At 36.8% G+C, this 57,671-nt stretch carries 44 protein-coding genes, 2 tRNA genes and 1 pseudogene (2 of these 47 cut by a window edge); 21 read left to right on the top strand and 26 right to left on the bottom strand.

Annotation, left to right across the window (positions count from 1 at the left end; genetic code table 11):
- The 5 genes from tmk to rfbH form a co-directional block, all read right to left on the bottom strand.
- Positions 1–484 carry the 5' portion of a dTMP kinase gene (tmk, locus tag B5D25_RS07400; RefSeq protein WP_078787328.1) on the bottom strand. 134 nt of this gene lie to the left of the window's left edge, so the window shows 484 of its 618 coding nt (coding positions 1–484); it begins with the start codon at positions 482–484; its stop codon lies off the left edge, out of view.
- 15 nt (positions 485–499) lie between these two features.
- Complete coding sequence (locus tag B5D25_RS07395) at positions 500–1,174, bottom strand: GntR family transcriptional regulator (RefSeq protein ID WP_078787327.1); 675 nt, start codon at positions 1,172–1,174, stop codon at positions 500–502.
- Between the two features lie 61 nt (positions 1,175–1,235).
- Complete coding sequence (gene ispE / locus B5D25_RS07390; protein WP_078787326.1) at positions 1,236–2,207, bottom strand: 4-(cytidine 5'-diphospho)-2-C-methyl-D-erythritol kinase; 972 nt, start codon at positions 2,205–2,207, stop codon at positions 1,236–1,238.
- Between the two features lie 115 nt (positions 2,208–2,322).
- Positions 2,323–3,927 (bottom strand): aminotransferase class I/II-fold pyridoxal phosphate-dependent enzyme, encoded by a 1,605-nt coding sequence (locus B5D25_RS07385; RefSeq protein ID WP_078787325.1) that lies wholly within the window; start codon positions 3,925–3,927, stop codon positions 2,323–2,325.
- A gap of 21 nt (positions 3,928–3,948) precedes the next feature.
- Positions 3,949–5,298 (bottom strand): lipopolysaccharide biosynthesis protein RfbH, encoded by a 1,350-nt coding sequence (rfbH, locus tag B5D25_RS07380; protein ID WP_078787324.1) that lies wholly within the window; start codon positions 5,296–5,298, stop codon positions 3,949–3,951.
- Between the two features lie 271 nt (positions 5,299–5,569).
- Between rfbH and rfbG the strand changes: the two genes are divergently transcribed.
- Positions 5,570–6,622: a CDP-glucose 4,6-dehydratase gene (gene rfbG / locus B5D25_RS07375; protein ID WP_078787323.1), complete on the top strand. Its 1,053-nt coding sequence runs from the start codon at positions 5,570–5,572 to the stop codon at positions 6,620–6,622.
- A gap of 19 nt (positions 6,623–6,641) precedes the next feature.
- On the opposite strand, the gene B5D25_RS07370 is transcribed toward rfbG, so the two are convergent.
- The 11 genes from B5D25_RS07370 to thrS form a co-directional block, all read right to left on the bottom strand.
- Positions 6,642–7,943: a lipopolysaccharide biosynthesis protein gene (locus tag B5D25_RS07370; RefSeq protein WP_078787321.1), complete on the bottom strand. Its 1,302-nt coding sequence runs from the start codon at positions 7,941–7,943 to the stop codon at positions 6,642–6,644.
- Between the two features lie 17 nt (positions 7,944–7,960).
- Positions 7,961–9,028 (bottom strand): glycosyltransferase family 52, encoded by a 1,068-nt coding sequence (locus B5D25_RS07365; RefSeq protein WP_078787320.1) that lies wholly within the window; start codon positions 9,026–9,028, stop codon positions 7,961–7,963.
- Between the two features lie 49 nt (positions 9,029–9,077).
- Positions 9,078–9,989, bottom strand: coding sequence for an NAD-dependent epimerase/dehydratase family protein (locus B5D25_RS07360; protein WP_078787319.1), 912 nt, complete (start codon positions 9,987–9,989; stop codon positions 9,078–9,080).
- An 8-nt stretch (positions 9,990–9,997) separates the two neighbouring features.
- On the bottom strand, positions 9,998–10,783 hold the full coding sequence (locus B5D25_RS07355; RefSeq protein ID WP_078787317.1) for an aldolase/citrate lyase family protein: 786 nt from the start codon (positions 10,781–10,783) through the stop codon (positions 9,998–10,000).
- Positions 10,784–10,797: 14 nt separating this feature from the next.
- Complete coding sequence (locus tag B5D25_RS07350) at positions 10,798–12,681, bottom strand: thiamine pyrophosphate-binding protein (protein WP_078787315.1); 1,884 nt, start codon at positions 12,679–12,681, stop codon at positions 10,798–10,800.
- Entirely contained in the window at positions 12,671–13,723 is a 1,053-nt protein-coding gene (locus tag B5D25_RS07345; RefSeq protein WP_242943582.1) for a glycosyltransferase family 2 protein, read from the bottom strand. The genes B5D25_RS07350 and B5D25_RS07345 overlap by 11 nt, the downstream gene beginning before the upstream one ends.
- Positions 13,724–13,740: 17 nt before the next feature.
- Positions 13,741–14,520, bottom strand: coding sequence for a glucose-1-phosphate cytidylyltransferase (rfbF, locus tag B5D25_RS07340; protein WP_078787313.1), 780 nt, complete (start codon positions 14,518–14,520; stop codon positions 13,741–13,743).
- A 145-nt stretch (positions 14,521–14,665) separates the two neighbouring features.
- Positions 14,666–15,610 (bottom strand): serine O-acetyltransferase, encoded by a 945-nt coding sequence (locus B5D25_RS07335; protein ID WP_078787311.1) that lies wholly within the window; start codon positions 15,608–15,610, stop codon positions 14,666–14,668.
- Between the two features lie 183 nt (positions 15,611–15,793).
- Positions 15,794–19,141, bottom strand: a complete 3,348-nt coding sequence (locus B5D25_RS07330) for an EAL domain-containing protein (RefSeq protein ID WP_078787310.1) — start codon at positions 19,139–19,141, stop codon at positions 15,794–15,796.
- Between the two features lie 172 nt (positions 19,142–19,313).
- Positions 19,314–20,099 (bottom strand): hypothetical protein, encoded by a 786-nt coding sequence (locus tag B5D25_RS07325; protein ID WP_078787309.1) that lies wholly within the window; start codon positions 20,097–20,099, stop codon positions 19,314–19,316.
- Between the two features lie 5 nt (positions 20,100–20,104).
- Entirely contained in the window at positions 20,105–21,928 is a 1,824-nt protein-coding gene (gene thrS, locus B5D25_RS07320; RefSeq protein ID WP_242870206.1) for a threonine--tRNA ligase, read from the bottom strand.
- 836 nt (positions 21,929–22,764) lie between these two features.
- Here thrS and B5D25_RS07315 point away from each other — a divergent pair.
- The gene (locus B5D25_RS07315) at positions 22,765–24,144 is read left to right on the top strand and encodes a family 43 glycosylhydrolase (protein ID WP_078787307.1); all 1,380 of its coding nucleotides are present in this window, start codon (positions 22,765–22,767) and stop codon (positions 24,142–24,144) included.
- Positions 24,145–24,217: 73 nt separating this feature from the next.
- Here B5D25_RS07315 and B5D25_RS07310 read toward each other — a convergent pair whose 3' ends face one another.
- From B5D25_RS07310 to B5D25_RS07300, 3 genes are all read right to left on the bottom strand, one after another.
- Positions 24,218–24,733 (bottom strand): GNAT family N-acetyltransferase, encoded by a 516-nt coding sequence (locus tag B5D25_RS07310; protein WP_090168507.1) that lies wholly within the window; start codon positions 24,731–24,733, stop codon positions 24,218–24,220.
- 69 nt (positions 24,734–24,802) lie between these two features.
- Positions 24,803–26,092: a nitrogenase component 1 gene (locus B5D25_RS07305; protein ID WP_078787306.1), complete on the bottom strand. Its 1,290-nt coding sequence runs from the start codon at positions 26,090–26,092 to the stop codon at positions 24,803–24,805.
- 1 nt (position 26,093) lies between these two features.
- Entirely contained in the window at positions 26,094–27,548 is a 1,455-nt protein-coding gene (locus B5D25_RS07300) for a nitrogenase component 1 (RefSeq protein ID WP_078787304.1), read from the bottom strand.
- A gap of 399 nt (positions 27,549–27,947) precedes the next feature.
- On the opposite strand from B5D25_RS07300, the gene B5D25_RS07295 reads away from it, so the two are divergent.
- From B5D25_RS07295 to mnmL, 3 genes are read left to right on the top strand one after another with little or no spacing between them, the layout of a single operon-like run.
- The gene (locus B5D25_RS07295) at positions 27,948–29,045 is read left to right on the top strand and encodes a sugar kinase (protein WP_078787303.1); all 1,098 of its coding nucleotides are present in this window, start codon (positions 27,948–27,950) and stop codon (positions 29,043–29,045) included.
- A 21-nt stretch (positions 29,046–29,066) separates the two neighbouring features.
- Positions 29,067–31,406 carry a ferrous iron transport protein B gene (gene feoB, locus B5D25_RS07290; protein ID WP_078787302.1) on the top strand — a complete coding sequence of 780 codons (2,340 nt, stop codon included), beginning with the start codon at positions 29,067–29,069 and terminating at the stop codon, positions 31,404–31,406.
- On the top strand, positions 31,403–32,308 hold the full coding sequence (mnmL, locus tag B5D25_RS07285) for a tRNA modification radical SAM protein MnmL/YtqA (protein WP_078787300.1): 906 nt from the start codon (positions 31,403–31,405) through the stop codon (positions 32,306–32,308). The genes feoB and mnmL overlap by 4 nt, the downstream gene beginning before the upstream one ends.
- A gap of 177 nt (positions 32,309–32,485) precedes the next feature.
- On the opposite strand, the gene B5D25_RS07280 is transcribed toward mnmL, so the two are convergent.
- Positions 32,486–32,558: transfer RNA gene (locus B5D25_RS07280), tRNA-Lys, on the bottom strand.
- A gap of 113 nt (positions 32,559–32,671) precedes the next feature.
- Positions 32,672–33,313, bottom strand: a complete 642-nt coding sequence (gene trmB / locus B5D25_RS07275; RefSeq protein WP_078787299.1) for a tRNA (guanosine(46)-N7)-methyltransferase TrmB — start codon at positions 33,311–33,313, stop codon at positions 32,672–32,674.
- 387 nt (positions 33,314–33,700) lie between these two features.
- Between trmB and B5D25_RS07270 the strand changes: the two genes are divergently transcribed.
- The 10 genes from B5D25_RS07270 to B5D25_RS07225 all read left to right on the top strand — a co-directional run bounded on the left by B5D25_RS07270 (position 33,701) and on the right by B5D25_RS07225 (position 45,694).
- The gene (locus B5D25_RS07270) at positions 33,701–35,365 is read left to right on the top strand and encodes a D-alanyl-D-alanine carboxypeptidase family protein (RefSeq protein ID WP_159444110.1); all 1,665 of its coding nucleotides are present in this window, start codon (positions 33,701–33,703) and stop codon (positions 35,363–35,365) included.
- A gap of 37 nt (positions 35,366–35,402) precedes the next feature.
- Entirely contained in the window at positions 35,403–36,518 is a 1,116-nt protein-coding gene (locus B5D25_RS07265) for an ATP-binding protein (RefSeq protein ID WP_159444109.1), read from the top strand.
- 285 nt (positions 36,519–36,803) lie between these two features.
- Positions 36,804–38,510: an arginine--tRNA ligase gene (gene argS / locus B5D25_RS07260; protein WP_078787295.1), complete on the top strand. Its 1,707-nt coding sequence runs from the start codon at positions 36,804–36,806 to the stop codon at positions 38,508–38,510.
- A 1,531-nt stretch (positions 38,511–40,041) separates the two neighbouring features.
- Positions 40,042–40,701, top strand: a complete 660-nt coding sequence (locus B5D25_RS07255) for an HAD family hydrolase (protein WP_078787294.1) — start codon at positions 40,042–40,044, stop codon at positions 40,699–40,701.
- A 168-nt stretch (positions 40,702–40,869) separates the two neighbouring features.
- Positions 40,870–41,640 carry a ParA family protein gene (locus B5D25_RS07250; protein WP_078787293.1) on the top strand — a complete coding sequence of 257 codons (771 nt, stop codon included), beginning with the start codon at positions 40,870–40,872 and terminating at the stop codon, positions 41,638–41,640.
- 33 nt (positions 41,641–41,673) lie between these two features.
- On the top strand, positions 41,674–42,651 hold the full coding sequence (locus B5D25_RS07245; RefSeq protein ID WP_341443635.1) for a ParB/RepB/Spo0J family partition protein: 978 nt from the start codon (positions 41,674–41,676) through the stop codon (positions 42,649–42,651).
- A gap of 41 nt (positions 42,652–42,692) precedes the next feature.
- Positions 42,693–43,244 (top strand): DUF4446 family protein, encoded by a 552-nt coding sequence (locus B5D25_RS07240; protein ID WP_078787290.1) that lies wholly within the window; start codon positions 42,693–42,695, stop codon positions 43,242–43,244.
- 136 nt (positions 43,245–43,380) lie between these two features.
- Positions 43,381–44,670: a serine--tRNA ligase gene (gene serS, locus B5D25_RS07235; RefSeq protein ID WP_078787289.1), complete on the top strand. Its 1,290-nt coding sequence runs from the start codon at positions 43,381–43,383 to the stop codon at positions 44,668–44,670.
- A gap of 12 nt (positions 44,671–44,682) precedes the next feature.
- Positions 44,683–45,549, top strand: a complete 867-nt coding sequence (locus B5D25_RS07230) for a DUF3881 family protein (protein WP_078787288.1) — start codon at positions 44,683–44,685, stop codon at positions 45,547–45,549.
- Between the two features lie 71 nt (positions 45,550–45,620).
- Positions 45,621–45,694, top strand: a tRNA-Arg gene (locus B5D25_RS07225).
- Between the two features lie 291 nt (positions 45,695–45,985).
- Here the strand turns inward: B5D25_RS07225 and jag are convergent.
- The 5 genes and pseudogenes from jag to rpmH all read right to left on the bottom strand — a co-directional run.
- Positions 45,986–46,606: pseudogene (jag, locus tag B5D25_RS07220) on the bottom strand (RNA-binding cell elongation regulator Jag/EloR); the annotation flags it as partial.
- A 2-nt stretch (positions 46,607–46,608) separates the two neighbouring features.
- Positions 46,609–47,868, bottom strand: a complete 1,260-nt coding sequence (locus B5D25_RS07215; protein ID WP_078787286.1) for a YidC/Oxa1 family membrane protein insertase — start codon at positions 47,866–47,868, stop codon at positions 46,609–46,611.
- Positions 47,869–47,877: 9 nt separating this feature from the next.
- Entirely contained in the window at positions 47,878–48,090 is a 213-nt protein-coding gene (yidD, locus tag B5D25_RS07210) for a membrane protein insertion efficiency factor YidD (RefSeq protein WP_078787285.1), read from the bottom strand.
- Positions 48,083–48,448: a ribonuclease P protein component gene (rnpA, locus tag B5D25_RS07205; RefSeq protein ID WP_423230082.1), complete on the bottom strand. Its 366-nt coding sequence runs from the start codon at positions 48,446–48,448 to the stop codon at positions 48,083–48,085. Before rnpA ends, yidD begins: the two co-directional genes overlap by 8 nt.
- Before the next feature lie 48 nt (positions 48,449–48,496).
- Positions 48,497–48,631 carry a 50S ribosomal protein L34 gene (gene rpmH, locus B5D25_RS07200; RefSeq protein WP_078787283.1) on the bottom strand — a complete coding sequence of 45 codons (135 nt, stop codon included), beginning with the start codon at positions 48,629–48,631 and terminating at the stop codon, positions 48,497–48,499.
- Positions 48,632–49,101: 470 nt separating this feature from the next.
- Between rpmH and dnaA the strand changes: the two genes are divergently transcribed.
- The 6 genes from dnaA to gyrA all read left to right on the top strand — a co-directional run.
- Complete coding sequence (dnaA, locus tag B5D25_RS07195; protein ID WP_078787282.1) at positions 49,102–50,502, top strand: chromosomal replication initiator protein DnaA; 1,401 nt, start codon at positions 49,102–49,104, stop codon at positions 50,500–50,502.
- Positions 50,503–50,883: 381 nt separating this feature from the next.
- The gene (dnaN, locus tag B5D25_RS07190) at positions 50,884–51,999 is read left to right on the top strand and encodes a DNA polymerase III subunit beta (protein ID WP_078787281.1); all 1,116 of its coding nucleotides are present in this window, start codon (positions 50,884–50,886) and stop codon (positions 51,997–51,999) included.
- Positions 52,000–52,081: 82 nt separating this feature from the next.
- Positions 52,082–52,294: an RNA-binding S4 domain-containing protein gene (locus B5D25_RS07185; protein ID WP_078787280.1), complete on the top strand. Its 213-nt coding sequence runs from the start codon at positions 52,082–52,084 to the stop codon at positions 52,292–52,294.
- Positions 52,295–52,305: 11 nt separating this feature from the next.
- On the top strand, positions 52,306–53,394 hold the full coding sequence (recF, locus tag B5D25_RS07180) for a DNA replication/repair protein RecF (RefSeq protein ID WP_078787279.1): 1,089 nt from the start codon (positions 52,306–52,308) through the stop codon (positions 53,392–53,394).
- Between the two features lie 79 nt (positions 53,395–53,473).
- Entirely contained in the window at positions 53,474–55,390 is a 1,917-nt protein-coding gene (gyrB, locus tag B5D25_RS07175; RefSeq protein WP_078787367.1) for a DNA topoisomerase (ATP-hydrolyzing) subunit B, read from the top strand.
- 11 nt (positions 55,391–55,401) lie between these two features.
- On the top strand, positions 55,402–57,671 hold the 5' portion of the coding sequence (gene gyrA, locus B5D25_RS07170) for a DNA gyrase subunit A (RefSeq protein ID WP_078787278.1). It continues 325 nt past the right edge of the window; 2,270 of the gene's 2,595 nt are visible here — the first part of the coding sequence; its start codon is at positions 55,402–55,404; the stop codon falls past the right edge of the window.

Raw genomic sequence — 57,671 nt, 5'->3', positions numbered from 1 at the left:
AATCTATCTTTTCGCTTTCCAAACGGTCAAGCTCAGCCTGATTCTTCTTCCTTGCAATACCTACTTCGGCAGGCAGATCAAGTAAAAATGTTTTATCAGGAAAACGACCTCTTGTAGCATATTTATTTATCTCATAAACCGTTTCAACTCCAAGCCCTCTGGCGATTCCCTGATACACAGCAGAGGAATCAACAAAACGGTCGCTTATTACACATTTTCCTTCCTCCAACGCCGGAAGTATAACTTCACTGACGAGCTGGGCTCTGGCTGATGTATAAAGAAGAAGTTCGGTCATGTAATCCATTTCCTTATATTCTTTATTTAAGATTATCTCTCTCACAGCCTCGCTTATTCTTGTTCCGCCCGGTTCTCTGGTTATGATGCATTCTTTTCCGTTTTCGGACAAATAATTTTTCAGGAGTTCTATCTGCGTTGACTTTCCTGAGCCATCAGGTCCCTCCATCGAGATAAATATACCTTTCATCGATTTCCCCTTTGATTAATTACCATTCTCTCTGATAGTATTCTCAATTACTATCTGTTCCTGATCATAAATATGCTTACGCATTATCTTCTGCGCAGCTTCTTTATCACCTCTGAATATTGCCTTTGTTATCTCATCATGCTCTGTTATAAGCTTGTCGTGATAACTGAATACCTTAACATATTCAAATCTATATCTGTAAACCTTTTCTCTAAGGTTCATTGCCATAGTGATAAGTCTCTGATTCTGTGATGCTTCAAATATTACATCATGAAATCTTTCATCTTTTTCAACGATTGCCGGAACAAGCTTTGAATTGATTGCTTCTTTAAATTCAACTCCGGCTGTAAGAAGTTTTTTCTTACCTTCGTCATCTATTCTTTCACAAGCGAGAACAACAGATAATTCTTCAAGTGCCATTCTTACTTCAAGAGCATCTCTAAGATCTTTAACTGTTATATTCGCAACTTCTGCTCCTTTTCTTGGGATCATTACGACTAACCCCTCAAGCTCCAGCATTCGTATTGCTTCTCTGACCGGAGTCCTGCTTACTCCAAGATTCGCCGCTATCTTCTCCTCCATCAGTCTTTCTCCCGGCATAAACTCACCTTTGATTATTGCATTTCTTAGTGTCCGGAATACAACCTCCCTAAGAGGAAGATATTCATTTTGATCCATTTCGAGTTTCATCTATATTCTCCTGCATATTTTATTTGTATCTGCCTTGCCCAAAATGATTGCCGCAAGGACTTTATTTATCTATATCAGATTTCTTCACGGCACCTACCGTAAAAAGATCTGAAATATATTCTTTTTCCTGTAATATCTGAACAGTCCTCCATGCTTTCTCTTTACCGCTTAAAGTTTCACCGTTTCCTGTTCCTTCATCCACTGTTTCGTCTGTAAATATACCGAATACAGTTGGTCCGCTTCCGCTCATAAGAGCATTCAGCGCTCCATTTTCCTTCATGATATTTTTAATCTCTTCAATCTCCTGATGCTTCGGAATTGATGCATCTTCAAGAACATTTCCGAGTCTATCTACTATGCCGCAAATATCGCTGTTTCTTATTGCTTCTGCCATCCCGTCAATATCAGGATGAACTATATCCTCCTCAGGAATCGCATCGAAGTCGCCATATGCTTCTTTGGTAGATATTCCAAATACCGGTTTTGCAATAAGGAAAGTAAGATCAGGAATATCGGGAAGCTCTGTAAGAACTTCACCAATTCCTTCGGAAATCATGGTTCCTCCGGCTATACAATACGGAACATCCGCCCCAAGAGTGACACCTATCTCTCTAAGTTCTTCCTCTGTGAGATGAAGGTCAAATAATTTATTCATACCTTTAAGAGCCGCTGCACAGTCACTGCTTCCTCCTGCCATTCCGGCAGCTATGGGAATATTCTTGGTAAGCTTTATAAGAACACCGTCCTTGATACAGTACTTATCCATGAGAATCCTGCAGGCTTTATAAATAAGATTGTCCTCTCCCAGTGAAAGATCGGGATCATTGGTTGCGATGATCTTTATCTCAGGTTTTCCCGCTGCATCGCACTGATTTTTTGAATCACCGCTTACTTCTTCAATCTTCTCAAATGAAAGAGTGTCATAAATATCAACCGACTGCATTATCATCTTCACCATATGATATCCATCATCTCTTCTTCCGATGATGTCCAGTCCAAGATTAACTTTTCCGTATGCTTTATATTCTACCATTTTGTCTTTACTCACCTTTTATCCGGTTCTGTATACAATATACATTTTATGTTTTATTATTATAATTTGCAACTTAATTTATCAAAGAAAAACAGCCTGTGTTCAGCTTATTTACTTACTTTTTGCCGCTTCTTACCGAGTAGCCGCACCTGATATCGTGAAGTATTTCAGCAACATGCTTTTCCTCGATTATTTCATAAGGTGCTATGATCGGAATTCCGGGCGGATAAACATATATATAATCCGTCACTCTTCTTCCCACAGCATCCTTTATCTGAAAGCTGCCTTCAGATGTATCGACCATGAAAATTTCTTCAGAGCCGCTGCCTGATTCATCTGATTCATTATCAACTAATTCATCCAAAATCCTTAGACTTTCAATAAGCCTGTCAAAATCTTCGTCTCTATCCATTACAGTTGAAATGAATACCAGATAATCATTTCCTGCCATCTCAACCACAACACCTGTTTTTTCTTCAAGAAGTTCGGATGCTTTCTTTCCCGTAACTCCCTTTACAAAAATCACAAGTCTTGTAAGATCACCGGCACCAAACAGTCTGAGATTCCTAAATGATGATTCTCTAAATTTATCTCTAAATCGTCTTATCCTATCAAAATGCTTTATAAATTCATTTCTGTTTTCATCGCACCAGGCAATGCATTTTTCCATCGCCTGAAGGAATATATAAGAAGGTGAACTTGTCTGAAATATCCTTAAATATCTCTCAACCTTTTCAGCGATTTCTTCTTTCCCAAAGCCTTTTACTCCTGCGTTTTCAGCAATATGTAAAACCGCAGTCTGCGTATAACAAGGCAGGGTTTTATGAAGACTCTGAATAACTATATCCGCTCCTTTATATAAAGCGCTTCTCGGGTAGAGAGCGGTACTGTCTCCGTCATCATTTGCTGCATTTTTCTTACTGCAGCCGGTATTTTTACTCACAACCGTTACATCGCTGTTCTCACCGCAGCCGGTATTTTTACTCGCAACCGTTACATCGCTGTTCTCACCGCAGCCCTCTTCTTCGTAAAAAGGAAAATGTGCACCATGCGCTTCATCAACTATCAGTGGAATATTATATTCATGAAGGCATTCACTGATTTTCTCTATATCAGAAATTATACCTTCATATGTCGGCGACGTGATGATACAACATTTAATATCAAGATATGAATTCTTCTCTATCGCACTTCTTATATCTTCTGCATCAATCTGTCCGTCTATACTTATCTCATCCGAAACCCGCGGATAGATATATACCGGTTTCACACCTGATAAGATCAAAGAATTAAATACCGATTTATGACAATTTCTGGCTATCATAATGGCTTTTTCTTTAGCCGATTCTTTACCATTTTTACCGGTACCTTTGTGCATCCCTTCAAGACAGGCAAATATAGAAGCAAGATTACCTGATGTGGAACCATTAACAAGATAATATGATTTAAAGGATTTATATACCTTTGTCATTTCATCCATCGACTGCTTTATCATCTCTTCAGGATGATGAAGATCGTCCATTCCGGGAACCTCAGTCAGGTCATGTCCGAATGCATCACTGTGGAAATCATTTCCCCAAGGTGCTGCCTTTCTCTTATGTCCCGGCATATGCCACGGTATCTTATTATGCCCTTCTTCATCAGGACTTTTACTACTTTCCGCCGAAGGATCAGAATAATTTAAATATTTATTTATCGCATCATTTATATATTCTTTCATTCTGCCACTTGAATCTTTACTTTACAGATTGATTGCTTCAAGTATAACCTTTGCCATATAATCGAGCTTTTCCCTGGTCATTCCCGGATAAACACCTACCCAGAAACTTCTGTCCATTATAAGGTCTGTATTTGTAAGATCTCCCACAACGCGGAATCCCTTTCCTTCTTTACGCATTTCATCAAAGCAAGGATGCTTGATAAGATTTCCTGCAAAGAGCATTCTTGTCTGAACATTTTTTGATTCAATATATGGAACAACTTTCTTTCTATCTACTCCATCGCGGCATGTAACAATAAAACCGAACCAGCAAGGATCCGAATTTTCCTCCGCAACAGGTAATATAAGCTTCTCTTCAGCTCCGCCATTTGCAAGCTTTTCATACAGATATTTGAAATTCTCTCTTCTCTTTTCAGCAAACTGAGGGAACTTCTCTAACTGAGCAACACCTACAGCTGCCTGCATATCTGTGGCCTTAAGATTATATCCGAAATGTGAATAAACATATTTATGATCGTAGCCCTTAGGGAGTTCGCCATATGTTCCATCATATCTATGTCCGCAAAAATTATCATGACCCGGAGGACAGATACAATCACGTCCCCAATCACGCATAGATCTGATAATCTTATGAAGCAGTGGGTTATTGGTATAAACCGCACCGCCTTCTCCCATGGTCATATGATGTGGCGGATAAAATGAAGATGTACCGATATCACCTATAGTACCAGTCTGCTTTGTCTCGCCATCTATAGTATAGAGTGAACCGAGGGAATCGCAGTTATCTTCAACAAGCCAAAGTCCGTGTTTATCACAGAAATCCTTCACCTTTTTGATATTGAATGGATTTCCTAATGTATGAGCCATCATTACAGCTTTGGTCTTTTCTGTATATGCTTCTTCAAGAAGATCGGTCTTTATGCTGTATCCCGGTATCTCAACATCGATAAATACAGGAACACATCCATACTGGATTATAGGATTAACTGTTGTCGGAAAACCTGCAGCAACAGTTATAACTTCATCCCCCCGACGAAGAGCTCTTTCACCTAAAAGCGGTGAAGTGAGAGCTGCAAATGCACAAAGGTTTGCACTTGATCCCGAGTTAACAAGACTTACAAATCTTACCCCGAGATATTCGGCAAATTTCTTCTCAAATTCTTCCGTATATCTTCCTGCTGTGAGCCAGAATTCAAGGGCCGAATCAACAAGATTCACCATTTCCTTTTCATCATAAACTCTGCTTGCATAAGGTACTCTGTCGCCTTCTTTAAAATTCTCATCTTTTTCCTGTTGTTTCTTTAAATGAAATTCTCTGGCATATTCTGCAACCTTCTCAAGAATCTCTTTTCTCATTTCTTCTTCGCGCACAGATTATTCCTCCGTATATATAAATATTCATAGTTTCATTTTTGCATTATATTTATGGGCACTCACCCACTTATATCTTATCATATTACAGGACTTTTCCCTACAGTTTTTTTTATAATTTCACCTTGAATCAAGTTTTTCCAAATGCTGATCACATCCGGTTAAATATATATTTTTATGTGGGAACTTTAGCTTAGATATAGTATAATGATAAATAGTTTTTTACTATAGACGGATATCAGTTTTCAAACAAAAAATGAGGTGAACTCTAATGTCAGATATATTAGATTTTTATAAAGGAAAAAAGGTCCTTATCACAGGACATACAGGCTTTAAAGGTTCATGGCTTACAAGAATCCTTGTTAAAGCCGGTGCAATAGTAACAGGATATTCTTTAGATGCTCCAACAAAGCCAAACTTATTTGATCTTGCCGATATAGCCGATAAGATCGACCACGTAATCGGAGATATCAGAGATCTTGAGCATATATCAGCGGTTTTTGATAAGGCTGAACCTGAGATAGTATTCCATCTTGCAGCTCAGCCAATCGTAAGAGAATCCTATAAAGACCCTGTCGGAACCTATGCTACAAATGTAATGGGAACAGTAAATATCTGCGAATGCGTGAGAAATCATCCTTCAGTAAGATCATTTCTCAATGTCACAACAGATAAAGTATATAAAAATAATGAGTGGGTTTGGGGATATAGAGAAAATGAACCTCTCGATGGTTTCGATCCTTATTCAAACAGTAAATCATGTTCTGAACTTGTTACTCACAGCTACATCAATTCATTTTATGACAGCGAAGTATTAAGAGTATCAACAGCAAGAGCGGGAAATGTTATCGGCGGCGGTGATTTCGCAGTAGACAGGATCATCCCTGATTGTGTCAGAGCGGCCGAAGCAAAGAAGAATATTATCGTTAGAAATCCTTATTCAACACGTCCTTTCCAACATGTCATCGAGCCACTTGCAGCATATCTCATGATTGCAAAGGCACAGTTTGAAGATAAGAAATATGCAGGTTTCTACAATGTTGGCCCTGATGAAAAGGACTGTGTTACAACCGGAAATCTTGTTGATATTTTCTGTGAAAAATGGGGCGAAGGATTAAGCTGGGAGAACCGTTCCGATAACGGACCCCACGAAGCAACATTCTTAAAACTCGATTGTTCATTACTTAAAAATACATTCGGATGGCAGCCGAAATGGGGCATACAAGAAGCCATCAATAAGACAGTCGAATGGACAAAGATCTATCTTAGCGGTGATGATATACCAAGTGAGATGGATAGAGAAATCGGTGAATTCTTTAATTAGAATTCACCGATTCTTTTATTTAATCCTCTGCTAAAATTTTATTCTTAGTAGCGATCATCGCTACGATATATCCTATAAGCAGAACTATACTGAGTACTGATAAAACTCCGAGATATAAGAATGTCGCACCTCTGATACCATTTTTGCTGACTGCATTATCAACAAATAAATATGCACTGATCGCAGCTATTATATGTCCCATGAGTATCATCTTCTGTCGTCTCATGATAGTAAGAAAACTGCTTATGACGCTTACAAGACCAAGGAGACCGCTGCATACAACTATTATCATAAGGTTAAATCTCTGTCCCGGAAGACTTGTATTATAGAGAAGTGATATTACAGGTATTCCCAGGAAGTATGCACATACCATACCGAATAATGTAATGCCTATATTGAATAAAGTGATCTTCATGAAATTTGAATGAAACTTTTTCAACTCCTTATCATTCCACAGGCATGAATATTTATAATATATCGGATTTAATATAACCTGTATCAAAAGGCTTACTATAAATATCGGCATTTGGATATAGTTAAATGTATTAACCGAAGCGGGATCCATATATTTATCAATAGCATCCTTTGGAACCGTGCTTATAAACTGTGTGATAAATCCTACAAGTGCAAGTGGCAGTGTCGCAAAAAATATCTTTCTGATATTTAACATTTTTACATCAGTTTTAGTTTTTTCCCTGTATTCCGGAATAATATTCTTTGTAATCGCGATACACCAGAAAAGTAAAAAGAAATTGAAACCTGCTGCTACCGCATATGATATGAGAAGATCATTTGTTATGAATATCATGATAAGTAAAACTATCAAGGAAATGACCATTCTTGTTACCATTGCTTTACTTGCTATATCCAATCTGCCTTCTTTTTGATACTCACCAAAGTAAACGTCTTCCCAAGAATCAGGAACTCTGTAAAGACATATAAGCAGAAGAATTATCATTTTATACATCGTAAAACTTCTGTCAAACGTCATATAAATGATATATCCTCCCGCGGACAGCATCATTGCAATTGTACACATCAGCCTGAATACTCTATATTCGCTGAAACTGAATTCTCTTTTAACATCTGAAACCTGGTATCCTCTTGTACCGAATTTTCCGATTGTCAGAAATAGATTTGAATATGTATTGCCCAGGGTGAAAAATGACATCGCTGCCCCCTTAGCTCCCATGAGTCTTGAAATGATCATCATAAGAAGAACCGGCTGTATAGCAAGGTTTGCGCAAGCTACCAAGTTCCATAAGCCGGCTGATCGAGAAACATCTTTTGATTCTGTTATAAATTTTCTAAGTAATTTCATGTGTATAAATTTTCCCCTTAAACATCAACAACTTCAACCTTGTCTGTTGCTGCAAGCTTCACTACTGAATCAAATTCTTTCTGATATTCTTTATACATTATACTTGGATCATAACGTAACATCTTTATCTTCTTTTCTTTAGGGACATTCATTATCATAGTAGAAGGGATAGTAAAGATTATATCCGTCTCATCATCTATAAGGCTATAGAATAATTCACCCGGAACCATTCGATTGATGATAGAAAGATTAACCACGTCACTCTTATAATCATAACTATCCCGAGGATGAGTCTTGATATAAACCTTCTCGCCCTTATATTCTTTTTCAAGCCATCTGAGGAAACTGTGAATATCATCATTTTTCTTGGTGCTGGCAGTAATTCCGCCGAAAACAACAGCTTTTCCTTCAAGCTTTTCGACCTCATATACATCTGCAACCAGCTTCCTGTACCTCGGTAAAATCTCAGGATCGTTATATAATTTTCTTATTTCTTTGAAATTTTTCTCTGAAAGATTATCCGGATTAGATGCATACTTGATTGCATATTCATTCAGCTTAAAATTCCTCTTACCTATACTGTTAAGCAAATGCATATAGAAGAACATATTTGCTGCTAAATTTACAGGGAACTTATAATGAAATGAAATATTAACATAATCCCAGCTTCCGTCTTCAAGTATTATGATCGGAGCTTTTTTATGCTGATGCATGAAGGCACACCCAAGCATAGAGAAAGAATTCTCCGGACAATATAACTGATAATCATTTTGACCTACTACGTCGATAATGAATTTATCAAAATACTTCTGTTTTCTGAATGTAATATAATGTATTCCAAGCTTCATAAAAGCTTTGATCTTTGCGCCCATAGATGAATCAAGTGTTGACTCATCGCAGATATAGACCTTCTTGAAAAGTCCACTCATCTCGCACCTTTTTGCAAGGTCTTCCATTGCTTCCGGAGTTCCGTCCACATAACGAACTACCACATCCCAATCATATTCAGGATGTGTAAGTACAACCCATATAAGCTGTAAAAATCTGTATGGTCCGGTAACTTCACCAATAGCACGTTTCTTCATCTTTTCTCCCGCGATTCACCGGCCCATATAAACCGGTTATCTTTCTATATTATGACTGCTCAGCCTTTAATGCTTCCACAGTCTTCCTGATTCCTTCTTTAAAATCCGTTTTAGGTTTCCATCCCGTATCAGCAGTAATTTCACTAATATCTGCAACAAGGTGCATAGGCTGATGTGGATAATAAGGTATTTCTCCAAATAACGGTTCAAGGGACGGATCTATGATATCTCTTATATCGCAAACATATTCCGATAACCTTCTTCCGTTGCCGCTTCCCAAAGGATAAATTTTTCCGTCTACATCCGACTCAGCCAGGCTAAGTATCGCCTCAGCTGCATCATCACAATACAGATAATCCCATATCTGCTCACATTTCGTAAGTTTTGGCTGTCTTCCTTCCATAAACTCATTTATCAGATAAGAAATAAGAGTATTCTTTCCGTCTCCCGGTCCGAATATACTTAATATTCTTACCCATGCAAACCTGATATCATTCTGTTTGCAGTAAATAGCAGCAAGCTTTCCCGCTGCAAACTTTGAAATACCGTATCCGCTTTCCGGATTAACCTTTAGTGATGTTGTAAGATCCACTTCACTTGGTCCATACTCTGCCTGTGAACCTGCACCGATGAACATCCTGCATCCCATTCTTTTAGCCAGCTTTGCAGCGGAAATGGTATGCCCGATATTTCTAAATTGAACCTCTGCATCATCACGACTTGCACCGAAGGTCTTCTCCCAGGCAAGATGTATGAAAAAATCAGCTTTGATATCCGTTTCAAGTGAATCATATTCATTCACGCTACACTCAATGATCCTGACATTTTCCATCTTTTCAATATGTTCTTTTCTGCTTGAGCCCGGATTGATCAGACATATGATCTCATGCTTTTTTTCTATTCCCATTCTTGCTATAGCAAGACCTATCATTCCGGTAGCACCTGTGAGAACTATTTTCATAATTACTCCTATTTAACGGACTCGACCTGCTTTGTTAATCTCTCGATTCTTGCAGCGTCCTCTGTTGCCATAGCTGTATAATAAGCCGATTTAAATTTCAGATAATCCAGCTCAAATGATAAGGCAGTAGTAATTGCTTTCTTCAGAAATTCCGGATTATCATTCTTTGAAATAACAACTTTTCTCGTCTCAAATCTATCTATAAACGGATTCATACGAATGACAAAAGGAATTGATTCTATACCGATATTTCCTCCGAAATTCGTGATAAGTCCTCTCGACTTTGCCTTCTCACAAAATTCTTTTGTAGCATTAAATACAGGCTCTGTCTCTATGTCCTTCTTTTCTATATCCATAGATGCTGAAAGATCGCTTCTTCCGACAGTAACACCTGTCAAAAATCCTTTTCCTTCATCAAGGATGTCATCGAAATTCTGAAGGCAGGTCTTTGTTTCAGCATTGATGATTCTTTCAATTGAGAAATTATCATTTTCAGCCTCTTTATAAACCTTTTTGACTGCCCCCTTAAATTTCTTCATGGCAAATGGTGTCTCGATCATAGGTGCCATAACACCTGTTGCGTCAAGGAGTTTGCACTGATCAAGATCATGAACCGCCTCACATCCGCCTATTTTTATGATAAGACCAAGTCCTACTTCTTCAACAAAATCACGAAGCATAATGAGCTCGTCTTTTCTTGAACCTTCTGCCTCGAATTCAGCTTTTATAGACACTACCCCGTAATCCTGTTTAAGTGCCTTTAAATCATCCACTATACGATGTTTTAAGTTCATCCCATAACCTCCGCCTATACTTCATCAACCATTGGAACGATCATGATCTTCTCAAGTTCTTCTCTAGGAAGAAATGGAGCAAGATCCTCAAGCGGTGGACTGACAAGAGTTCCGTCAGGAAGCTTCTTAGCCGAACTCTTTGGCTCCCATCTCTGTACGGTATCCGTAAATATTTCCACAAATACCGGTCCTTCCATTCCATTAACTTTATCTATCGTTTCCATCATTTCTTTATTTGAATGAGCTTCAAAATATTTATATCCGAAAGCTTCAGCTATCTTCTTAAATTCAGGGAATGAAAGATCTCCTGATTCAGGTCCGATACCAACCTTCGAATGCTCACTGAAAAGATTGGACTGAGTGATTCTGATCGAATGATAACCTGAATTATTGATAAGGTAGATCTTTATCGGAAGCCTGTTTGTTATGATGGTCTGTAATTCCTGAAGATTCATCATTATAGATCCGTCACCCTCAAGGCAGATAGTCTCTTTTCTGCCTGCTCCAAGACAGGTTCCTATGGCAGCCGGAAGACCGTAACCCATACTTGCAATAGCACTGTTGTTGGCCATCCTGCTTCCCTTCTTGATCTCATAAGCCTGGTTTCCTACTACACAGCAGGCACCGTTAGATACTGCTGTATAAGAATTCTCAGGTAAACTATGACTTAAATATTTGATAAAGGCATAAACATTCGCTGTTGAACCATTTTCTTCCCACTGTTCAGGTCTGACAACCGGATAATCTTTCTTCCATGACTGACAGATCTTATTCCAGTCCTCATGTATATTTATAGATGATTCGATCGTTTTATCCATTTTAAGAAGGAAATCCTTAGCATCTGCCCAGATAGGAAGGTCAACATGTATAGTATGTTTCTTCATCTCGGCTTTATCTATATCAACCATGATAACCTTTGCATGTCTTGCCCAGGTTTCCCAGTTGTATCCTACCTGTCTGATGGATATTCTTGTACCGATCGCAACTATAAGATCTGAATTCTGAATTGCCCAGTTTCCGGCTCTGTCGCCCATATTTCCGGCACGACCTACATAAAGATCATTATCATCTTCAATGAGATCCACCGCGTTCCAATATGTTACGACCGGAATATTAAGCTTCTCGATAACTTTCCTGAAACTGTCATATCCGCCGGAAAGTCTAATTCCGTAACCTGCATATAATACAGGTCTCTTTGCTTTTTTTACAGCTTCTAAAACTTCATTTATCGTATCAACAGATACTTCAGGCGGAAGATAAGCATCATCTTCCTTCTTTGTTTCATAATTCTCGCCGTCAAATTCAATAACATCAGAATCATTATCCTGATAACCGATAAGGTCATCCGTCTCGATCATCATACCCTGATAATTTACCGGTATATCGATCCATACAGGTCCCGGTCTGCCTGTTGTTGCAAGATGAAATGCTCTCTCAAGATGGTATCTTATAGTGAGCGGATTTTCGATCATAACAGCATATTTTGTCATTGCGCCCACAGCCTTTGTGATATCGAATTCCTGATCACCTACAGCTCTTAGAACTTCTCCGTCGGTAAACCTTGCGGTATATCTGGCAGTAGTATCATATCTCACCTGTCCGCTGATGATCATCATAGGTAAAGAATCCAGCCATCCGCATGCTACACCTGTTATAGCATTTGTTCCGCCGGGTCCTGTAGTTACACAAACCGCTGCGATTTTATTGTCAATTCTCGCATAAGCTTCTGCTGCAATAGCACACGCCTGCTCATGATGGTTATAAGTCACATGCAATCCCTCATGATGTCCGAAGGCATCATTTAAATGCATCGCTCCACCGCCTACAACACTGAATATATCTTTAATTCCGTGCGAAACAAGAAAGTCCGCAACGTAATCAGCAAGTCTAATCTTCATTTCCTTCACCACTTACATTTTTATCTGAAATGTTTTCTTTTTCCGTTTTTTCTTTACTATCCTTATCATTCTCGAAATTCAAACGTTCTTCCTCTATAACAAGGGGTCGGTTCATTATTCGTTTATTGATGCTCATTACATATTCTCCAAGGAAACCTATGAAGAACATCTGCATAGAACTGAATATACAAACCGCTATAAGGATAGGCGCCATACCGGCAACAAATCTGTCCCAATAATAAAGCTTTAAGATCAGATAAATAAGGCCGATGGTCATACTTGCAATAGCAAATAAAAATCCAAGGAATGTCGCAACTCTCAGTCCACCTTTGGTATAAGATGTAAAACTGAGCATGGCAGCATCATAAAGAGAGTAGAAATTATTATGTGTTTTTCCTGCTCTTCTTCTTTGCTGTTCATAAGGAATATCAACTCTCTTAAAACCAAGCTCCGCTACTATTCCTCGAATGAATGGCGTAGGATCCTTCAGGTCTCTCAGTACATTTACGAAACTCTTATCATAAAGACCAAATCCCGTAAAGTGCTCAATCTGTTCAACTTCAGACATTTTCTTTATCATCTTGTAATAGCATGTTCTGAAGAATCTCATTATTTTATTTTCTTTACTTGTGGTTTTTATAGCACAAACGATCTTTGCGCCCTTTTCCCATTCTTCCAGAAATCTTGGTATCATTTCTACAGGATCCTGAAAATCATAGCACATAGAAATAGTGCATTCTCCTGTAGTCTGAAGAATACCGTAATAAGGAGAATTAAATTGTCCAAAATTCTTGGCATTAAAGATAACTTTAACATTTTTATTCTTCTCGGCTATACCTCTGAGAAGCTCTTTTGTACCATCTTTTGAACAGTTATCTATAAATAGCAACTCATAATCATACTCAGTACATTCTGTTTTAAAAATATTATCTATGGCTTCGCTCATAGGAACAACATTTTCTTTTTCATTGTAGCATGGTATGAGAACACTTACCTTTTTGCGTATACTTTTTGTCTCTTGCGTCATCTCATTTTCAGACATATCGATCACCAACTATCCTAATCATTCCATTTTTTCCAAGGAGCTTCTCCGTTCTCCCAGATCTTCTCTAAGAGATCCTTTTCTCTCTTGGTATCCATACACTGCCAGAAACCATTATGCTTATATGACATAAGCTGTCCCATGTCAGCAAGTTTTACGAGAGAATCTCTCTCAAGGACAGTATCATCGCCTTCGATATAATCAAAGATTTCAGGTTCAAATACCATATAACCTGCATTTATAGGACTTCCGTCAAGCGCATTTTTCTCACGGAAAGAACGAACAGCATTATCGCCCCCGATATCGAGAACACCTTTCTGCTGCTCAATTATGACAGAAGTAAGTGTAGCCATCTTACCATGTGATTCATGGAATTTAAGAAGTTCTCGCAGATCAACATCACACACACCATCACCGTAAGTCATCATAAAGCGCTCATTACCGATATATTTCTGTATCCTTTTGATACGTCCACCAGTCATGGTATAAAGTCCGGTATTAACAACCGTAACCTTCCATGGCTCTGCATGCTGATCATGAACGATCATCTTATTGCCTTCTGTAAAATCAAATGTTATATCAGATGTATGAAGGAAGTAATCTGCAAACCATTCCTTTACAATATGCTGCTTGTAACCCGCACAGATAACAAAGTCATTGAATCCATAATAAGAATATTCCTTCATTATGTGCCAGAGTATAGGCATGCCTCCTATTTTTATCATAGGCTTTGGTACATATTCTGATTCTTCGGAAATTCTGGTTCCGAAACCACCTGCAAGTAATACAACCTTCATAAGCATTTCTCCCTGTTCATAATTTTATTTCATAATAATTTCATAGTGTTTTTCATTAGTTTTATTTCATAATAATTTCATAGTGTTTTTCATTAGTTTTATTTCATAAGTTTTTTTCATAGATTCCGGATAATTTACCGGATAATTATTCTTTAATCGTAAGCTCCTGATTCTTGATACTTACTCTTGCTCCCGGAGCTATGGATGATGTGATAAATGCATTACCTCCTATCACAGCACCTTTGCCGATAACGGTTTCTCCACCAAGAATAGATGCTCCCGAATAAATAGTTACATTATCTTCAATGGTAGGATGCCTCTTGGCACCTCTCAGTCCCTGTCCGGCACTTGTTGAAAGAGCGCCTATAGTAACGCCCTGATATATTTTTACATGTTCACCGATTATTGATGTTTCACCGACAACAACGCCTGTTCCGTGGTCGATCATAAGATATTTTCCAAGTGTTGCACCCGGATGAATATCAATACCCGTTCTGCTGTGGGCATACTCTGTCATTATTCTTGGAATAAGAGGAACATTTAAAAGATATAACTCATGAGCTATACGATTTATGGTAGTCGCTCTGAGTCCCGGATAAGAAAGAACGATTTCCTCTTTATCAAATGCAGCCGGATCACCCTGGAATGTAGCCTGTACATCCGTATCAACATAGTCCCTTATCTTTGGAATAGTCTTAAAAAATGCAATAGTCAATTCTTCAGCAGTATTATTTAACTCTTCATAGTCAAAAATGCCACTGACAAAACCTTCATTCTTTTCAGCCTCTTCCTTTTTTGCAATATAATCAAGTCTATGCTGTAATGCTATTCGAATCTGCTTTTTAAGATTATATATTACATCCTCTATAAGAACCGATATTCTGTTATTATCATCATAACTCTTATAGACCTTACTTCTGTAATATCCCGGGTAAATGATATGAATGATCTTATTCAAAATATCTACGACAGCATCCTTGTCCGGCTGTCCGTGAACATTTTGAGCATCAATATCTCTTCCCTTTTTATAATCATCCAGTATATTTTCAACTATATTCTTAACTTCAGTCTTTAACCTATCCTCTTTCATACTGCTATCCTCTCAATGCAGCGGTCAAATATTTTGCCCAATTTAAACCCTTATATACATCGTCATGAATTTTGTATCATAATTTCGTCAAACCGGCATACTCTGCCCGCATGTAAATATATTGATAATATAGCATTTATTTACTGTTTTTTCAATGTATTTGGCGTATATAGACCTCTTATGTCAGAATTTATAAATCAGTTCACGTTCAATTCTTTCTCCGTTAACCATAACCTTAAACTTACCGTTAACAATCTTGAATTTATCATCTTCAATCATAGAATCTTTGCCAATGGCATTATGAAGCTCTATTCTTGTATCAACACTGATAAGAGATACCTCAGATACCTCTGTATCACCATTGATTCCTCCGAAGATAAAAGCCTCCTTACCTACTGATTCCGCCCTTAGTGATGCAATTTCAATATCGATCTTTGATGAGGCATTATATGCACCCATACATGTTGAATTCTCGCTTCTTATATTAAATTCGGCATAAGAATCATTGATAAATACTTCTCCGACTTCTCCGCCTAAGGTTCCCATTCCTACAAATTCCTTGGCATCTCCGTTTATCTTTACAGAAGTTTTTTCCACTCTTACCAGGGCATCTTTAGTTAAAGAGCCGATTCCGACTCCCTTAGATACAGAGAGTTCAGCCTCGAATGCACAACTCTTAACAAGGCAATCCGTATGTCCTTCAAGATTACCCACACCAACACTTTTTATACCGTTAAGTGTGATTCCGAACTGACCGCCTTTAATTTTTATTACTCCTCCAAGACCGGAACCGATTCCGACTCCGTTGGTTCCGTATCCGTATATGTTAAGCTTTCCGGCATGTAAAAATCTCAGTTCGCCATGTCGGGATTTCATATCATTTCCTATGCCGAAATAGTCTTTACTATTCAGCGTAATGGTCATATTTCCATTTCCTTCAAGCGTAAATTTTGACGACTCCGGAACCATGATTCCGGCATTATCAAGAATATTATCACCCTCAATAGCCAACACAAGCTCTGCATGCTCGCCAACCTCTATACATGGTCTGTTCTTAACGTTTGAAAGATAAACATTTTCCAGTGTTACTCTTCCGGAATACCTCGGCTCGATCCTGATATGGATATCAGTTTTATGAGATGGCATGCCAACAATCGTTACATCATTATATACCATGCCTTCGCGGCCGATAACGATATCGGTGCATCCATCATTTGAAAGGTTGAGAAGTGAAATTCTGTTAGTCTTTCCGGCAACATAGATGCTCTTCACCTTACCGTCGCTTCTTTCCTGATGATATGATTTGATCTCGCTTATCTTTTTCTCATCTATGTGTTCCAAAAAATTCTCTGCAGGTTTCGCAGTATAATATCCCTGGATAAGATCAACTCCCAAATGAATTACCGTTCTCAATTCTTCGGATGTTTCAACGCCTTCTGCCAGAGCCTTGATTCCGTTATCATGGCAGAAGTTAATGATCTCTCTTACAAAATGCTCCTTCTGCGGCTTATTTTGAATATCACTCAAAAGGCTTCTGTCAATCTTAACGTAATTCGGAACATATCTAAGCAGGTTACTGACATTTGAATATCCCGTACCATAATCATCTATGGCAATCTCGATATTATTTCTCTCATAGAATTCCTTGAGATTATCAAGTTCTTCTTCCGAAAGTTCAGCTTCTTCAGTAAGTTCCACAACAACGGTGTCACAATGCTCGGAAAGATTTTTCTCAAGTTCGTCAATATCTTTGACACTTATGCCCGGAATACTGTTGATAAATATCTTGGCACCATTTATTTTTTGTTTACTTTTTTCAATAATATTAAGAACATTTCTGAACGTAGCAGTCTCAACATCCGACAACCTGTCCATCATACCGGCAAACTTAAGGATAACCAGTGGCGGTATAGGTTCTCTGGTTGTAGAACGCATCAATGCTTCATAAGAATAGATGCTTCCGTCCACAGCGCTTACTATCGGCTGGAAGTTATATTTTAGAAGATTATTATCAAGTATATCTTTGACTGTCTCGTATTTCTTCTTATCATCAGTACTTAGATTCTCATAGACCTCGCTGGTCTTCATGAACTTACCGGTTCTGAGCTTATAGATCTGCTCCTTGACCATATCCATGGTACTGTGTCGCCTCAGAACCTCAAGACCTCCGGAAACTAAATTGATCCATCTGCGATAATTCTCGTCATAGGTTTTGGGTTTGTTGCAGAAACCGACCACTGCATAACCAAAGCATCTGTCTTCAAAAAATACAGGATTGAAATAATAAATATATGGCTCATCTTTTCGCACATAGATATCAGGAAGCATTTCTGACGTCTCGAATGTATCATCCATGCTTACGAGGTTGTCGAGATTATTCCTGTTATATCTTATGGCATGTACCATTTTCTTCGGATAGCCTTCATTTTTAGGTATATAAACCTCATTTTGATTAAGATATTTGAGGCTGCTTACAAGACAAAGATGGAAACAGTCAGCATCTTTTATCTGATAAGCATATGAATATACAGAACTGATGTAATCATTTATATTGGTTTGAAGCAGCAGATTCTCGAACATGGTATTATTTACAGACTCAAATCCTTCCGAGGAAATGTCTGTATCCCACTCATCTCTCTTCAAATTGTATGTAGGCATATTTTTATTGAAGCAGCCACAGCTCTCTCCGAAAAGGGCCCGGGATTTTCCCTCAAATTTTCTGAGTAATCTCTTTGCTTTAAGATCAAAAAGACATTCAACCGAAAATGCACCAAGCTCCGACGCCGGTGAAAGATATGAAGTAAGGCTCCTAGGACTTGTCTGTCCCTCTATAATAGAATCCGCACCTACAATCAAAATGTCTTCCGGCACTCTGTAACCTCTGTCAGTCAGTGCCTTACAAAGCCCTATAGCCATCTGATCATTTGCACAGATAATGGCTTCCGGAAGCGGTTTGTTGCTGTTTATAAGAGAAAGCAAGCACTGTTCACCACTGGTATACCAGAAATCACCTTCGATGATCCTGTCATCCGTAACATTTAATTTATGACTTCTCATGGATTCAAGAAATGCAGAAAGCCTTTCATTTGAATGTCGGTGCCAGCTTTTTCCCGCAAGAAATGCAATGTCTTTGACACCGTGATCTTCAATCAGATGATTCGTAAGTTGAACCATAGGATCATAACCATTTATATATACACTCTTAAAGTACTTACTTTCTTTATCAACAACCAGTACAGGTTTATCATATGTATCTTTAATACGCTGCTCCAGTTCTTCGGCAGCATCCTCCGATTGTATCGTATCCTTCAGAATAACAATCCCATCAAAAAAATCAGGATTAGCCAACGTGAAAATATTGGAATCCCCCTTTTCACGCGAGGCTGTATCCTGATACTTTTTAAACATAGAAAACACACAGACATCCATTCCGAATTCGAATGCCTCTTTTGCAAACCCTTCTATAAATCTTCTCTGAAAATCTTCCTCCGGCTGTCCAACAAAGAGAGCTAATCTTTTTCTACCACCCATACACAACTCTCCCTATGAAATACATTATATATCAACCCCAAAAGCCGTTCCCCTTCGGCTAAATAATACTACCTATACTATATAATATTTTTCACTTTTATTCAACCGCCAGCACTTAGGTTTTATCCCAAATTGCCGAATTTTGTGGTATTCCGAGTAAGACCTCTTTAAGTTATAACATTCCGCTTGCAAGGCTGTAAAAAGCTATAGCAAGCACTATCGCCGCATTAAGAAGCGCCCACCATCCGCTTATATCTTTTTTATCGACATAATTAGGTGCCTTGTAATCTATATGATTTATAAACCGGTGCATTTCATCTATTGTATTTTTGTTTATACTTTTTACAAGTTCATTAACTTGTAACTGCTCTTCTTTCGTATGAAACAGAGCTGTTCTGCTTTTATCGATCTTTTCAAATTCACCGAAAAGTCTTTCGTAATCACTTAATTTTCTTTTGAGAAATTCTCTCTCATCATTAATATTAATGGTGTGATATTTATCTCTGGCATCGTCCCATTTTTTTGCCTTCCCCGTATAAAGAAAGTACATATAACACTGCTTAAGAAAATTTATCGAGCATGGCAAAAGAATACATACGGTTACTAAGAATACAAAAAACATAAGTATTACATGAATTACCGCCAGTATTGATCTCCATGTTGTAATAAGTTCCGGAGCTCTGAAAAAAAGCATTTCCACTATAATATATAATGCATAAACCGCTATGCATATCCCAACATATATTGCGGAAGTTCTCATTCCTGAAACAACTTCTTTTTCTCTGGTAAATGTTGTCTCATACTGAAATTCATACTCATCCTTGACATGTCTTGCTCGAGAATACAGGCTGACGACTTCCGTGTCATCAATGCCTGCATCATCGAAGTAATAAACATTTTCAGAACTTTTCAGAATCTTATCAATCTCCTCCGGATCACCTTTTAACTGTAACCCCATTTAGATTAAAATTCCTCCGTAATATCGAGTGAATGATTAAGATTAAGTTCACGACATGCTTCTATAAATTTATCGAGAGGAACACCATTTGCCTGCTTATTTCCTCTGATATTGATTGAAACAGTTCCTTCTTCAGCTTCCTTATCACCGAGAACAAGGATGTATGGCTCCTTATATTTCTTGAATCCCTTGATCTTGTTCTTCATATTTTCATCAGAGTAATCAGCTTCAACTCTTACTCCTGCTGCACGAAGAGCCTTCTCAACTTTCTTTGCATATTCATTATGCTCTTCTCTGATAGGAACGATTCCTACCTGATATGGTGAAAGCCAGAATGGGAATGCACCCTTGAAGTTCTCGATAAGTATACCGATGAATCTTTCAAATGAACCAAAGATAGCTCTGTGGATCATAACAGGTCTCTTCTGTGTTCCGTCTGCTGCAATATATTTAAGATCAAAGTTAAGCGGAAGCTGGAAGTCAAGCTGAATAGTACCCATCTGCCACTCACGTCCAAGACAGTCCTTCATCTTAAGGTCGATCTTAGGACCATAAAATGCTCCGTCGCCTTCATTTATCTCATAATTTCCTTCGCCGTATTTCTTATCAAGAATACGCTTTAATGATGCTTCGGCAGCATCCCAGAGTTCAGGTGAACCCATGAAATCTTCAGGTCTTGTAGAAAGCTCTGCTGCATATGTAAGACCAAATGTTTCATAGATATATTTTGCGATATCCATGATATCTCCGATTTCAGATTCGATCATTTCTTCTGTAAGGAATGTATGATCATCGTCCTGATGGAACATCTGTACACGGAAAAGACCATTTAACTCACCGCTCTTCTCACGTCTATGAATAACCTGTGTCTCGCTGTATCTGATCGGAAGTTCCTTATAGCTGTGAAGTCCGTTCTTATATACGTTGATAGCATTTGGGCAGTTCATAGGCTTGATAGCGTACTGAACATCTGTATCTATAACTTCTTTATCTGTCTCTTCATCAACATTTGCTGTTGTTACAAGGAACATATTTTCCTTATAATGTCCCCAATGTCCTGATGTCTCCCAAAGTCTCTTGTGGTTGATCACAGGTGCAAGGATTTCCTGATAACCATGCTCTTCATGAATTCCTCTCCAGAACTGAAGCATAGCATTGTAAAGCTTGAAACCTCTTGGAAGCCAGTATGGCATACCCGGTGCAGACTCATCGAACATGAAAAGTTCCTGCTCAGGTCCGATCTTCTTGTGGTCGCGCTCCATAGCTTCTTTAATAAATGCAAGATGCTCTTTAAGTGCATTCTTGTCAGGATATACATAAACATAAATTCTCTGAAGCTGATCAAGCTTTTCATTTCCTCTCCAGTAAGCACCTGAAACAGACTTAACCTGGAAAGCAACATTCATAAGTTCCTCTGAATTAAATACATGAGGTCCGCGGCAAAGATCTACATAATCATCACCTGTGTAGTAGATTGTAAGAAGTTCATCTTCAGGAAGATCTTTAATGATCTCATACTTGAACTTCTGATCCTTGAACATTGAAAGAGCTGCATCTCTGCTGATCTCCTCACGACGGAAATCCTCACGACGCTTAATGATCTCTCTCATTTTATCTTCAATAGTCTTGTAATCATCTTTAGTTACTGTTCTTGGAAGTACAAAATCATAGTACATTCCATCATCAATCTGTGGTCCAATAGCATACTGTACATTTTCCTTGCCGAAAATCTCGATAACAGCTTTTGCAAGGATATGTGCCATCGAATGGCGGTAGTTAGCGAGGAAATATTCTCTGTATTCCTCTTTAGACATATCTTCTCTTGACATATTTTTCTCTCCTTTATAATAATTTTTTACAATGTTTTTCATCTGATAAATCATTTCATGATTTATCAACAAAACCCGGTTAACCATTCGATAAATCATGAAAGGTTTTTTCATCCGGTTAATCATTCGATAAATCATTTCATGATTTATCAACAAAACCCAGTTAAGCATTCGATAAATCATTTCATGATTTATCGAATGTCGCACGCTCGTCAAATACATGCCCCTTCGGGACATGTACACCCTCTAAAGAAGCAAGTCCTTTCATGCAAGCATGAGGCCTTTCTTCTTTAGAGGGAGCACATGCTGCGCATGTGCTTGACTCGCTCAGTACGCAAAAAGCGTCCCTCACATTACGTTAGTAATGCAAGGGACGCATAATATTCTCGTGCGCGGTTCCACCCGACTTATCCGGATGATCTTCTGTGTATTTATCTACTGTAAACATCTGTCAATGTTCAAAGTTCTTCATAATAGAATCATCAAACCGAATCTCTCATTATGATTATAACGGAATCACCGTACCTGTTTGCAGGTCTCTCCGAGGTAGTTTTCGCGAAGGCTACTCAGCCGGGTGTTTACAGCACATTTTATCTTCATCCGATTATAATCCGAATGATCAATAAAAAGACACCATTCTCTGTGACATTTCACACAACCTACTCTTCTCATCAACGATTTAAATATGTGTTTAATGAATTATAGACTACATCATTATAAATGTAAAGCGAAAAATCCTCTGTTAATTATAAAATATATTATCCCTTCCAACAGTTTTATGTTATATTAATTTTACGACTTATGTTCGATATTTATTTGTTCTAAGGAGGATAATTATGGCAAATCCATATTTACCAAAATGGGAATATATTCCTGACGGAGAACCACGTGTTTTCGGAGACAGAATTTATATTTACGGTTCTCATGACAAAGCAGGAAACGGAGAATTCTGCGACTGTGTATTAAAGTGCTGGAGTGCACCTGTAACAAATCCAAATGAGTGGGTATGTCATGGTGATATTTTCAGAGTTGGAAAAACAAGAGATTATGATTCTGATACAGATTATACAACAGATAATTCTAAACTTTTCGCACCAGACGTTATTGAAAAAGACGGAAAATACTATCTTTATGCATATATAGAAGGACAGAACGGCTGTGTTGCAGTAAGCGACAGACCTGAAGGACCTTTCAAGTTCCTTTCACAGACAAAGTGCAATACCCCGGGTGCATTCAATGACGGTATCTTCATCGATCCTGCTGTATTCGTTGATGATGACGGAAGAGCTTATATTTACTGCGGTTATCTTAAGTCAGAATTAGCAGAACTTAATGCTGATAATATGTATGAAGTCATCGATGGTACTATCATCAAAGATTTCATCCCATCTGAAGTAGATGCAGAAGCCGGATTCGATACAAATGAAAAGTTATTCTTCGAAGCAGCTTCTATGCGTAAGATTGGCGATACATATTACATGATCTACTCACCTAATGATTGTCCTAAGCTTGCTTATGCAACATCTGACAGCCCAACAGGCCCATTCAAATTCAGAGGATTCATCATTGACAGTGGTGCTGATTATCCTGGTGGAAATGATCACGGTTCAATAATGAACGTCAACGGACAGTGGTATGTCTTCTATCACAGAATGACAAACGGAACTATCATGTCAAGACGCGGATGTGTTGAAAAGATTGAAATCCTTCCTGACGGATCTATCCCAATGGTAGAAACAACATGTCTCGGTTTTGAAAATGCGCTTAATCCTTACCAGATTACAGATGCAGATCTTGCATGTGTTCTTACAGGCGGTGCATTTATCTCAGAGAGAAATGTATTCTCACGTTTCATCAGAAATATCACAGACGAAACAATTATCGGATATAGATATTTTGATTTCGGTGAAGATTTCGGAAGCAAGACAATGGAATTCGCAGCTAAAGTTCGCGGTCTTGGCGGAGACTGCAGAATGAATATCTATATCGATGGTGTAGATTCCGCTGATAAGCTTACTACAGTTAAGACAGTTGGTAAGAAGATTGGAAGCATCACAATCGGACATGATGATGAAGTTATTACAGAAGTTGTTGAAGCCGTAACAGGTGTTCATGCTGTTTACTTCACAATCGAAACAGATTACTCAGGATGGATGGCTGATTACTTCAAGGGAAGACCACTCTTTGAACTTGAAAGCTTCGTATTTATGAAATAATTTTCTGAATAATAAATACTAAAAAACGAGTCAGATAATAGTATCAATTAAACTATTATTTGACTCGTATTTTTTAAAAACTAAGTCTCATTTGGTACCAGACTGCTCCACCATGGACAGAACCTGAAATACCTTCATTCTGAAAACCAAATCTTTCATAAAATCCAATAAGTTCTTTCTTGCACGTAAGAACAAGCCCTTTTCTTCCTTCTTCTTTTGCCTGCTCTATGCATGCTCTCATTGCAAGTGAAGCAATGCCCTGATGCTGAAAATCCGGATGAGTTTCTACGCCGAATATCATTTTCCATGAACCGTTAATGTCATGAAAACCTGTATCTGCATACATTTCATCTGTGAGATTTTCTTCTTTTGTTATGGGGCCGTTAACAAGACCTATAACTTTTCCTGAGTCCTTTGTCTCTTCATCTAAAACCTCTACCACAAGAAATTGTTCACTGTAACTTTCAAGACGCTTTATAAATGTATCCCTATCAGCGGCTTCAGCTTCAGGAAAACAGCTTCTTTCGAGCTCGGCAAGAACTTTATCGTCACCGATCTTTGCTTTTCTGATAGATATCTTATTACTCATAATTTTGTAGACTCACTCTCTATATATTTTGGAAATAAAACTGCCTTCTTACGATAGGCTGCACTGTCCTTACAGATTATCATATAAATCTTCGGTTAATGTCAGGCTTCCTCTGTAACCGGTGTAAGTCCTGTTGAAAATAAGTCTCTCATTAATAGGAAATGCTCCTGTGATAAACTGTATTTCCTTCTCTAATGCAACTTCACGCTCATTGCTGCTTCCCACGATAAGAGTGATCTCTTTCTCTTCATTTCGTATTGCCTGATTTATCTCATACTGATCGGTAAGGAATAAAACCTTAGGTGGAACAGCATATTCAAGATCATTTATCTGTTCTATAATTCTGTCTTTATCTTCCTGTCTGTAAATAGGTTCTGAAATGATGACCAGAACAGGTGTAAAGCTGTAATCATTTGCAAGATATCTGGTGAAACCAACGGCGCTATTTGCATCGGAAACAACCGCAAATCTCTTCCAGCTTACTACGCCAATAGCCTGAGCAAGATAGTTATATACATACTTTTCTTCCTCTTCGATAACTCTATCAACAAGTGCTTTATCCAGATTTAACGCTTCAGCAACTTCTCTTACAAAACGAGTTGTATCTGTTGCACCTATAAAAAGTCCCGGAATTCTTATGCTTGGAACCCCAAACTTATCTTCATATTTCTTAGCAGGTCCCTTAAATAACCATGGATTTACAATTATATTGAGGGCAGCCCCCGAACTTTTACGTATTGTATCTATTCCCTGTTCTTTAGTGAAAAATGTATTTACCTCAAGACCAAGCTTAGAAAGTATTCTGTCTATCTCCTCAAGTGTTCCGCTCCAGAACGGATCATGATAAGGAATAATACCGAATATATTTACAAGCTTATCATTTTTAGGGACACCTTCCTCTACCACCTGATCGATGAGAGTATTCCAAACTGTTTCATAGCCAAGATTACTGTCTCCTGTAAATCCCGGAGTTTCTATAGGATATACCGGAATTCCTTTTTCCTGAAATTCACTTGTGACACTTACTATATCATCACCGATGATGCCGGCTGTACATCCTGTTAAGACAAAATATGCTTCCGCATCAATTATATCAACTGCTCCCTGAATTGTAGTTCTTAACTTATTTACACCGCCAAAAACTACCTCTTTCTCCAACATATTGCTTGAAGGAATGGACACACTGCTGACAAAACATGAACTCTTATGTCCGGACTGACCTTGATCTGATGCTGTACTCTGCATGCAGCATCCCGGTCCCGAATGATATATCGGACAAACTTTATGGATTGCACCAAGCACTGAATTTATACCTGCAAGAACACATCCACCCTTAGGATTTTCCATTATCTGTGACATATCATTCTCCTCCTTCCGTAATATATTTAAATGCATCTTCTTCGTACCATGAATCTTTATATGGTAACTTAACATGCGCTGCTAACTTTTTGTTGAATCCCGGATTCTGGAGCTGATCGGCTATCTTATTTCCAAGGAATAAAAGTCCGTCATAACCCATAGTCGGGCGCTTTCCGTCAAGTACATGTGTTGTCGGAATACCAAGCTTTGCAGCCCATTCCGGAACACCGATAAATGCATCCGGTTTTAACTTATTAATAAGATTAACCTGTTCAAATGGCTGCATGTTTGCTATATCAACAACAAAATTCTTATGAATTCCGTTTAAGTATTCTATATCCACCTGAGCATCCGCATCATATGTAGGTGTCTCAAGTCCGACAAGTTCCATTCCGAAATCATCTATAAGAGCAGCCGCTGCAAATGAACGTCCTGTACCACCGCAGATGAAAACTCTTGTGCCCTGAAGTCTCTCTCTAAGTTCCTTAACAAGAGGCTCAATTCTCTCATGTTCTTTAGCGATTATTGCTTCAACCTCTTCTTCTTTGCCAAGTACTTTTGCAATTCCGCGGTACCATTTATCTGTATTTCTGATTCCGATAGGCATAACTGTATGTGAGTAAGGTATTCCGTAATCCTCCCAGAGAGTATTCATGAATTCATCTGCAAATACTTTACAAATAGATGTTGATGCCTCCGCTGCAGGAATCTTCTTGATCTTCTCAAGAGAGCTGTAAAATGGAATATAATTTACCTTTACACCCAGTAAATTAAGCATTCTCTCCATTTCCCTCTGGTCAGCATAACTTACGGTTGTTGGAGCAAAAAGATTTACAAGTCCTTTTTCCTTCTCAACCTTTTCATGCTTTAAAATATATTTATTTATAGAAATAAATGCCGCATCAAATCCTGAAGCACAGATCTTCGACTTAAATCCTTCGCAATGAATAGGGACTATAAGTGTATTCGGATATTCATTCTGAAGGTCGGCGCAGATTGCATCTATATCATCACCGATAATTCCGGATGCACATGAAGCATATACAAAAGCAAGCTTTGGATTATATCTTTCAACTGCTTTCTGCACTGAATCGCGAAGCTTTTGCTCACCACCGAAAACTACGCTTTTCTGATCTATATTTGTTACTATAAGTCTTGGATTCTTTATATTCTTGATGCCTCTATGCGCCTGGCCGACTCTGTACATATCAACGGCCATTATCGCACATCCAACGCATCCCTGTGGAGAATGCGAGATAAAAACTGAATCCTCCAAAGACATAAGGGCTGCCATACTGTTGATCTGCTGACACTGTAAACCCTGTGCAAAGCTTCTGTCAGCTCTTTTCAGACATCCTTTTTTGAAATTTTCTTCTACTTCTTTGCCGGTGGTTCCAAGATCGTTAATCCTTCCCGGTTTACTCTCTCGAACCCCTGAATAACGTACTTCAGACATATTTCGTTTCTCCATATAATATCAAACCAAATTGTTACACTCAGATGTTATCATGACTTAAGCATTTTAGGATAATTCCAACTTTCTATCATTCGTTATAAGTTTTTCTAATATCAAATACATTTATATTTCTATAACACACAGAGGAATTTATATATTAATATGAAATATATACTTGATTTTTAAAGTCAAACACAGATAATTATAGTAATGACCGCTATTTATCAAGAGATCAAAACCGGTCGTAAATGATAACCGGTCATAAATGATAATCGGTCGTAAATGATAATCAGTCATAAATGATAACCGGTCGTAAATGATAAACCGATCAATACAATTTCTCATTTAACAGATCAAAGATCAAAAATACGTATATTCACATAAATGCAGGAGGAAATCATGATTCTGAATATTAAAGATAAGCAGAAATGTACATTCGATGCAGTAAGTCTTGGAGAAGTTATGTTACGACTTGATCCGGGCGAAGGAAGGATCAGAACCACCAGAGAATTCAAAGTTTGGGAAGGCGGCGGAGAATATAATGTAATCCGTGGTCTCAGAAGATGCTTCGGTCTTAAAACAGCAGTTATTACTGCATTTGCCGATAATGAAGTCGGTAAACTTATGGAAGACCTCATCCTTCAAGGAGGTGTTGATACTTCGCTTATTAAATGGATGAAGACAGACGGAATCGGAAGAGTTTGCAGAAACGGACTTAATTTTACTGAACGAGGCTTTGGTATAAGAGGTGCCGTCGGATGTTCAGACAGAGCCAATACAGCAATCTCAAAGGCCACTCCTGCCGATCTTGATTTTGAATATATTTTTGGAGAACTCGGTGTAAGATGGCTTCATACCGGCGGGATTTATGCAGCTCTCTCGGAGCAGAGTTCGGAAACCGTTATCAAGGCTATTAAAACTGCGAAGAAATACGGAACCATCGTATCCTACGATCTGAATTACCGTCCTTCAATGTGGAGTGCCATCGGCGGTAAAGAAAAGGCACAGGAAGTAAATAAAGAAATAGCAAAATACGTTGATGTTATGATCGGAAATGAAGAAGATTTCACTGCCTGCCTTGGTTTTGAGATAGAAGGTAATGATGCCGATCTTAAGACACTTAATCTTGACGGTTACAAAAAAATGATAAATGAAGCAGCTAAAACTTATCCTAACTTCAAGGTGGTTGCCACAACCCTCAGAACAGTTAAAACTGCTACAGTTAACGACTGGAGCGCTATATGCTGGGCTGATGGTGAGATTTATAAAGCCTCTCAGTACGATAACCTTGAAATCCTGGACAGAGTTGGCGGCGGCGATTCATTTGCCTCAGGCCTCATCTTTGGACTTATGGAGACAGGTGATCCTGAAAAGGCAGTAAATTACGGAGCAGCTCATGGCGCACTTGCTATGACAACTCCGGGCGATACAACAATGGCAAGCCGTTCAGAGGTAGAAGCTATAATGAATGGCGCAGGTGCCAGAGTTAAACGATAAAATAGCAGTGGTGAAAATAATATGACACTCAAAGAACTTGAAAAAGGAAAAACTGCAATAATTAAAAGTGTCGGTGGAGATGGTGCATTACGTCAGCATTTCCTGGATATGGGCGTGATTCCCGGTGTTGAGATCACTCTCGTGAAACTTGCTCCTATGGGAGACCCGATGGAATTCAGACTCCATGGATATGAACTCACACTCCGACTTGATGATGCAGCAAATATTGAGATTGATCCTGCACCTGAAAACAGTGAAAAACTCAAGGTCAAAAAGATCAACACTTCTTATAAACACCATCCCGGTTTTGGTGAAAGCGGGATTTATTGCCAGAGAAATCATAACAATCCTTTGCCTGAAGGAACAACTCTTTCCTTCGCCCTTGCCGGAAATCAGAACAGCGGTAAAACAACTCTTTTCAATCAGCTTACCGGTTCAAATCAGCATGTAGGAAACTTTCCCGGCGTAACCGTTGACAGAAAAAGCGGTGTTATCAAAGGACATAAAAATACTGAAGTTGTCGACCTTCCGGGAATTTACTCATTATCTCCTTATACCGAAGAAGAAATAGTTTCAAGACAGTATATTATAGGAGATAAACCAAAAGGGATAATCAACATCGTAGATGCAACAAACATTGAAAGAAACCTCTACCTTACCATGCAGCTTATTGAGCTTGACGTTCCTATGGTCCTCGCTCTCAATATGATGGATGAAATGCGTGGAAATGGCGGTTCAGTCAATATAAATGCTATGGAAACCCTCCTCGGCATTCCGGTGGTACCGATATCAGCTTCCAAAAATGAAGGTGTAGATGAACTGATAAATCACTCTCTTCATACGGCGAAATATCAGGAATGTCCGGGCAATAAGGATTTCTGTGATGAGACCGATCATGGCGGAGCTGTTCACAGATGCATCCACGGCATAATGACTCTTATAGAAGATCATGCCAAAAATGCTGATATACCTATAAGATTCGCTGCAAATAAAATAATAGAAGGCGACGCCAGAGTTATTGATTCTCTAAATCTTTCCGAAAATGAGAAAGAAATGATCGAGCATATAATCCTTCAAATGGAGGAAGAAAGAGGTCTCGACAGATCAGCTGCAATAGCAGATATGCGTTTCTCATTTATAGATAAACTTGTAAGAGAAACCGTTGTAAAACCCAGCGAAAGTAAGGAAAGAGAAAGAAGCGAAAAGATTGATAGAATACTGACCGGTAAATTTACCGCTCTGCCTGCATTTATACTGATCATGGGACTTATCTCATATCTGACATTTAATGTAATAGGCGTTTGGATGCAGGACGGTCTGGAAAATCTGATCACATTTCTGACAGATAAAATGGACGGCTTCCTGACTACGGTTAAGGTAAATGAAGTTCTTCATTCCCTTATAATAAATGGTATTTTTCAGGGAATAGGAAGCGTTTTAAGTTTCATCCCTATCATTTTACTGCTGTTCTTCTTCCTGTCTCTTCTTGAAGATACGGGATATATGGCAAGAGTAGCATTTGTGATGGACAGACCATTTAGAAAGCTTGGTCTTTCAGGAAGAAGTATCGTTCCTCTTCTCGTAGGATTCGGATGTTCCGTTCCGGGCGTTATGTCCAGCAGAACACTCCCTTCGGAGCGAGACAGAAAAATGACTATTATGCTGATACCATTTATGAGCTGTACAGCAAAATATCCTATTTACGGATTTTTTGCAGCGGCATTCTTCCCGGGTAAAACAGCTCTGATAGTACTTCTTCTTTATATTATAGGAATTGTGGTCGGTATAATTACTGCTGTCATTTGCAAGAAGACTGTATTTAAAGGCGAGGCGGTTCCTTTCGTTATGGAGCTTCCTAACTACCGTATGCCCGGACTTAAGAATGTTGGACAACTTCTTTGGGAAAAGGCAAAAGACTTCCTTACAAGAGCATTTACGGTTATATTTGTGGCAACCATAGCTATATGGTTCCTTCAGACATTCAATGCTCATCTCGGCCTTGTTAAAACGCCTGAGCACAGCATCCTTGCGCATATAGCCGGTATCATTGCTCCTATATTTAAACCTCTTGGATTCGGAAGCTGGATGATAGTTACCGCGCTTATCACAGGCTTTATGGCCAAAGAAAGTGTTGTATCAACCATAACCATTCTTACAGGAGGAACAGTAGCAGGACTCCTTAGTCCGCTTGCTGCATTTTCACTGCTTGTATTCTGCCTCTTATACACACCTTGCGTTGCAGCTATTGCATCAGTTAAAAGAGAGCTTGGTGTGCGTTGGGCACTTATAATGATAGTAATGCAGTGTTCTATAGCATGGATCATTTCATTTATGATTTACAGTATAGGAAACCTTTTATGAAAATAAAAACCATTTCTGAAGAACTTAAGAGAATATACGGACAAAAGATTTATAAACTGTCCTTACAAAGTGGTTGCAGCTGCCCTAACCGTGACGGAACTGTCGGTTTGGGCGGCTGTTCTTTCTGCTCTATGGGTGGATCCGGCGACTTTGCTTCAAAGGTCGATTCCATAGATAAGCAGATTGAAGAAGCAAGAGCAAGAGTTGATAATAAAATGTCCGGCGTCGATCCGACAGAAAGAAAATATATCGCATACTTTCAGTCTTTTACCAACACATATGGCGATTTTCAGCATCTTAAAGAGCTTTTTACAGCAACCATAAATCGTCCGGAAATAGTTATACTTTCCATCGGCACGAGGCCTGATTCCATTACAGATGAAATGTTTTTACTTCTGGAAAAACTAAATAAGATAAAACCTGTATGGATAGAACTCGGTCTTCAGACTGTGCACGAGAGAACTGCTGAGCGTATTAATCGCTGCTACCCTCTCAGTACATTTGAAAATACTTATTTACGTCTTAAAAAGTGCGGTATCACAGTTATAACCCATGTAATCCTCGGACTTCCCGGAGAGACTCATGAAGATATGTATGAAACCGTACGTTATCTTTCTAACTTAAATCCGCCACTTGACGGAATCAAACTTCAACTTCTTCATATACTAAAAGATACCCGTCTTTACGACGAGTATCAGGAAAATCCATTTCATATAATGACACTTCCGGAATATACGGAAGTTCTTTTGGAGTGCCTTCGTATACTCCCTGAAGAAACCATAATTCACAGGCTTACCGGTGACGGTCCCAAAAAACTTCTTGTTGAGCCTTCATGGAGCGCCAACAAAAAAGTTGTGATGAATACCATTAATAAAGCACTTCGTGAAAATGGTTTTATATAGATAAATTTCTATATACAGATTATATAATTATGTTTTAGGAAATATATTATGCAATTGTCTTTGGGGAAACATCTTATGTTTGAATCACTCAGAAATTGTCAGAATTAATTGATAAGATAATAGACACAAAAAAAAGGCCAAAAACCTTGTCTACACAAAGTCCTCAGCCCTCCTGCGTGGGCCGCCGGGGGCTCGAACCCCGCACACCCTGATTAAGAGTCAGGTGCTCTACCAAATGAGCTAGCGGCCCAGATAAGTGTTCGTGTTGTTTGCTGAACACTTAAAGAAGTATATTATATAAAATACAGAATTGCAATCATTTTTTTATAATTTTTTTCATTTCAGCATCTTGCACAAGACACGTTACTTTTTTTGTGCAACCAGTCTACAAATTGGATTACCAAGCTCTGAGAATTTCTTCTCATATTCTGTCATTACATTTCCTTCATTATACTCAGACTTGTGAAGATCTCTTGTGAAATTAAGAAGCTTCCATTCAGCTGCTTCAACTTCCTCCAGTGAGAAATTAAAAAGCGGAACATTGTCTGTCTTAAAAGTTATACCGCCACCATCAGGAAGTATTTCTTCATATCTCTTTAAAAACTGTCTTGAAGTAAGTCTTCTTTTTGCATGTCTGTCCTTTGGCCATGGATCGGAAAAATTAAGATAGATATATGCGACCTCACCCTTATCGAAAACATTTCCGATATATTCCGCATCCATTCTTATGAAGTATAAGTTCTTCATAAGCGGTTCCTGCTCTCTTTTCTCGATAGCCCTTATAAGAACACTCGAATACTTTTCTATGCCGATATAATTGATATCAGGGTTTCTGCGGGCCATTTCCATGATAAACTGACCCTTACCCATACCGATCTCGATATGTATCGGATTGTTGTTACCAAAAAGCTCGTGCCATTTTCCCTTCATTGACTCTTCATTTTTTATAGTATATTCGCTCTCTGCGATCGCTTCTCTGGATCCGGGAACATTTTTTAATCTCATTTAATTCCTCCAACTGTTATAAATACAAATTACTGTACCAATGATATGAGTGTCATAAGGTTTATACGCTCTTCCTACAAACAGGAACGCATTTATACTTTTGACACCTATGTCATACTAATATAATATTCATAAAATACGTTATACTAGTATATACAAGTAAATGCTCTTTCGCAACGGGATTTTAAACAGTATTTTAATCAAGATTTTAAACAGGATGTTAAACAGTATTTTATCCTTGTTTTTTAAGTAGAACTGGGGCATAATAAATGCATATTGTGGTGATTTATGCCATTTTATAATTTTGAATTTTCCAAGTTTATTAAAATGAATCATATACATATTAGAAAAAATAGATTAATTACATACATTTTATGTTTAGTTATCATGTTCGGAAGCTTTATTTTTTATGCTGCCGGACCTATTGGCGTTGTACGTGCCGCAGAGGATACAGCAACACCTTCGGATGCCGAAAAAGGCGATAAAAAAAAGGAAATAAAGAAAGTTGACCCGCCTAAAGTTAAGGCTGCGTCAGCAATCGTGATGGATATAGATGCAGGCAAGATTTTATTTGAAAAGGACTCGCACCAGAAGCATTATCCTGCAAGTATTGCGAAGCTTATGACTGCATTTATTGCTGTTGAAAAAGGTGATCTTAAAAGCACAGTGACTATGTCAAATAATGCCGTTGATAAAACACCTTCCGACAGCATGAATCTTGCGCTTACCTATGGTGAGCAGCTTACCTTGAAAGATGCTTTATACGGAATGCTTCTTAGTTCAGCAAATGAAGCAGCCTATGCCGTTGCAGAACATGTGGGCGGAGACCTCAATTCATTTTGCGGAATGATGAATGATAAAGCCTCTTCTCTCGGATGCGAAAATACTCATTTTTCAAATGCCAGCGGACTTCATGATAAGGATACTTATACAACAGCTTACGATATGGCGCTCATTTGCTGTGCTGCCTATTCATTTCCTGACTTTAAGAATATCCTTTCAACTCCGACTTACACAATTCCTGCAACCAATAAGAATACAGAACGTGTTCTTTGGAATGGTGATGATATGATCTTCGAATCCAGTGAATATTATTACCCGTATGCAGTTTGCGGTAAAACCGGATACACACCGGAGGCAAATGCAACTCTTGTTACTTATGCAGAGAAGAATGACCGCCGTCTGGTATGCGTCCTTATGGATGTTCCCTCAACTTCTGAGGCATATGAAGACACTACAAATTTGCTGAATTATTGTTTTGAAAATTTTCATATATTTAAGCCTCTTGAGAACTTCAGCTTTGATAAGATAGAGATTGATTCGCCATTACTGAATAATTACTATACGTCCCTTAATCATAAGCTTCCTAATCTTTCAACAGATAAGGAATATACTGTTTATGCAGGGACTCATATAACAGCTGATAATATCGATAAAAAAGTTATCATTTACGACAATCCTGATTCGAAGATTGCCGGAAAGATAGAGCTTTCTTATGAAGGCGAGAATTACGGTGAAGTCGATATCATCAATAACGACTATACAGACAATTCATCTAAGACCGTGACGGAGATAATTAACAAAACCAAGAAATCAGGTTTCACATTTCATTGGTACTATGTGATAATGCTTGCAATCGCCGTTATCATGGTCATACTTTTAATAGAAATACATAAGCTTCAGCAGAGGCGTTTGGACAGAAAAAACATTCATTCCTACCCTCTCATCAGACATGCTGCACCTAAAAAGTCTGCAAACAATAATAAGGAAAAAAGTGCTGCAGATTCAGAAAATGCACCAGCCGGCAGTGATGAGAAAAATGTTGCAGATTCTGAAAATACGTCAGCCGGCAGTGATGAGAAAAACGCTGCTGATTCTGAAAATGTTTCAAACGTAAGTAAGAAGCAAAACGTTGCCGTTTCTGGAAATATGTCAGCCGGAAATAAAAAGAAAAAAACCGGTAAAACGCCAAATAATTCTTCAGAAAAAAATACCGGCAAAAAGAGTAACCCTCTAACAGATGGTATTTCCATTAAGAAAAACAATAAATAAGACGCATAATACTTTGAATTTAGAAAGGACATCAAGGATGGATAAGGATAAACTTTTAGAAGAGATAATTAAATCCAACGAAGAAATGCTTCGACATTTTACTGATACAAGCAACGACCTTCTCGAATCAATTCAAAACCATCAGTCCAAATTGTTCGAAGTAAATATAAAGCTGGATGAATTATATAGGACCAAAAATGTCTATCATCCTTCAACAAATTCAAGGAAAAATGTTTTCAGTCCTTTGATTAAGCTTAATGAAAATGACGAGAAGAATAATGCGATAAATGCACAGATTGATGATTTAAAAATCGTTAAGCAAACATTGGAAGCCAAAATTGCAACTGAAGAATCCAAAATCAAAGCAATTTCCGAAAAACTTTCTTCACTTAATTCTGCAAAAAAAGCTATCAACAATTTGAGAACTTTAATAGAAGATACAGAGGAAGAAGATTTCGACGGATTTCAGTTTCTTGAAGAGGAAGAACCTGCTGTTCCGGAAAATCAAAAATACGGAACCAATATTCTTATGCTGGATGCATTCGATAAGACATACATCGGCACAATCCTCGATACACGAATCAAAGCTGAAATTGAGAATAACTCACATCGACTCGATATGCTCAGCTATCTCATTTCTTCAGATCCTGAAATTGCCAGATCAACAGCCGAAGAAATCTCAGATCAGCTTGATAAAACATGTGACAGCATAGATTCGCTTCTTACACATATTAATTACAATTTCAACGCTGATCAATCTATTTGGGTACTTCTCGATGATTTTGTTACGAATAATCGTGATCTGCATCCTGAATGCGTACTCGAAGCAGATATAAAATGTCCTGACCCGGACATTCATCTTAGCTATGAAAAAAATATAGCTTTAATGAATCTACTTGACATTATGTTTGATAACATATATAAACATTCTAATGCCAATCAGATTAAATTCCGTTTGACCGTGACAGACAAAAATATTGATGTCACCATCAATGATAACGGCATAGGAATAAGTAAAAACTATTATCAAAAGAGCCCTTGGTACAGCAATCTCCACAGAGCCCATGGCCTAATATATCTTCTGGACGGAGAATTAAATATCTCCGGAAGTAAGAAAAACGGTACAACCGTAAGTTTCAACTTTCCAAGATAGATATATACATAGTTTCATATACTAATACAGTATGATATACTTGTGTACTGCAGTGATTGTTTATATAAAACAGTTCTGTAGTCGAAGATGATATTTTTATATTTTTACACAGTCATTTTGCTGATGATTTTTAATATACATATGTAAAAATATAAATAATTATACATATAAAACGGACTTGTACGTTGACTTGAACTTATTTCATGATAAAAAACAACTTCAAGTCTAAAAACAGGATCATTACGTTAACTTATTATGTTAACTAAAATATAAAGGATAAATGATATGAAAAATAAAATTGTTAATTTATTATCAGAAAAAATCGATTTTTTAACAAATGATGATATTTCACAGCTTATTGAAATACCACCAAAACCTGAAATGGGTGACTTTGCATTTCCATGTTTCAGACTTGCAAAAGAACTTCACAAAGCCCCTCCTGTAATTGCTAAGGAAATCGCTGATTCGATAACATTACCTGATTATGTTGATCATGTTGATATACAGGGTGCATATATCAACTTTTTCCTTAAGAAAACCGGCTTTGTTCAGTCTATGGTTGAGGCTGTTTCTGCAGAAGACTTCGGTGCATCAACAGAAGGTAATGGCAAAACTATTTGTATCGACTACTCTTCTCCTAATGTTGCTAAGAACTTCCATGTTGGTCATTTAAGAACAACTATTATCGGAAATTCATTATACAAAATATATTCAAAGCTCGGTTATAAAGTTGAAAGAATCAATCATCTTGGAGACTGGGGAACACAGTTTGGTAAGCTTATCGTTGCTTACAAAAACTGGGGCGATGAGCAGGCCATCAAAGAAAAAGGTGTCGAGGAACTCATGCGTCTCTATGTTGCATTCCATAATGCAGCCAAAGAAAATCCTGAACTTGATGATGAAGCAAGAGCTTGGTTCAACAAGATGGAACAGGGTAATGAAGAGGCATTAAAGATCTGGAAATGGTTTGTTGATATAAGCCTTACAGAATATAAACGTACTTATGCTCTTCTTGGACTTGATTTCGATCATTTCACAGGTGAAAGTTTCTATAGAAATATGACATCTGATATCGTCAAGAAACTTACTGATGCTAATCTTTTAACAGAAAGTGAAGGCGCTAAGATTGTAGATCTTGAAGAATACAATATGGCACCTTGCCTTATTTTAAAGAATGATGGCTCATCTATCTACGCAACAAGAGATCTTGCAGCTATATTCTATCGTAAAAACACATACAACTTTGTTAAAGCTTTATATGTAACAGGCCAGGAGCAGAAGTTACACTTTGCTCAGGTATTCAAGGTAGTAGAGCTTCTTGGAAATGAATGGGCTAAGGATCAGCTTGTTCACATCCCTTACGGACTTGTTAGTCTCAACGGTGCTAAGCTTGCCACAAGAGAAGGAAATGTTATCTATGCTGAAGACATTCTTCTTGAAGCAATTTCTAAGATTAAAAAGACTATCGAAGAGAAGAATCCAAATCTTGAAGATAAAGACGAAGTTGCACGTATCGTTGGTGTCGGAGCAGTTATATTCAATGACCTCTACAATCAGCGTATCAAGGACGTTAGTTTCAGCTGGGAAAAGCTTCTCAACTTTGACGGTGAAACAGGTCCTTATGTACAGTATACATATGCAAGATGTTCAAGCATCCTCAGAAAAGCCGGAATACCAACAGATACATACAAAGTTGATCTTTCAAATGTTGATTATTCTATTATTACAGATGAAGCATCTGTTGAACTTCTCAAGGAAATCAGCAGATTCCCTGCAGTAGTTAAAGATGCTTCTGAAAAATACGAACCATTCATCGTTGCTAGATTTGCAGTAGCTGTTGCCCAGTCATTTAACAAGTTCTATACAGTAAATCGTATCAACGTTGAAGATGAAAACATCAAGAATACTCGTATCGCTCTTGTAAAAATAACAAGAAAGGTTCTTAAAGATGCTCTTGATCTCTTAGGAATCGGCGTTGTTGAAGAAATGTAATTTAATACATATATTATTATAGCTATTAATGAATATACCGCTTATATATCCGGAAAAGGATTTATAGGCGGTATTTTTTTGTTTCAAAATAATTATATCTCAACAATTGAATGTTTCACGTGAAACATGAAGATATATAAATATCGCCTTTTAATATATAAATATCGTTTCATAAATATATATAATTCTGATGATAAAATCCTATTTACAACCATCTTCAAATATCTATCATATATTGTATTTTAAATACAAATTATTCAATGTCCTTTACTAAATAAATTAATCAATATATATGATAAATATCTACTCCATATATGTATCGTTCATGTTTCACGTGAAACATAGTTATACATAAATCCATAATATGTAGTTATTCCTAGCAATTGCAAATTTCAATATGTCAATATTATTCTTCTATAAACAATATTTCATAACTTACGTAGAATGCATCAAGTGAATCATAATTTCTTAATCAAAATATCGTGATTTCATTTTCAAACAGATTGAATTTATCTCATTAAGAAGTATGGATAAAATCACTTAGAATGTTTCACGTGAAACGTAATATAAATATAAGTAACTATTTTTATAATATAACAATATAAATAAAATCTTGACTCATAGAAAAAATAATAGTTATATTACGATATTTATAGTGATTATAAAGTCTATAATCATCAGTCCTGTAAATATACATCTTATCAATTATTATTAAACCAATTTTATAAAACCAAGAAATATTTATTATTATATATAATGATAGTAATAATAACTGGAATAATGATAGTATAATCAAATAAAAATCAGATAAAATAATTGTTAAGCATTGAAATTAATAGTTAAAAAATTGAAATGGTTATGTAATTGTAATAGTTATGTAATTGTAATGGTTAAGTAACTGTAATGGTCATGTGATTGAAATGGTCAGGTAACTGTAATGGTCATGTGATTGAAATGGTTAAGTAACTGTAATGATCAGTAATTGAAATGATATAATTTTAAACGTTGTACTATTACATCTCATGTTTCACGTGAAACAATATGTTGTTATTATCTGTATAATGTTAGCTGATTTTTTATATATAGAGTTTTATAGATATTTATTAGTTCCTGAATTTACTAGTTCCTGAATTTACTAGTCCCTGAATTTATTAGTTCCTGAATTTACTAGTTCCTGAATTTATTACTAACTGCGTTTATTCTTTACTGAATTTATTATTTATTGAATTTATTGTTTTCTGAGCTAATTATTTTCTGAGCTAATTAATTGCCGGACGCCAATCAAAAAATTCTTCAATTATAATTTCTGAAAATCAATAGAATTATATATGATCATCATATAGATACTTAATCCATTTACATCCAAACAAAATCAATCAAAAGAAATATATATCATAATGTTTCACGTGAAACATGAGAATTCACACATTTATAACGGATATTTCATTGTTTTATAAACCTGATTTATAGTATAATTATTTTACTTTTGAAATAGAAACAACAATACTTAACGGACAGAAATGAGGTAATAATGAACATGAATTTTGATGCAGTAGTATTTGATATGGATGGCGTAATATTTGACTCAGAAAGAGCTATTCTTTTATGCTGGAAAGAAATCGCACAAAAAAGAGGGTTTTCAAATATAGAAGAAACTTTTTATAAATGTATTGGTGTTACAAATGCAAGAACAAAAGAAATTGTACTCGAAGATTATGGTCAGGACTTCCCTTATGATGAGGTTGATTCAGAAGCTATGGTTTTATTCAAAGAAAGATATAGTGAAGGTCGTCTACCTCTGAAGAAAGGTGTCAATGAATTACTGGAATACTTAAATGATAAAAATATAAAGATTGCTCTTGCATCATCAACAAGAAGAGAGAAAGTTCTTCTTCAGTTAGAGGCAGCAGGAATTCTGAAATACTTTGAAAAAATAGTTGCAGGAGATATGGTTGAAAGAAGCAAACCGGCACCTGATATATATCTTAAGGCATGTGAAGAACTAGGTGTTGAACCACAAAAAGCTTATGCAATAGAGGATTCTCACAATGGTATACGTTCTGCCAGCGCAGCAAAACTAAGGCCGATAATGGTTCCGGATCTTCTTCCGGCTACCGAAGAAATGATAAATTTATGCGAAGTTGTATTAGATAATTTATTAGAAGTAAAAGAATATCTGAAAGACAAATAAAGTCAGTAAAATACTCAATTGTTAATAATCTTTTTATGGAATGTACTATTATAAAGTGATATAATGACAAAACGAGGTTAGTTACTTCTTATTTATATGTGACTCGTATGTCACAGGATGTCAAAATATTCATTTTGATACCAACATCATAATATTTGGAGATAAAAAATGGGAAGAATTATAGCAATTGCAAACCAAAAAGGTGGGGTTGGTAAAACAACTACATCCATAAATCTTGCTGCATGTCTTGCTGAAAAAGGCAATAGAGTCCTTGCTATCGACATGGACCCTCAGGGAAATATGACAAGTGGTCTCGGTATTGATAAGAGTGAAATCCAGTATTCAATATATGATGCCATGTGCGGCAATTGCAATTTAGGAGAAGCTATGCTTCTGAATGTATTCGATAATCTCAATGTTGTTCCTGCAAGCCGTGAATTGGCCGGAGCCGAAATTGATTTTATTGAAGTTGAAGACAAACAATATGTATTGAAAAATACAATTAAAAATATCAGAAAAAAGTTTGATTTTATTATAATCGACTGTCCTCCTGCATTAGGTATTCTTACAGTTAATGCCATGACAGCAGCAGATACAGTCATTGTTCCAATCCAGTGTGAGTTTTATGCTTTGGAGGGATTGTCACAGCTTATATATACTGTCGATCTAATCAAGCAAAAGCTTAACAAACATCTTGAGATTGAAGGAGTTGTATTTACAATGTATGACTCTAGAAACAATCTTTCACAAGAAGTTGTTGATAATGTTAAAAATAATCTCGATCAGATTATATATAATACTGTTGTTCCGAGAAATGTTCGTTTAGCTGAAGCCCCAAGTTTTGGACTTCCTATCAATCTATATGATTCCAGATCAACAGGTGCTGAGGCCTACAGACAGTTGGCCGATGAAGTAATGAAAAATAAATTATTTTTATAACAAACATATGTTCGATATATGAAGGAGGTCATGATGACTAAGCGACGTGGTCTCGGTATGGGAATGGAGAGCTTAATCCCAACAAATAATGCTGAGAAGAAAACATCAACTAAAGAATCATCTGCAAAAAAAACTTCCGGTAAATCCTCCGGAAAAGGTGAAACAGTAAAAGAGGTTGTTAAAGAAGTTGTCAAAGAAGTAGTTAAAGAAGTTGAGAAAGAAAAATATCTCAAAATAACAGACATTGAACCAAATAAATCACAGCCTCGAAAGGAATTCGATGAGGACGCATTAAATGAACTTGCTGATTCTATCAAGCAGTTTGGTCTCATAGAGCCTATCGTAGTTAAGAAAAGAAAAGGATTTTATGAAATTATCGCCGGTGAAAGAAGATGGCGTGCAGCCAGAATAGCCGGATTAAAAGAAGTTCCTGTAATTGAAAGAGATTACAGTGAGCAGCAGATCCTTGAGGTTGCTCTTATTGAAAATATTCAGAGAGAAAATCTGAATCCTATTGAAGAAGCTAAGGCTTATCAGTCTTTGATAGAGGAATATGAATTAAAGCAGGATGAAATAGCTGAGAAGGTCTCAAAAAGCAGATCAACTATCACTAATGCTCTTAGACTCTTAAAGTTAGGTGATAAAGTTCAGCAGATGCTTATTGATGATATGATAAGCACAGGTCATGCAAGATGTCTTATTGCACTTGAAGATCCTGAAGTTCAGTATGAGACAGCAATGTTAGTATTTGACAATAAGTTATCTGTCCGTGAAACAGAACAGCTTGTTAAGGATATAAATTCCGGTGCTGAGAAAATTCTTAAGCAGACAAAGAATCCTGAGCCTGACAATTCATTTATTTATAAATCAATTGAGGAAAGGCTTAAGAACATCTTTGGTACAAAGGCAAAGATCAAAGCTAAAAAAGGTGGTAAAGGAACCATCGAAATTGAATACTCATCCAATGATGAACTTGATAGGATTGCTTCACTCCTTTACAGTGCAAAATAAATATGAGTTATAACAAATACTAACTAAGGAAGGAGTTTCAAATGTTATTATATTCAAAAGCATTTGGGATGAGAATAGAGATAGTCATCGGTATTCTTCTATTTCTTATAATCACTCTTGCAATAATGCTTTTTCTTACTTTTAGAAAAATGCTCGACATCAATCGAAAATACTATACTATAATGAGTGGTAAAAAAGGTAAGGACCTGGAAGAAATAGTATTTACCAGATTCAAAGAGATGGATAAGGTCAAGGCAATGGCAAAACGTGTCAGCAAGGAGCACAGAAAATCAAAAGCTCATGTTGATTCATGCTATTCGAAAATTGGTCTTAAAAAGTATGATGCATTCAATGACATGGCAGGCGAATTAAGCTTTTCTCTTGCTATTCTGAACAATAATTATTCAGGAGTGGTTATCAATGCCATGCATACTAAAGAAGGCTGTTTCACATATGCTAAAGAAATCATAAAGGGAGAGTCATTCATTACTCTTTCTGAAGAAGAAAAAGAAGCATTGAAAAAAGCCATGACAGTTGAAGATGAAATTGCAATTCTCACAACACCTGTTGATGATGATGTATATGACATTTAAAATATATTATAGGTGTATATTTAATGACATATAAGCAATTGAATCAAAGATGTATATTTATTACGTATAAACAATTAAAACACGAACAATCTAAAATATTTTAAACTGATATATCAGTTATAGAAAGGGAGAAAAAATGTTAGATATTAAATTTTTAAGAGAAAATCCTGATATAGTAAAAGAGAATATCAAAAAGAAGTTTCAGGATCATAAAATTCCTCTTGTAGATGAAGTTATAGAACTTGATAAGGAAGCTCGTGCTATCCAGGCTGAGGCTGATCAGTTAAGAAGTGAGAAGAATGTTATTTCTAAGCAGATTGGTGCATTTATGGCTAAAGGTGATAAAGAAGGCGCTGAAGAAGCAAAGAAGAAGGTTGCTGAAAATGCAGCTCGTTTAGCTCAGCTTGAAGAGAAGAAACCAATCGTTGATGAGAAGGTAAGAAAAATCATGCTTACTATTCCTAATATCATCGATGATTCAGTTCCAATCGGAAAAGATGATTCTGAAAATGTTGAAGTTACAAAGTATGGCGATCCTGTAGTTCCTGATTTCGAGATTCCATATCACACAGATATTATGGAGAAACTCGCAGGTATTGATATGGCTGCCGCAGGCCGTGTAGCAGGAAATGGATTCTATTACCTTTTAGGAGACGTTGCCCGCCTTCACAGTGCAGTACTTTCATATGCAAGAGATTTCATGATCAACAAAGGCTTTACATATGTTATACCTCCTTTCATGATCAGAAGTGATGTCGTTACAGGTGTAATGAGTTTTGATGAAATGGATGAAATGATGTACAAGATTGAGGGTGAAGACCTTTTCCTCATCGGCACAAGTGAACATTCTATGATAGGTCGTTTTAAAGGTGAAATGGTTGATGAAAGCTCACTTCCTCTTACACTCACAAGCTATTCTCCATGCTTCCGTAAGGAAAAAGGTGCACATGGTAAAGAGGAAAGAGGTGTTTACAGAATTCATCAGTTTGAAAAACAGGAAATGATTGTAATCTGTAAACCTGAAGAATCAATGGATTGGTTCAATAAAATGTGGAGCTACACAGTAGAACTCTTCCGTTCACTTGATATTCCTGTAAGAACTCTTGAATGTTGTTCAGGTGATCTTGCGGATCTTAAAGTTAAGTCATTCGATGTTGAAGCTTGGTCTCCACGTCAGAAGAAATATTTCGAAGTTGGTAGCTGCTCAAATCTCGGAGATGCACAGGCAAGAAGACTTCAGATCAGAGTTAAGGGTGAAGATGGAAATAAATATCTTGCTCATACTCTTAACAATACCGTTGTTGCACCACCAAGAATGCTTATAGCTTTCCTTGAAAATAACTTAAATGCTGACGGTTCAGTTAATATTCCAGAAGTACTCAGACCATATATGGGTGGCCTTGAAAAAATAGTTCCAAAGAACTAGAAAGAATGATTAATGCATAGTTTATATCGTGCCATTGGTTTTAGTAAAATTAAATCCAGACTACAAATGGAAGGACTTTATCGTGATGTAATGAATTCACCTACGAGAAAGACAACCGCATCCATCGATCTCGGTACAAGCATAATTCAGCTTGACCGGGAGTTCGGCGATGGAATAGGAATAACTCTCATTGGTGAAATTGATGCAACATCAAGAATAAGTATTGAACATGCATTTCCTTTTGCAACACCTTCAACACTTACATATGTACATAATCTAAGGATTGAAAAGCATCTTGGAAATGATTCCTATGACGGCATTATCGATGATTTTACTCTCAATATAATGTTTTATCTTCAGAATATTGCCGACTATGTTCATTTAAACTGGCTTAATAAAGCCCCTTTTACTGAAACATGTATGTTATCCGCATTATCCAATAACGGAAGCATACTTCTTCCTCTTACAAGAACAAAAGACGAAGAAATTAAAGTTAAAAAACAACATATCGATCGTATCCGACTAACAGAAGCTGCAAGAAGAGGAGATGAAGATGCTTTAGAGGATCTGGCTCTTCTCTCAATGGATCAGAAAAATGATATGTATAACAAGGCTCTTCGAGACGGAATTCTTTCTGTTGTCGAAACAACTATGATGCCTTATGGTATAGATTGTGAAGCGTATGAAATAATTGGTATCATCGAAAGATACAAAGTTATCAAAAATACTGTTACTGATGAAGAGGTAATATGTATGACCATTCAGTGCAATGACTATTTTCTTGATGTTTACATTAATTCTATGGATCTTAAAGGTGAACCTGAAGTTGGTCGACGCTTCAAAGGAGTTATCTGGATGCAGGGCTATATAATGTTCTAGGCCCTATTCCGGCATTTAATTAAGTCTTGACGACATTCTTTATTTACTATAAAATAACGAATGTTGCATATGTATCTATAGCTCAGCAGGATAGAGCGTCCGCCTCCTAAGCGGAAGGCCGGCGGTTCGAATCCGCCTAGGTACATTGGATATAATAAACCCCGAAAGAATTATTCTTCCGGGGTTTTATTAACAACCAATTTGAAATTTATCAATCAATGATACAGATCATATAAATCGATTATTCCTGTTCGTTTGCAATAGCATTCTGAAGATTAGCTGCTGCATCGATAGCTGTTTCTGCATTGATTTCGGAAATATCATAATCGCCGTAATCATATGCCTGCTTCTTAGGCTTTTCTTCCTTAACAATGTTCTTGCTGTAATCTTTATTATAATCTCTGTTGTAATCCTTCTTCTTGAAGTTCTTTCCACCCTTCTTAAGGTAAACAACTACCTTACGATAAGGTTCTTCACCTTCACTTCTTGTTGCAACGAATTTATCGTTCTGAAGTGTTGAATGGATAATTCTTCTTTCATATGGATTCATTGGTTCAAGAGTAAATGACTTTCTTGTTCTCTTAACTTTGAATGCAATATTCTTAGCAAGGTTTTCAAGAGTTTCTTTACGTCTTTCACGATAATTCTCTGTATTGAGCTTAACTCTTATATAGCTTTCGCTCTTCTTGTTTACGAATAAGCTGACAAGATACTGAAGTGAATCAAGAGTCTGACCTCTTTTTCCAATAAGAATACCCATTTCAGGTCCTTCAAGATCAATATCCATTGTCTCTAACTCTTTATCAAACTGAATATCTATTGAAACTTCTGTTTCCATTGCTGCGAAGATTTTCTCAAGATATTCTTTTGTATCACGTGAAATATCATTCTTGGCTCTGGCTTTAATAACAGCCTGTCTGCCGCCAATTCCGAGGAATCCTGTACTACCCCTGTCAACAATTTCAGTTTCAAGTTCAGAACTTGCTACTGAAAATTCAAGAGCTGCAGCTGTTATAGCATCTTCAACTGTCTTAGCTCTAAATTCCTTAAATTCCATTACTAGTCGTTCTCCTTATCATTAAACTGCCTCATAGCATTTGCTTTGGCAGCAAGACTTCCTTCTTTGTATTTAACGTTTTTATTCGTATTAGTTGAAGTTGAAGAAGTGTAATTCTTAAGTCTAGCACTTCCAAACTTTTCCATACCTTCAGCTTTTTCTCTAGCTTCCTGCTGTGCTGCAGCACTTTCAGCTAATCTTTCCATGAAGCTCTTCTTACCGCTTGCTTCACGTTTAGCATTCTTCATCTCTGCTTTAGCTTTAGCTTTTTCAACAATTTTTTCCATATCCGCTTTATCATAATATAGATTGGTAAGAACTGTGGTCAACCAACTTATGAATGCACCAACTGCCCAGTAAAGACCAAGACCTGCTGATACTGTTATACAGATGATGAATGAGAAAACAGGCATGAACTTTGTAAACTTGTTCATTGTTTTCATTGTTGCTTCCTGACTTGCGTCAGTGATTACCTGCTGCTTCTGCATAGCTATAGTACTTAAGAACTGGAATAAAAATGCAAGTACAGGGATTATAAGTGCTATTGTAAACTTAAATCCCGGTGGTTCAGAAAGATTAATACCTAAAAATGTATTTGCTTCTTTAATTTTTGAAAGTTTCTGATCAAAACCTATAGAAGCACCTGAAAGATTAAACTGTTCATTTAATTTGTCCCAGTTATCACTTGTAAACTTATAAAGTGAATCGATGATTCCTTCTCCGTTATTAAATGTTGTGATCTTAAGTACTCCGCTTTCAAGCAATACTTTCTGATTTTTAACAAAATCCTTGAATGCATCAAATGTTACATTGTCTTTGATGTAATAAGCTATAGGTTCATAAAGCTTATGGATTTTACCAACATATGTTGGAATATTTCTTATAACCCAATAAAGAGAGAAGAAGATAGGAAGCTGAATGATTGCTGTAAGACATCCTGAAGTCATCTTGATGCCGTACTTCTGCTGAAGCTCCCTGATTTCCTGCTGCTGCTTCATCATGGTATTCTGATCTTTTTTTCCTTTGTACTTCTTGTTAATCTTGTTAAATTCAGGCTGAAGATACTTCTGAATTTTCTGAGATTTAGTACTCTTTAAGCTTAATGGAAAAATAAGGAGTCGAACTACAATTGTGAAAAAGATGATTGAAAGACCAAGGCTCGCAATTCCCATCTTATCAAGTACGTTATAGATTGAATCCATTATCCAACCCATGAAGCTGTAAAGTGGTCCAAAAAATCCTGTTTTCTTGATTAAAAGCATTTTTTTCTCCTATGGAACCGGATCGTATCCTCCTTTATTAAAAGGATTGCATCTTACTATTCTCCAAACTGTAAGTCCTGTTGCCTTTATGAAATTATATCTGCTGTATGCCTGAATAGCATAAGTAGAACAGGTTGGATAGAATATGCATGATCCATGTTTTTTTAGCGGTGAAATATTTTTTTTATAAAATTTAATTAAACAAATACAAACTCTATTCATTTTCTTTCTTAAAAAAGTTATGAAGCCTGCATAGATGGAGAAATGATTTCTCTATATCAAAATAATTCCTACCCTTAGCTGCAGGCCTGGCTACAACGACTATATCATAGCCCTGTATCAAGTTATCATTATTTAATCTGTAGCTTTCTCTGATTAGTCTGGTTATTCTGTGCCTGACGACACTGTTGCCAACCTTCTTACTTACAGAGATTCCAATTCTACTGTATCCGAGTGAATTGGCGACTCGGTACATCACTAAATACTTATTGGCAAACGATTCTCTGTGGTCATAGACCTTGCCAAACTCTCTGTAATTTTTTAATGAAATTATATTTTTCATCTTACAACCCTTACTCACCGATAAAGGTTCTTAAAGCTACTTAAAAAGACCACATAGGCTGTGGTCTTAGGCTGAAATAGACTTTCTTCCCTTTGCTCTTCTAGCTGAAAGAACCTTACGACCATTTGCAGTACTCATTCTCTTTCTGAAACCGTGAACCTTAGATCTTGATCTCTTCTTTGGCTGAAATGTCATCTTCATTAGGAAATTACCTCTCTTTCTTACTTATTAAAATGTATCCTCAAATAAATCGGATTTATAAAAAGACACAAATCAACTGACATTTTATTTGAAATACGGCAAAAAGTCAAGAATAATCAGTCAATTTGTACTTATAGTTATACACAAAATTATGTGAAAATTATTTTTAGTTTACGTAATTTATCAACATTTTGTTCGTAAATTGTTGATAACTTATCATTTATCTGTTTGTTTATTTGTTATATTAATTTTTTTAACTCTCATTTTCGACGTATTTTCAATGGTTTACAGTAGTTATAAACAGTAGACATAATATTTCCCATCTATTAACATAAAATTTATGGAATAATACACCTGCATATGCTGTAAGTGTTTGTTTTTGCTTGTTAATTTCCCTCTTTTGATGTATTATATCTAATGGGTATATTTCCCATTTTACTAAGAATTGAAAGGTATCTACTTATATTATTATGGAAGAGCTAATTAAAGAAAAATGGAATGATATTCTTCATATACTTGAGACCGATTATGACATATCAAAGATAATCATAGACACTTGGATAAGGACTCTTGAAATCTATTCTGCAGATGATAAGACTATCTATTTCTGTGTTGATGAAAAAAGAGGCAAGCATGGTGTTGATTATCTTCATAAAAAAGGATATGACATTTTTCTTCTTTCCGCTATCAGAGAGATATTAAATGACTCTGATGTCAATATCGTTATCGATGAAAAGAAAAACTTTATTCCTGAAGATGAAGAAAATGGTATAGAAGGTATTGAATCAAAACTTCACCGTGAATACAGTGATGGTTATTATGATGCCGTTAAAAGGTCTAATCTCAATCCTAAATATACTTTTGAAAATTTCATTGTCGGTGACAGCAACAGGCATGCTTATGCAACTTGTCTTGCGGTTGCGGATCTTCCTTGCCAGGATAATTTCAATCCTCTTTTTATTTACGGCGGATCCGGACTTGGTAAGACTCATCTTATGCAGTCTATCGCTCATTACATTTTACAGAATGATGAAAATACAAATGTTTTATATACAACATCAGAGATATTCACAAATGATATCATTGATGCTATTCAGAAGAATAAAACAGATGAATTCAGAGATAAATACAGAAGAGTTGATGTACTTCTTATAGACGATATCCAGGAGATAATAGGTCGTGAAAGAACTCAGCAGGAATTCTTCAATACCTTCAATTATCTTTATGAAGCAAAGAAGCAGATTATCATATCTTCTGATAAACCACCAAAGGAAATAAAATCACTTGAAGAAAGACTCCGTTCAAGATTTGAATGGGGAGTTCCTATAGATATTCATGCTCCAGATTACGAAACACGTATGGCAATCCTTAGAAATAAAGCAGAGCTCAACGGACTGGCAAGCATTCCTGATTCTGTATTTAATTACATTGCTGAAAATATTGTTTCAAATGTCAGAGAACTTGAAGGAGCACTAAATAAGATCAGTGTCTATGCAAAACTTATGAATCTGGATATTACAGAGGATCTTGCAAAAGATACACTTAAGGATCTTATTTCAAAGGAAACCACTTCACTTGTAATAACTCCGGATCTTATACTTTCAACAGTTGCGGATCATATGGATATTTCGATAGAAGATATAAAGTCAAAGAAAAGAAGTGCTGATATAGCTACAGCAAGGCAGCTTGTTATGTATCTCAGCAGAAATCTTACTGACAGAAGTCTTCAGTCGATAGGAGATACAGTTGGAGGCAAGGACCATGCAACAGTTTACAGCGGTATAAAGAAGATTGAGGAAAAAATCAAAGAAGATTCTCAGTTTAATGCCACTGTTGATGTGATCATCAAAAAGCTGAGTCCTCAGGGGTAAGTATAGCAATTCATGGAAAGTCCGACGAAATGCCTTACTTATATATGATCTTTGATGTAAATTGTTTATAAGATTAGTAAACAAACAAAGTTATAAACATGTTTGTAGATATATTGTTGATAAGTGTTGATAACTTACAATAATCTGACAATTAATTGTTATTTTACAAATATATATTTAATTGATTTCACGTTTTTTGAAGTCCAAATTACATGATTTTTCAAATATCAACATTAACCAACTTTAAATTTTTAATTCTTCAACAGACATTTTTATGATGATTTTTCAATAAAATAAACGCTTACGGGACTTTTCAACATATCAACAGTCCTTACTATTATTACTACTAAAAATTATTTAAATAATAAAGGAGTTCGTCACATGCGTATCAAATGTAAAAAAAGTATTCTTTCGGAAGGAATTAGTATCGTATCAAAAGCTGTTTCTAATAAAACAACTATGCCAATACTCCAGTGCATCTTAGTAGAAGCTGTAGGAGGAAGAATCAAACTTATAGCAAATGACCTTGAACTTGGTATAGAAACATTTATAGATGGAACTATCATAGAAGAAGGAAAGATAGCATTAGAAGCTAAGTTCTTTTCTGATATTGTAAGAAAGCTTCCTGACAGTGAGATAGATATTGAGACAAACTCAGATTATAAGACTACTGTTTACTGTGAAAAGACAAAGGCAGTTGTTCCTTGCAGATCAGGAGAAGATTTTTCTTATCTTCCTGTTATAGAAAAAGAAAAAAGTATTTCAATTTCGCAGATGACACTCCGTGATGTTATAAGACAGACAATATTCTCTATTTCCGATAATGAGAATACAAGACTCATGACAGGTGAATGTTTTGAGATAAAGAACAATAAGCTTTCAGTTGTTTCTCTTGATGGTCATAGAATTTCAATGAGAAATATAGAACTTAAGGGAGAAAATCCTGATATTAAAGTTGTTGTTCCGGGAAAGACTCTTCAGGAAGTAAGTAAGATACTTTCAGGAGGAATAGATGATGAAGTATCTATATTCTTCTCTGATAATCATATTCTTTTTGAGTTTGAGGATACAAGAATAGTATCAAGACTAATCGAAGGTGAATATTTCAAGATAAGCCAGATGCTTTCTATAGATCATAAGATTGTTGTTAAAGCAAATAAGAGAGATCTTATGGCAATTATTGACCGTGCTTCTATCTTCATTCAGGAGACAGACAAGAAGCCTATAGTTGTAAGTGTTAAAAATGATAACAATATGTATCTTCGTGTTGATACAAATATCGGTTCTCTTAATGAAGAACTTGAGATTACCAAGGAAGGTGAAGAGATAATTATTGGATTTAATCCTAAGTTCATTATGGATGCTCTTCGTGCTATCGACGATGATACAGTTAATATTTATATGTATGATTCAAAGAGTCCTTGTATCATAAAGGATGCTGAGGAAAGTTATATTTATATAATTCTTCCAATCAACATCAATACATCAATTTACTAAGATAAATGATAGGATGTAAATAGAATATCCGGTATTTGAAGAATGTATTTCAGATAAAAAAATATCAACAGATGGTGTGAATATGGAAATAAAGATAAAAGGAACAGAAGAATTCATAAAACTCGGTCAGGTACTTAAGGCGTGTGGTCTTGTAGGTTCCGGTGTGGAAGCAAAGGAAGTTATACAGGATGGACTTGTAAAAGTTAACGGTGAAGTTGATACCAGACGAGGTAAAAAACTCTATGATGGCGATACAGTTGAATATGAAGGCCAGACAATTGAGATAAAAAAATAAGGTTAGAGATAATGTTTATAGAATCTTTAGCATTAAATAATTACAGAAACTATGATTATCTTGATATTGATCTGAGTAAAGGAACCAATATCCTTTATGGTGATAATGCACAGGGAAAGACCAATATACTTGAATCAATCTATATGGCTGCTACGACAAAGTCTCACAGAAACAGTAGAGATAAAGAGATAATCATGTTTGAGAAGGAAGAATCTCACATCAGACTTATGGTAAATAAGAATGACATATCTCACAGAATAGATATGCATCTTAAGAAAAATAAGAATAAAGGTGTGGCTGTGGACAGTCTTCCAATCAGAAAGATTGCTGAATTATTTGGACTGCTTAATATTATATTTTTCTCTCCTGAGGATCTTTCAATTATAAAAAACGGTCCTGTCGAGAGAAGAAGATTTATGGACATGGAATTATGTCAGTTAAGCAGGCTTTATTACAGTAATCTTGCTAATTACAATAAAATACTTAACCAAAGGAATAATCTTCTTAAGCAGATTCATTTCAATAAAAGTCTTATAGATACGCTTGATGTATGGGATATGCAGATTGCAAAGTATGGATATAAGGTTATCAAAGAAAGAGAAAACTTTATAAATATGCTTGAAGAGATTGTTGTTGATATTCATCAAGGGCTTACATCCGGTAAGGAAAAGCTTGAGATAAAATACAACAAATCAATAAATGAAGAGTCTTACGAAGATATTTTGAAGGAAAAAAGATCTGTTGATTGTAAGTATGAAAGTACTCAATATGGACCTCACAGAGATGATATTTCATTTTTTATAAATGATATGGATGTCAGAATGTACGGTTCGCAGGGTCAGCAGAGAACAGCAGCTTTATCTCTGAAACTTGCAGAGATAGAACTTGTAAAAAAAATTATAAATGATAATCCTGTGCTTCTTCTGGATGATGTTATGTCAGAACTTGATACAAACAGAAGAAATGCTTTATTAAATACAATAAAAGATGTTCAGACGATCATAACATGTACAGGTTACGATGATTTCATAAAAGAACGTATAAGTATTGATAAAATATATTACATCAAAGAGGGCAAAGCTACTTTGAAGAGTATTTAGCGGTATTTAATTTATTTCTTTTATGAAAGACAATTAGGAGGAAACAGTGGAAGAGAATAAGGAACAGAGGGAACAGAATATGAATCAGGAAGCAGAATATGGCGCAGAACAGATTCAGATCCTTGAAGGACTTGAGGCTGTAAGAAAAAGACCGGGTATGTACATAGGAAGTACATCATCCAGAGGACTACACCATCTTGTTTATGAGATAGTAGACAACTCTGTAGATGAGGCTCTTGCAGGATTTTGCTCTGAGATAAATGTATTTATCAACAAAGACAATTCCATAACGGTAGAAGATAACGGAAGAGGAATCCCTGTAGGAATCCAGAAGAAAAAAGGACGTCCTGCAGTAGAGGTTGTATTTACTATACTTCATGCCGGTGGAAAGTTCGGCGGTGGAGGATATAAGGTATCCGGCGGACTTCATGGTGTAGGTTCGTCTGTTGTAAATGCTCTTTCTGACTGGTTAGAGGTACAGGTTTCACGTGAAGGTAAGATTTATCAGCAGAGATATGAGAGAGGTAAAGTCTGCTATGATCTTAAGGTTGTAGGTGAAACAGATAAGACAGGAACAAGGGTTACATTTAAACCTGATGGAACAATATTTGATGATGTTATCTATGATTATGATACTCTTAAGGTAAGACTTAGAGAGACAGCTTTCCTTACAAAGAATCTCAAGATAACTCTTACAGATTTTCGTCCTGAGGAAGTAAAGACCAATACTTTCCATTACGAAGGCGGTATTAAACAGTTTGTTGAGTACCTTAATAAGGGAAAAACAGCGCTATATGATAAAGTTATTTATTGCGAAGGCAATAAGAATAATATAAATGTCGAAGTAGCTCTTCAGCATAATGATGGATATAACGAATCAGTTTACAGTTTCGTTAATAATATCATTACACCTGAAGGTGGTATGCATCTTACAGGATTCAGAGCTGCTCTTACAAAGGTATTTAATGATTATGCAAGAACCAATAATTATCTCAAGGAGAAGGATGATAATCTTTCGGGAGATGATTTAAGAGAAGGTCTTACAGCAATCATAAGTGTAAAGATCGAGGAGCCACAGTTTGAAGGACAGACAAAGCAGAAGCTTGGAAATGCAGAAGCAAGAACTGCTGTAGAAAGTGTTATGTCTGAACAGATGGTTTATTTCCTTGAGCAGAATCCTGCTGTTGCAAGAATCATTATCGAGAAAGCTATCCTTGCGCAGAGAGCAAGAGTAGCAGCGAGAAAGGCAAGAGATGTTGCGAGAAAGACAAATCTTTCAGAATCAATGGCTCTTCCAGGAAAACTTGCGGATTGTTCAAGCAGAAATGCCGAAGAATGCGAAATCTACATAGTAGAGGGAGATTCAGCCGGCGGATCGGCTAAGACAGCACGTAACAGAGCTACTCAGGCTATTCTTCCACTTCGTGGAAAGATCCTTAATGTTGAGAAAGCACGTATAGATCATATACTTGAAAATGCCGAGATCAAGGCAATGATCACTGCATTTGGTACAGGTATTCATGATAATTTTGATATAGAGAAGTTAAGATACAATAAGATCATCATCATGACCGATGCCGACGTTGACGGTGCTCATATCGCAACACTTCTTCTTACATTCTTCTACAGATTCATGCCTGAACTTATCAGACAGGGACATGTATATCTGGCACAGCCACCTCTTTACAGATTGGAGAAGAATAAGAAATTCTGGTATGCATACAGCGATGATGAACTTGCAAAGATCCTCGATGAAGTAGGAAGAGATCAGAATAATAAGGTTCAGCGTTACAAAGGTCTTGGAGAGATGGATGCTGAACAGCTCTGGGATACAACTATGGATCCTGAGAAGAGAATACTTCTCAGAGTTTCTATAGATGATGACGATGAAACAGAGGTTGACCTTACATTTAATACTCTTATGGGTGATAAGGTTGAACCACGTAAGAAATTTATTGAAGAGAATGCCAGATTCGTTAAGAATCTTGATATTTAGGAGGTCATAAAATGGATGACGATAAGATATTTGATGAAGTACGTGAAGTAGATCTGAAAAAGACTATGGAAAACTCATACATCGATTATGCAATGAGTGTCATCGCTGCTCGTGCACTTCCTGATGTCAGAGACGGACTTAAACCTGTACAGAGAAGAATTCTGTACTCAATGATCGAATTAAATAATGGACCTGACAAGCCTCACAGAAAATGTGCACGTATTGTCGGTGATACAATGGGTAAGTATCATCCACATGGAGACAGCTCTATTTACGATGCGCTTGTTAAGCTTGCACAGGAATGGAATACAAGATATCCACTGGTTGACGGACACGGAAACTTCGGTTCTGTGGATGGAGACGGTGCTGCTGCCATGCGATATACAGAGGCAAGACTTACTAAGATTTCCATGGAAATGCTTGCTGATATCAACAAAGATACTGTTGATTTCATACCTAACTTTGATGAGACGGAGAAAGAACCAACAGTTCTTCCTAGCCGTTATCCAAACCTTCTTGTCAATGGTACAACAGGTATTGCCGTAGGTATGGCAACAAATATTCCTCCTCACAATCTTCGTGAGATAACATCTGCGGCTGTTAAGATGATCAACAACCGTATCGATGAGGAAAGAGAAACAGATATTGAAGAGATACTTGAGATAGTTAAAGGACCTGATTTCCCAACAGGAGCGCAGATCCTTGGTGTCAGAGGTATCAATGAAGCATACAGAACAGGTAGAGGTAAGATCAAGGTTCGTGCCGTTTCAGAGATAGAGCCTATGCAGAATGGAAAGCATCGTATAGTTATTACAGAGCTTCCATATATGGTAAATAAGGCTATGCTCATCAAAAAGATAGCAGACCTTGTAAAAGACAAGAGAGTTGACGGTATCACAGACCTTCGTGATGAATCATCAAGAGAAGGAATGAGAGTTGTTATAGAGGTAAGACGTGATGCGAATCCAAACATCATTTTAAATAACCTTTATAAGCATACTCAGCTTGAAGATACATTTGGCGTAAATATGCTTGCTCTTGTCAATAACGAGCCTAAGGTTTTAAGTCTTCCGGACATGCTTAAGTATTACATTAAGCACCAGGAAGAAGTTGTTACAAGAAGAACACAGTTCGATTTAAATAAAGCAGAAGAGAGAGCTCATATTGTTGAAGGTCTCCTTATCGCTATCGATAACATAGATGAAGTTATAAGAATAATCAGAGCTGCCGCTAATGTTGCCGAAGCAAAAGCAAACTTAATCGAAAGATTCAGTCTTTCAGAAGCTCAGGCTCAGGCAATCGTAGATATGAGACTTCGTGCTCTTACAGGTCTCGAAAAAGAGAAGTTAGAGGCAGAATATAAGGAACTCCTTGCAAAGATCAGTTATCTTAAATCAATCCTTGCAGATGAGAAGATACTTCTTGGAGTTATACGTGATGAAATGCAGCTTATAGCAGATAAATATGGTGATGACAGAAGAACTTCAATCGGAGAAGATGAAGATGAACTTGTTGATGAAGATCTTATTCCGGAAGAAAATGCAGTTCTTACTATGACTCATCTTGGATACTTTAAGCGTACTTCCGTTGATAATTTCCATGCACAGAATCGTGGTGGTAGAGGAATCAAGGGTGTTCAGACACTTGAAGAAGACTTTATCGAAGATATACTTATGACTACTACAAAGCATTATATCCTTTGCTTTACCAATAAAGGTCGAGTATACAAGATGAAGGTTTATCAGATTCCTGAAGCAGGAAGAAATGCGAGAGGAACAGCTATTGTAAATCTCCTTCAGTTAGATCCTGAGGAACATGTTACAGCAGTTATTCCACTTAAGGAATTCAGCGAGAATAAATACCTTATCATGGTTACAAAACATGGTATCATCAAGAAAACACCTCAGACAGAATATGCAAATATCCGTAAGAACGGTATCATTGCCATGACTCTGCAGGAAGATGATGAACTTATAGAAGTTAAGACTACAGATAATACAAGAGAAATCTTCATGGTAACCAAGTATGGTGTATGTATCAGATTTAAGGATACAGATATCAGAAGTACCGGAAGAAGCGCTATGGGTGTAAGAGGTATGAACCTTTCAGTTGGTGATGAGGTTGTTGGTATGCAGCTTTCTACCCAGGGTGAAGCACTTCTTATTGTTTCTGAGAATGGTCTTGGAAAACGTACACTCAGAAAAGAATTCCCTCTTCAGAAGAGAGGCGGAAAGGGCGTTAAGTGCTATAAGATCACTGATAAGACAGGTGATGTTGTAGG

The organism is Eubacterium ruminantium (assembly GCF_900167085.1).
Taxonomy (GTDB): domain Bacteria; phylum Bacillota; class Clostridia; order Lachnospirales; family Lachnospiraceae; genus Eubacterium_Q; species Eubacterium_Q ruminantium.
This window is presented reverse-complemented; position numbering and strand designations above follow the sequence as displayed.

Bases quoted from the DNA above. Each gene is read 5' to 3' on its own strand.
- B5D25_RS07395 (WP_078787327.1), bottom strand. From the start codon at position 1,174: ATGAAACTCGAAATGGATCAAAATGAATATCTTCCTCTTAGGGAGGTT.
- ispE (WP_078787326.1), bottom strand. From the start codon at position 2,207: ATGGTAGAATATAAAGCATACGGAAAAGTTAATCTTGGACTGGACATC.
- B5D25_RS07385 (WP_078787325.1), bottom strand. From the start codon at position 3,927: ATGAAAGAATATATAAATGATGCGATAAATAAATATTTAAATTATTCT.
- rfbG (WP_078787323.1), top strand. From the start codon at position 5,570: ATGTCAGATATATTAGATTTTTATAAAGGAAAAAAGGTCCTTATCACA.
- B5D25_RS07370 (WP_078787321.1), bottom strand. From the start codon at position 7,943: ATGAAATTACTTAGAAAATTTATAACAGAATCAAAAGATGTTTCTCGA.
- B5D25_RS07365 (WP_078787320.1), bottom strand. From the start codon at position 9,028: ATGAAGAAACGTGCTATTGGTGAAGTTACCGGACCATACAGATTTTTA.
- B5D25_RS07360 (WP_078787319.1), bottom strand. From the start codon at position 9,989: ATGAAAATAGTTCTCACAGGTGCTACCGGAATGATAGGTCTTGCTATA.
- B5D25_RS07355 (WP_078787317.1), bottom strand. From the start codon at position 10,783: ATGAACTTAAAACATCGTATAGTGGATGATTTAAAGGCACTTAAACAG.
- B5D25_RS07350 (WP_078787315.1), bottom strand. From the start codon at position 12,681: ATGAAGATTAGACTTGCTGATTACGTTGCGGACTTTCTTGTTTCGCAC.
- B5D25_RS07345 (WP_242943582.1), bottom strand. From the start codon at position 13,723: ATGTCTGAAAATGAGATGACGCAAGAGACAAAAAGTATACGCAAAAAG.
- rfbF (WP_078787313.1), bottom strand. From the start codon at position 14,520: ATGAAGGTTGTATTACTTGCAGGTGGTTTCGGAACCAGAATTTCCGAA.
- B5D25_RS07335 (WP_078787311.1), bottom strand. From the start codon at position 15,610: ATGAAAGAGGATAGGTTAAAGACTGAAGTTAAGAATATAGTTGAAAAT.
- B5D25_RS07330 (WP_078787310.1), bottom strand. From the start codon at position 19,141: ATGGGTGGTAGAAAAAGATTAGCTCTCTTTGTTGGACAGCCGGAGGAA.
- B5D25_RS07325 (WP_078787309.1), bottom strand. From the start codon at position 20,099: ATGGGGTTACAGTTAAAAGGTGATCCGGAGGAGATTGATAAGATTCTG.
- thrS (WP_242870206.1), bottom strand. From the start codon at position 21,928: ATGTCAAGAGAAGATATGTCTAAAGAGGAATACAGAGAATATTTCCTC.
- B5D25_RS07315 (WP_078787307.1), top strand. From the start codon at position 22,765: ATGGCAAATCCATATTTACCAAAATGGGAATATATTCCTGACGGAGAA.
- B5D25_RS07310 (WP_090168507.1), bottom strand. From the start codon at position 24,733: ATGAGTAATAAGATATCTATCAGAAAAGCAAAGATCGGTGACGATAAA.
- B5D25_RS07305 (WP_078787306.1), bottom strand. From the start codon at position 26,092: ATGTCACAGATAATGGAAAATCCTAAGGGTGGATGTGTTCTTGCAGGT.
- B5D25_RS07300 (WP_078787304.1), bottom strand. From the start codon at position 27,548: ATGTCTGAAGTACGTTATTCAGGGGTTCGAGAGAGTAAACCGGGAAGG.
- B5D25_RS07295 (WP_078787303.1), top strand. From the start codon at position 27,948: ATGATTCTGAATATTAAAGATAAGCAGAAATGTACATTCGATGCAGTA.
- feoB (WP_078787302.1), top strand. From the start codon at position 29,067: ATGACACTCAAAGAACTTGAAAAAGGAAAAACTGCAATAATTAAAAGT.
- mnmL (WP_078787300.1), top strand. From the start codon at position 31,403: ATGAAAATAAAAACCATTTCTGAAGAACTTAAGAGAATATACGGACAA.
- trmB (WP_078787299.1), bottom strand. From the start codon at position 33,313: ATGAGATTAAAAAATGTTCCCGGATCCAGAGAAGCGATCGCAGAGAGC.
- B5D25_RS07270 (WP_159444110.1), top strand. From the start codon at position 33,701: ATGTTCGGAAGCTTTATTTTTTATGCTGCCGGACCTATTGGCGTTGTA.
- B5D25_RS07265 (WP_159444109.1), top strand. From the start codon at position 35,403: ATGGATAAGGATAAACTTTTAGAAGAGATAATTAAATCCAACGAAGAA.
- argS (WP_078787295.1), top strand. From the start codon at position 36,804: ATGAAAAATAAAATTGTTAATTTATTATCAGAAAAAATCGATTTTTTA.
- B5D25_RS07255 (WP_078787294.1), top strand. From the start codon at position 40,042: ATGAACATGAATTTTGATGCAGTAGTATTTGATATGGATGGCGTAATA.
- B5D25_RS07250 (WP_078787293.1), top strand. From the start codon at position 40,870: ATGGGAAGAATTATAGCAATTGCAAACCAAAAAGGTGGGGTTGGTAAA.
- B5D25_RS07245 (WP_341443635.1), top strand. From the start codon at position 41,674: ATGACTAAGCGACGTGGTCTCGGTATGGGAATGGAGAGCTTAATCCCA.
- B5D25_RS07240 (WP_078787290.1), top strand. From the start codon at position 42,693: ATGTTATTATATTCAAAAGCATTTGGGATGAGAATAGAGATAGTCATC.
- serS (WP_078787289.1), top strand. From the start codon at position 43,381: ATGTTAGATATTAAATTTTTAAGAGAAAATCCTGATATAGTAAAAGAG.
- B5D25_RS07230 (WP_078787288.1), top strand. From the start codon at position 44,683: ATGCATAGTTTATATCGTGCCATTGGTTTTAGTAAAATTAAATCCAGA.
- B5D25_RS07215 (WP_078787286.1), bottom strand. From the start codon at position 47,868: ATGCTTTTAATCAAGAAAACAGGATTTTTTGGACCACTTTACAGCTTC.
- yidD (WP_078787285.1), bottom strand. From the start codon at position 48,090: ATGAATAGAGTTTGTATTTGTTTAATTAAATTTTATAAAAAAAATATT.
- rpmH (WP_078787283.1), bottom strand. From the start codon at position 48,631: ATGAAGATGACATTTCAGCCAAAGAAGAGATCAAGATCTAAGGTTCAC.
- dnaA (WP_078787282.1), top strand. From the start codon at position 49,102: ATGGAAGAGCTAATTAAAGAAAAATGGAATGATATTCTTCATATACTT.
- dnaN (WP_078787281.1), top strand. From the start codon at position 50,884: ATGCGTATCAAATGTAAAAAAAGTATTCTTTCGGAAGGAATTAGTATC.
- B5D25_RS07185 (WP_078787280.1), top strand. From the start codon at position 52,082: ATGGAAATAAAGATAAAAGGAACAGAAGAATTCATAAAACTCGGTCAG.
- recF (WP_078787279.1), top strand. From the start codon at position 52,306: ATGTTTATAGAATCTTTAGCATTAAATAATTACAGAAACTATGATTAT.
- gyrB (WP_078787367.1), top strand. From the start codon at position 53,474: ATGAATCAGGAAGCAGAATATGGCGCAGAACAGATTCAGATCCTTGAA.